The 55,902-nt window shown below is 71.3% G+C and carries 50 protein-coding genes and 1 pseudogene (2 of these 51 only partly in view); 30 read left to right on the forward strand and 21 right to left on the reverse strand.

The features are described from left to right. Positions 1–581, forward strand: partial view of a GNAT family N-acetyltransferase gene (locus ACFY5B_RS03925; protein WP_389964067.1) — the 3' portion only. 670 nt of this gene lie to the left of the window's left edge; only the last 581 of its 1,251 coding nucleotides appear in the window; its start codon lies off the left edge, out of view; its stop codon occupies positions 579–581. A gap of 16 nt (positions 582–597) precedes the next feature. Here the strand turns inward: ACFY5B_RS03925 and ACFY5B_RS03930 are convergent, their stop codons facing one another. Next, complete coding sequence (locus ACFY5B_RS03930; protein WP_389964070.1) at positions 598–1,407, reverse strand: Fpg/Nei family DNA glycosylase; 810 nt, start codon at positions 1,405–1,407, stop codon at positions 598–600. Between the two features lie 682 nt (positions 1,408–2,089). Next, complete coding sequence (locus ACFY5B_RS03935) at positions 2,090–2,575, reverse strand: ribose-5-phosphate isomerase (protein ID WP_344453552.1); 486 nt, start codon at positions 2,573–2,575, stop codon at positions 2,090–2,092. 278 nt (positions 2,576–2,853) lie between these two features. On the opposite strand from ACFY5B_RS03935, the gene ACFY5B_RS03940 reads away from it, so the two are divergent. Next, positions 2,854–4,344 carry an amino acid permease gene (locus tag ACFY5B_RS03940; protein WP_389964073.1) on the forward strand — a complete coding sequence of 497 codons (1,491 nt, stop codon included), beginning with the start codon at positions 2,854–2,856 and terminating at the stop codon, positions 4,342–4,344. 104 nt (positions 4,345–4,448) lie between these two features. Here the strand turns inward: ACFY5B_RS03940 and ACFY5B_RS03945 are convergent, their stop codons facing one another. After that, positions 4,449–6,356, reverse strand: coding sequence for a protein kinase (locus tag ACFY5B_RS03945; RefSeq protein WP_389964076.1), 1,908 nt, complete (start codon positions 6,354–6,356; stop codon positions 4,449–4,451). A gap of 196 nt (positions 6,357–6,552) precedes the next feature. Here ACFY5B_RS03945 and ACFY5B_RS03950 point away from each other — a divergent pair, with 196 nt between their 5' ends. Further along, entirely contained in the window at positions 6,553–7,278 is a 726-nt protein-coding gene (locus ACFY5B_RS03950) for a hypothetical protein (protein ID WP_389964079.1), read from the forward strand. A 138-nt stretch (positions 7,279–7,416) separates the two neighbouring features. Here ACFY5B_RS03950 and ACFY5B_RS03955 read toward each other — a convergent pair whose 3' ends face one another. Continuing rightward, positions 7,417–7,998: a biotin transporter BioY gene (locus ACFY5B_RS03955; RefSeq protein WP_389964082.1), complete on the reverse strand. Its 582-nt coding sequence runs from the start codon at positions 7,996–7,998 to the stop codon at positions 7,417–7,419. Positions 7,999–8,447: 449 nt separating this feature from the next. On the opposite strand from ACFY5B_RS03955, the gene ACFY5B_RS03960 reads away from it, so the two are divergent. The 8 genes from ACFY5B_RS03960 (at position 8,448) to ACFY5B_RS03995 (ending at position 17,087) form a co-directional block, all read left to right on the forward strand. Continuing rightward, positions 8,448–9,647, forward strand: coding sequence for an ROK family protein (locus ACFY5B_RS03960; RefSeq protein ID WP_389964085.1), 1,200 nt, complete (start codon positions 8,448–8,450; stop codon positions 9,645–9,647). Between the two features lie 231 nt (positions 9,648–9,878). Then, on the forward strand, positions 9,879–10,934 hold the full coding sequence (locus ACFY5B_RS03965) for an ABC transporter substrate-binding protein (protein ID WP_389964088.1): 1,056 nt from the start codon (positions 9,879–9,881) through the stop codon (positions 10,932–10,934). Further along, a complete protein-coding gene (locus ACFY5B_RS03970; protein WP_389964091.1) occupies positions 10,931–11,812 on the forward strand; it encodes an ABC transporter permease in 882 nt (293 codons plus the stop codon). Before ACFY5B_RS03965 ends, ACFY5B_RS03970 begins: the two co-directional genes overlap by 4 nt. Beyond that, positions 11,788–12,522, forward strand: coding sequence for an ABC transporter ATP-binding protein (locus tag ACFY5B_RS03975; protein WP_389964095.1), 735 nt, complete (start codon positions 11,788–11,790; stop codon positions 12,520–12,522). The genes ACFY5B_RS03970 and ACFY5B_RS03975 overlap by 25 nt, the downstream gene beginning before the upstream one ends. Continuing rightward, positions 12,519–13,868, forward strand: coding sequence for an LLM class flavin-dependent oxidoreductase (locus ACFY5B_RS03980; RefSeq protein ID WP_389964098.1), 1,350 nt, complete (start codon positions 12,519–12,521; stop codon positions 13,866–13,868). The genes ACFY5B_RS03975 and ACFY5B_RS03980 overlap by 4 nt, the downstream gene beginning before the upstream one ends. 40 nt (positions 13,869–13,908) lie before the next feature. After that, positions 13,909–14,802 (forward strand): TauD/TfdA dioxygenase family protein, encoded by an 894-nt coding sequence (locus ACFY5B_RS03985; protein WP_389964101.1) that lies wholly within the window; start codon positions 13,909–13,911, stop codon positions 14,800–14,802. Between the two features lie 120 nt (positions 14,803–14,922). Beyond that, a complete protein-coding gene (locus ACFY5B_RS03990) occupies positions 14,923–16,305 on the forward strand; it encodes an amino acid permease (protein WP_389964104.1) in 1,383 nt (460 codons plus the stop codon). 134 nt (positions 16,306–16,439) lie between these two features. Continuing rightward, on the forward strand, positions 16,440–17,087 hold the full coding sequence (locus ACFY5B_RS03995; protein WP_389964107.1) for a superoxide dismutase: 648 nt from the start codon (positions 16,440–16,442) through the stop codon (positions 17,085–17,087). A gap of 110 nt (positions 17,088–17,197) precedes the next feature. Here the strand turns inward: ACFY5B_RS03995 and ACFY5B_RS04000 are convergent, their stop codons facing one another. From ACFY5B_RS04000 to ACFY5B_RS04010, 3 genes are read right to left on the reverse strand one after another with little or no spacing between them, the layout of a single operon-like run. Next, on the reverse strand, positions 17,198–17,974 hold the full coding sequence (locus ACFY5B_RS04000; RefSeq protein WP_389964110.1) for an SAM-dependent methyltransferase: 777 nt from the start codon (positions 17,972–17,974) through the stop codon (positions 17,198–17,200). Positions 17,975–17,986: 12 nt separating this feature from the next. Continuing rightward, entirely contained in the window at positions 17,987–18,610 is a 624-nt protein-coding gene (locus ACFY5B_RS04005) for a histidine phosphatase family protein (RefSeq protein WP_389964113.1), read from the reverse strand. Further along, entirely contained in the window at positions 18,607–20,115 is a 1,509-nt protein-coding gene (locus tag ACFY5B_RS04010) for an FGGY-family carbohydrate kinase (protein WP_389964116.1), read from the reverse strand. Before ACFY5B_RS04010 ends, ACFY5B_RS04005 begins: the two co-directional genes overlap by 4 nt. Before the next feature lie 156 nt (positions 20,116–20,271). On the opposite strand from ACFY5B_RS04010, the gene ACFY5B_RS04015 reads away from it, so the two are divergent. From ACFY5B_RS04015 to ACFY5B_RS04055, 9 genes are read left to right on the forward strand one after another with little or no spacing between them, the layout of a single operon-like run. Continuing rightward, entirely contained in the window at positions 20,272–21,693 is a 1,422-nt protein-coding gene (locus tag ACFY5B_RS04015; protein ID WP_389964120.1) for an ABC transporter substrate-binding protein, read from the forward strand. 4 nt (positions 21,694–21,697) lie between these two features. Further along, the gene (locus tag ACFY5B_RS04020; protein WP_389964123.1) at positions 21,698–22,582 is read left to right on the forward strand and encodes a carbohydrate ABC transporter permease; all 885 of its coding nucleotides are present in this window, start codon (positions 21,698–21,700) and stop codon (positions 22,580–22,582) included. Further along, entirely contained in the window at positions 22,579–23,403 is an 825-nt protein-coding gene (locus ACFY5B_RS04025; RefSeq protein ID WP_389964126.1) for a carbohydrate ABC transporter permease, read from the forward strand. Before ACFY5B_RS04020 ends, ACFY5B_RS04025 begins: the two co-directional genes overlap by 4 nt. After that, entirely contained in the window at positions 23,400–24,488 is a 1,089-nt protein-coding gene (locus ACFY5B_RS04030; protein WP_389964128.1) for an ABC transporter ATP-binding protein, read from the forward strand. Before ACFY5B_RS04025 ends, ACFY5B_RS04030 begins: the two co-directional genes overlap by 4 nt. Beyond that, positions 24,485–25,312: a DeoR/GlpR family DNA-binding transcription regulator gene (locus ACFY5B_RS04035; RefSeq protein ID WP_389964131.1), complete on the forward strand. Its 828-nt coding sequence runs from the start codon at positions 24,485–24,487 to the stop codon at positions 25,310–25,312. The genes ACFY5B_RS04030 and ACFY5B_RS04035 overlap by 4 nt, the downstream gene beginning before the upstream one ends. Further along, positions 25,290–26,378, forward strand: a complete 1,089-nt coding sequence (locus tag ACFY5B_RS04040) for an ABC transporter ATP-binding protein (RefSeq protein WP_389964134.1) — start codon at positions 25,290–25,292, stop codon at positions 26,376–26,378. The genes ACFY5B_RS04035 and ACFY5B_RS04040 overlap by 23 nt, the downstream gene beginning before the upstream one ends. Beyond that, on the forward strand, positions 26,375–27,406 hold the full coding sequence (locus ACFY5B_RS04045; RefSeq protein ID WP_389964138.1) for a 2-hydroxyacid dehydrogenase: 1,032 nt from the start codon (positions 26,375–26,377) through the stop codon (positions 27,404–27,406). Before ACFY5B_RS04040 ends, ACFY5B_RS04045 begins: the two co-directional genes overlap by 4 nt. Positions 27,407–27,425: 19 nt before the next feature. Beyond that, a complete protein-coding gene (locus ACFY5B_RS04050; protein ID WP_389964141.1) occupies positions 27,426–28,850 on the forward strand; it encodes an FGGY family carbohydrate kinase in 1,425 nt (474 codons plus the stop codon). A 26-nt stretch (positions 28,851–28,876) separates the two neighbouring features. Next, positions 28,877–29,923 (forward strand): glycerophosphodiester phosphodiesterase family protein, encoded by a 1,047-nt coding sequence (locus tag ACFY5B_RS04055; protein ID WP_389964144.1) that lies wholly within the window; start codon positions 28,877–28,879, stop codon positions 29,921–29,923. A 230-nt stretch (positions 29,924–30,153) separates the two neighbouring features. Here ACFY5B_RS04055 and ACFY5B_RS04060 read toward each other — a convergent pair whose 3' ends face one another. Further along, on the reverse strand, positions 30,154–30,792 hold the full coding sequence (locus tag ACFY5B_RS04060; RefSeq protein ID WP_389964147.1) for a DsbA family protein: 639 nt from the start codon (positions 30,790–30,792) through the stop codon (positions 30,154–30,156). A 137-nt stretch (positions 30,793–30,929) separates the two neighbouring features. On the opposite strand from ACFY5B_RS04060, the gene pepN (ACFY5B_RS04065) reads away from it, so the two are divergent. After that, positions 30,930–33,509 (forward strand): aminopeptidase N, encoded by a 2,580-nt coding sequence (pepN, locus tag ACFY5B_RS04065; protein ID WP_389964150.1) that lies wholly within the window; start codon positions 30,930–30,932, stop codon positions 33,507–33,509. 196 nt (positions 33,510–33,705) lie between these two features. Then, positions 33,706–34,746 carry a hypothetical protein gene (locus tag ACFY5B_RS04070; RefSeq protein ID WP_389964153.1) on the forward strand — a complete coding sequence of 347 codons (1,041 nt, stop codon included), beginning with the start codon at positions 33,706–33,708 and terminating at the stop codon, positions 34,744–34,746. Between the two features lie 199 nt (positions 34,747–34,945). On the opposite strand, the gene ACFY5B_RS04075 is transcribed toward ACFY5B_RS04070, so the two are convergent. From ACFY5B_RS04075 to ACFY5B_RS04085, 3 genes are all read right to left on the reverse strand, one after another. Further along, positions 34,946–35,365, reverse strand: a complete 420-nt coding sequence (locus tag ACFY5B_RS04075) for a hypothetical protein (protein WP_389964156.1) — start codon at positions 35,363–35,365, stop codon at positions 34,946–34,948. Positions 35,366–35,711: 346 nt separating this feature from the next. Next, the gene (locus tag ACFY5B_RS04080) at positions 35,712–37,469 is read right to left on the reverse strand and encodes a TIGR03767 family metallophosphoesterase (protein ID WP_389964159.1); all 1,758 of its coding nucleotides are present in this window, start codon (positions 37,467–37,469) and stop codon (positions 35,712–35,714) included. A 231-nt stretch (positions 37,470–37,700) separates the two neighbouring features. After that, a complete protein-coding gene (locus tag ACFY5B_RS04085; protein ID WP_389964162.1) occupies positions 37,701–38,159 on the reverse strand; it encodes an NUDIX hydrolase in 459 nt (152 codons plus the stop codon). A 225-nt stretch (positions 38,160–38,384) separates the two neighbouring features. Between ACFY5B_RS04085 and ACFY5B_RS04090 the strand changes: the two genes are divergently transcribed. Further along, the gene (locus tag ACFY5B_RS04090; protein WP_389964164.1) at positions 38,385–41,690 is read left to right on the forward strand and encodes a S8 family serine peptidase; all 3,306 of its coding nucleotides are present in this window, start codon (positions 38,385–38,387) and stop codon (positions 41,688–41,690) included. Positions 41,691–41,797: 107 nt separating this feature from the next. Here the strand turns inward: ACFY5B_RS04090 and ACFY5B_RS04095 are convergent, their stop codons facing one another. After that, entirely contained in the window at positions 41,798–42,304 is a 507-nt protein-coding gene (locus ACFY5B_RS04095) for a hypothetical protein (protein WP_389964167.1), read from the reverse strand. Further along, complete coding sequence (locus ACFY5B_RS04100; protein ID WP_389964170.1) at positions 42,292–42,996, reverse strand: hypothetical protein; 705 nt, start codon at positions 42,994–42,996, stop codon at positions 42,292–42,294. Before ACFY5B_RS04100 ends, ACFY5B_RS04095 begins: the two co-directional genes overlap by 13 nt. A 238-nt stretch (positions 42,997–43,234) precedes the next feature. Here ACFY5B_RS04100 and ACFY5B_RS04105 point away from each other — a divergent pair, with 238 nt between their 5' ends. The 3 genes from ACFY5B_RS04105 (at position 43,235) to ACFY5B_RS04115 (ending at position 45,060) form a co-directional block, all read left to right on the forward strand. Next, a complete protein-coding gene (locus tag ACFY5B_RS04105) occupies positions 43,235–44,215 on the forward strand; it encodes a LuxR C-terminal-related transcriptional regulator (RefSeq protein WP_389964173.1) in 981 nt (326 codons plus the stop codon). A 113-nt stretch (positions 44,216–44,328) separates the two neighbouring features. Beyond that, complete coding sequence (locus ACFY5B_RS04110; RefSeq protein ID WP_389964177.1) at positions 44,329–44,721, forward strand: hypothetical protein; 393 nt, start codon at positions 44,329–44,331, stop codon at positions 44,719–44,721. A 78-nt stretch (positions 44,722–44,799) separates the two neighbouring features. After that, on the forward strand, positions 44,800–45,060 hold the full coding sequence (locus ACFY5B_RS04115) for a hypothetical protein (RefSeq protein ID WP_389964180.1): 261 nt from the start codon (positions 44,800–44,802) through the stop codon (positions 45,058–45,060). A gap of 117 nt (positions 45,061–45,177) precedes the next feature. On the opposite strand, the gene ACFY5B_RS04120 is transcribed toward ACFY5B_RS04115, so the two are convergent. Together ACFY5B_RS04120 and ACFY5B_RS04125 are read right to left on the reverse strand one after the other, a co-directional pair. Next, positions 45,178–45,939, reverse strand: a complete 762-nt coding sequence (locus ACFY5B_RS04120) for a hypothetical protein (protein ID WP_389964183.1) — start codon at positions 45,937–45,939, stop codon at positions 45,178–45,180. A gap of 1 nt (position 45,940) precedes the next feature. Beyond that, entirely contained in the window at positions 45,941–46,513 is a 573-nt protein-coding gene (locus ACFY5B_RS04125) for an RNA polymerase sigma factor (RefSeq protein WP_389965134.1), read from the reverse strand. A gap of 463 nt (positions 46,514–46,976) precedes the next feature. Between ACFY5B_RS04125 and ACFY5B_RS04130 the strand changes: the two genes are divergently transcribed. Next, positions 46,977–47,993 (forward strand): aspartate-semialdehyde dehydrogenase, encoded by a 1,017-nt coding sequence (locus ACFY5B_RS04130; protein WP_389964186.1) that lies wholly within the window; start codon positions 46,977–46,979, stop codon positions 47,991–47,993. On the opposite strand, the gene ACFY5B_RS04135 is transcribed toward ACFY5B_RS04130, so the two are convergent. The 3 genes and pseudogenes from ACFY5B_RS04135 to ACFY5B_RS04145 form a co-directional block, all read right to left on the reverse strand. Continuing rightward, entirely contained in the window at positions 47,990–48,493 is a 504-nt protein-coding gene (locus tag ACFY5B_RS04135; protein WP_389964189.1) for a DUF1203 domain-containing protein, read from the reverse strand. The two genes, ACFY5B_RS04130 and ACFY5B_RS04135, sit on opposite strands and share 4 nt — an antisense overlap. Before the next feature lie 499 nt (positions 48,494–48,992). Beyond that, positions 48,993–49,265, reverse strand: a pseudogene (locus ACFY5B_RS04140) (MFS transporter); the annotation flags it as partial. After that, on the reverse strand, positions 49,253–49,582 hold the full coding sequence (locus tag ACFY5B_RS04145) for a hypothetical protein (RefSeq protein WP_389964192.1): 330 nt from the start codon (positions 49,580–49,582) through the stop codon (positions 49,253–49,255). The pseudogene ACFY5B_RS04140 and the gene ACFY5B_RS04145, both read right to left, overlap by 13 nt. On the opposite strand from ACFY5B_RS04145, the gene ACFY5B_RS04150 reads away from it, so the two are divergent. Then, on the forward strand, positions 49,581–49,772 hold the full coding sequence (locus ACFY5B_RS04150) for a hypothetical protein (protein WP_389964195.1): 192 nt from the start codon (positions 49,581–49,583) through the stop codon (positions 49,770–49,772). The two genes, ACFY5B_RS04145 and ACFY5B_RS04150, sit on opposite strands and share 2 nt — an antisense overlap. Positions 49,773–49,827: 55 nt before the next feature. Beyond that, positions 49,828–52,407 (forward strand): aminopeptidase N, encoded by a 2,580-nt coding sequence (gene pepN / locus ACFY5B_RS04155; RefSeq protein ID WP_389964198.1) that lies wholly within the window; start codon positions 49,828–49,830, stop codon positions 52,405–52,407. Between the two features lie 93 nt (positions 52,408–52,500). Here the strand turns inward: pepN (ACFY5B_RS04155) and ACFY5B_RS04160 are convergent, their stop codons facing one another. Then, a complete protein-coding gene (locus ACFY5B_RS04160; RefSeq protein ID WP_389964201.1) occupies positions 52,501–53,433 on the reverse strand; it encodes an EamA family transporter in 933 nt (310 codons plus the stop codon). 106 nt (positions 53,434–53,539) lie between these two features. Between ACFY5B_RS04160 and ACFY5B_RS04165 the strand changes: the two genes are divergently transcribed. After that, positions 53,540–54,052, forward strand: coding sequence for a MarR family winged helix-turn-helix transcriptional regulator (locus ACFY5B_RS04165; protein ID WP_389964205.1), 513 nt, complete (start codon positions 53,540–53,542; stop codon positions 54,050–54,052). A 67-nt stretch (positions 54,053–54,119) separates the two neighbouring features. Here ACFY5B_RS04165 and ACFY5B_RS04170 read toward each other — a convergent pair whose 3' ends face one another. Beyond that, positions 54,120–54,407 (reverse strand): hypothetical protein, encoded by a 288-nt coding sequence (locus ACFY5B_RS04170; protein ID WP_053671778.1) that lies wholly within the window; start codon positions 54,405–54,407, stop codon positions 54,120–54,122. Between the two features lie 119 nt (positions 54,408–54,526). Further along, on the reverse strand, positions 54,527–55,902 hold the 3' portion of the coding sequence (malQ, locus tag ACFY5B_RS04175) for a 4-alpha-glucanotransferase (protein WP_389964208.1). It continues 709 nt past the right edge of the window; the window shows 1,376 of its 2,085 coding nt (coding positions 710–2,085); its start codon lies off the right edge, out of view; it ends in the stop codon at positions 54,527–54,529.

A 55,902-nucleotide genomic window follows, 5' to 3' on the forward strand; every position in this document is an offset into this window, starting at 1 on the left:
GCGAGACGGTCGGGTACGCGCGGTTCCGCGTCAAGCCGGAGTGGGAGCCGGCCGGGTCCAACGGCACGGTGAGCGTGGACGACCTGGCGGCGCTGGACCCTGCGGCGGACGCGGCGCTGTGGCGTTTCCTGTTCGGGATCGACCTGACCTCGAAGGTGACCGTGCGGTCGCGTCCGGTGGACGACGCGTGGCAGTACCTGGTGTCCGACCAGCGACGGTGCCATCCGTGGTTCCGGGACTCCCTGTACGTGCGGCCGGTGGAGGTGGGCGCCGCGCTGGAGGCGCGGACGTACCAGACCCCGGTCGATGTGGTGTTCGAGGTGGAGGACGCGTTCTGCCCCTGGAACGCCGGGCGTTGGCGGCTGACCGGGGATCCGAAGGGAGCGTCCTGCGAGCGTACGACGGATGCGGCAGATGTCGCGCTGTCCGTACGGGAGTTGGGAGCGGCGTACCTCGGGGGTGTGTCGCTGGCCTCGTTGGCGGCGGCGGGGCGGGTACGGGAGATCCGGCGGGGGGCGCTGGCGGAGGCGTCGCTCGGGTTCGGGACGGCCGTGCCGCCGTGGCTGCCGCACGGGTTCTGACGGACGCGGGCCCCTGTCAGGGGCGTTGGCAGGCCGGGCACCAGAAGAGGTTGCGGGCGGCGAGGTCGGCGGTGCGGATCTCGCCGCCGCAGATGTGGCAGGGCAGGTTGGCCCTGCGGTAGACGTACACCTCGCCGCCGTGGTCGTCCACGCGCGGGGGGCGGCCCATCGCCTCCGGGGTGTGTTCCGGGCGGACGGTGTCGATGCGGTTGTTGCGGACGCCCTCGTGCATGAGGGCGACGAGGTCGGTCCATATCGCGTGCCACTCGGCGGGGGTGATGTCCTTGCCGGGGCGGTACGGGTCGATGCGGTGCCGGAAGAGGACCTCCGCGCGGTAGACGTTTCCGACACCGGCGATGACCTTCTGGTCCATGAGTAGGGCGGCGATCGTCGTACGGCTGCGGGTGATGCGGCGGTAGGCGGTGTCCGGGTCGGCGTCGTCGCGGAGGGGGTCGGGGCCCAGACGGTCGTGTATCGCCTGCTTCTCCGGGGGCGTGATGAGGGCGCAGGTGGTGGGGCCGCGGAGGTCCACGTAGGTGGTGTCGTTCGCTAGACGGAGGCGGACGGTGTCGGTGGGGGGCGGCTCGGGGGCCGGGCCGAAGGTGACCTTGCCGAACAGGCCGAGGTGGATGTGGATCCAGTCGGTGTCGCGGAAGCCGAGGAAGAGGTGCTTGCCGTGGGCTTCGGTGTGGGTGAGTTCGGTGCCGGTGAGGAGGGTGGCGGCGGGGGTGAACTTGCCCTGGGGGCTGGTCGTGCGGGGTTTTGTGCCGAGGAAAGCGGCGGCGTAGTCCTGGGCGAGGCGGTGGATGGTGTGGCCTTCCGGCACGGGTGCTCCCTGTGATCGTTGCCTTGCCGATCGGGCCGGGGGGGGCGTCACGAGGCTGAGGCCACGGGGCTTCGCCCCGGACCCCGGAGCTCGCCCACCCGCCCACCCGACACGGTCAGTGGAGAGGCTTCGGCCGAAAGGCCTCGGGGCTCCGCCCCGGGCCCCGGCGGGGACTGCGTCCCCTGCACCCCTCCGGGGCTTCGCCCCTGCCCCCTTCGGGCATCCGTCCCGGCTCCCTCCGGAGCTTCGCCCTCGCGCTCTCCGAGGATCCGTCGCCCGCGCCCGCCGAGGATCCGTCCCCGTGATCTTCGGGGATCCGTGGATCCGTCGCCACACCCTCCGAAGATACGTCCCCGCACCCTCCGAAGATCCGTCCCGGCTCGCTTCGGGGCTTCGCCCTCGCGCTCTCCGGGGAGCCGTGCCCGCACCCTCCGGCGGGCCGTCCCCGCACCCTCCGGCGGTCCGTCCCCGCACCCTCCGGCGGTCCGTCCCCGCACCCTCCGGCGGGCCGTCCCCGCACCCTCCGGCAGTCCGTCCCCGCACCCTCTGGGGATCTCCGTCCCGGGTCGCTTCGGGGCTTTGTCCTTGTGGCCTGCGGGGCTTTGCCGTGCCCTCTTTCGGCTTGCCCGGCCCCTCCGGTCGGCCCTGAGGCTCCGCTGTCGGAGCCTCTCGGGGCCGGGGGTTACTGCTGTGGGTGGTGCGGGGGGATGGGGGGCAGGTCGCCGGTCGTTTCGTAGGACGACAGCATGTCGATGCGGCGGATGTGGCGTTCGTCACCGGAGAACGGGGTGCCGAGGAAGGTCTCCACGAACTTCGTCGCCTCGTCCTGCGAGTGCATGCGCGCGCCCACCGCGACGACGTTCGCGTTGTTGTGCTGGCGGCCCAGGGACGCCGTCTCCTCGCTCCAGGCGAGGGCCGCGCGGACGCCCTTGACCTTGTTCGCGGCGATCTGCTCGCCGTTGCCCGAGCCGCCGATGACGACGCCGAGGGCGTCGGGGTCCGCGGCCGTGCGCTCCGCTGCGCGGAGGCAGAAGGGCGGGTAGTCGTCCTGGGCGTCGTAGATGTGCGGGCCGCAGTCGACGGGGTCGTGACCCGCCGCCTTCAGCCACTCGACGAGGTGGTTCTTGAGTTCGTAGCCCGCATGGTCCGAGCCGAGGTACACGCGCATGGGACGAGTGTGACACGGGTGTTTCGGGGAAGGCGCGCGGGGTGGCGCTCACAAAAACCTGAGGCGAATGTGAGCCCCATTACGGAACCTCAGGAAAACCTCAAGTAACAATCTGGATTCAAAGGTTCTCCTAGACGTTCACCTCCGATTCACTGGACCGGCTCGTACACCGCTCGTGCGAGCCCCCCGTGCACCGCCATGCCGCGAAACACCCCGTTCGTGCGGCTCGTGCGTTTCGTACGGAAGTACAGCTCCCCGGCGCAAAGGAAATCCGTTCCATGACCTCGCAGCCGACTCTGAACAAGACCGGAAACGACCCCGGAGGGCCCGGAGAACCCGGAGCCGAGGGCTCCGGGCTGCAGGCCGGGCTCAAGAACCGGCATCTTTCGATGATCGCCATCGGCGGTGTCATCGGCGCCGGCCTCTTCGTGGGGTCCAGCTCCGGTATCGCCACCGCCGGGCCCGGCATCCTGCTGTCGTACGCACTCGTCGGCACGCTCGTGGTGCTGGTGATGCGGATGCTCGGTGAGATGTCGGCCGCCAACCCCACCTCGGGTTCCTTCTCCGCGCACGCCGACCGGGCCCTGGGGTCCTGGGCCGGTTTCTCCATCGGCTGGCTGTACTGGTTCTTCTGGGTCGTCGTGCTGGCGGTCGAGGCGACCGCCGGTGCGGTGATCCTGGAGGGCTGGATACCGGCCGTGCCCCAGTGGGGCTGGGCCCTGATCGTGATGCTGGTGCTGACCGCCACCAACCTGGTCTCCGTCGGCTCCTACGGCGAGTTCGAGTTCTGGTTCGCGGGCATCAAGGTCGTCGCGATCGCCGCGTTCATCGTCATCGGCGGACTGGCCGTGTTCGGGCTGCTGCCCGGCGTGGACAGCGAGCAGGCCGGGGTGAGCAACCTGACCGCGCACGGCGGCTTCCTGCCCAACGGGGCCGGCGCCATCCTCACCGGTGTGCTGCTCGTCGTCTTCTCCTTCATGGGCAGCGAGATCGCCACCCTGGCCGCCGGTGAGTCCGAGAACCCGCAGCAGGCCGTCACCAAGGCCACCAACAGCATCATCTGGCGTGTCGCCGTCTTCTACCTCGGCTCGATCGCCGTGGTCGTGTGCCTGCTGCCGTGGGACAGCAAGTCCATCACCAAGGACGGCTCCTACGTCGCCGCGCTGGACTCCCTCGGCATCGCGCACGCCGGTCAGATCATGAACTTCATCGTGCTGACCTCGGTGCTGTCCTGCCTGAACTCCGGCCTCTACACCGCCTCCCGCATGGCCTTCTCCCTCGGCCGGCGCGGCGACGCACCGAAGTCCTTCGCCCGCACGACCTCCAACGGCGTGCCGCGCACGGCGATCCTCGCATCGGTCGCCTTCGGCTTCGTGGCCGTGTTCTTCAACTACAAGTTCCCGGACTCCGTCTTCCTCTTCCTCGTGAACTCCAGCGGCGCGGTCGCGCTGTTCGTGTGGCTGGTGATCTGCTTCTCCCAGCTGCGCATGCGGAAGATCATCAAGGCCGAGGCGCCCGAGAAGCTCGTCGTGAAGATGTGGCTGTATCCGTACCTGACCTGGGCGACCGCCGCGCTGATCGTGTTCATCCTCGGCTACATGCTCACCGACACCGAGCACGACGGACGCCAGACCATCCTGCTGTCGCTGCTCGTCGCGGCCGTGGTGCTCGTCATCGCCTTCGTGAAGAAGGGGCTGCGCGGGGGCCGTCCGGCCGCCGAGGTTCCGCAGGCCGAGGGTGAGGAGCGGAGCGAGGTGTCGGCCGGCTGATCCTCCGGCCGCTCGCCGTTCGTCGTGGACGGGGGCCTGTGGTGCGTGCCGCCGCGCGTGCCGCAGGCCCCTTCCGTTTGCCCCCGCGTGCCTGCGGCTGCCGCCTACAGCACCGTGAAACCGTCCCTGACCTGCTCGTAGGTGGCGAGTGCCGCCTGCTCGATCCCTGCCTCGTACCACGTGTTGACCTGGTACGACTTGCCGGTCACGTTGAAGCCGAGCAGATGGGCGTGCCAGTGGACGCCCTTCAGCGTGAACGTGTACTCCCAGACCACCGCCGGGTGGCCGCGGAACGTGGTCTCCTCCAGGCGGATCTTGCGGTAGTCCTGGCCCTGGTGGGCGTTGCGTTCCGAGGTCTGCCAGGTCTCCAGCAGGTCGCCGCGGGCCAGGGAGGACTTGCCGACCAGCTCCTGGGACCCGTCGGGGGAGGTGTAGTGCACTTCCGCACCCGTCTTCACGTCCCGCCGCCAGCCGTCGGGTGTCGCCCAGGCGAACCCACCGGCCTCCCGGTGCGTACCGGGCGGGAGGGTCCGCGGCCTGGTCGTGCCCTCGACGGTGGGTGAGGGAGTGGTGTCGCCGGGAGTGACCCCGGAGGTGGCTCCAGTGGTGTCCCCGGTGGTGGCCGGCGCGGACGCCGAGGAACCCGCGCGGGGAGTCTCGTCACCGTCGCCGGGTGAGCCGGACGACGTCGCCAGCAGGATCCCCGCGACGGTGCCCGCGGTGGCGAGGGTGGCCGCCGCGGCCGTGAGCGCCGTACGGCGACGGCGACGGGGGTGCGGGTGTGCGCGGGGAGTGACCGGGACGGCCGGCCCGGGGAGTTCGCCCGGCGGCATCGGCAGAGGGGTGGGTTGGGGGCGGCGCTCGGTCTCCGCCTGTGCGCGGATGAGGGAGACGGGGGTCTGAGAACTCGCGGACGTCTTCACGGGTGCGGGGTGTGGGTGCTGGTGCGGCTCCCGGGCGGAGGCCGGGCTGCGGGGGTCCGGGGGCGCGAGAAGGTAGGCGGGGGTGGGTGATTCGGGCGCCGGTGCGGGCAGGGGTGTCCGCGACTGCGGCTCCGGGGCCGCTGGTCGTCCGCCGAGGGAGGCCGGCAGGTCAGGGGCGGGCGCCGGAGGGGGCGCGGGCTCAAGAGGGGGCGCGGGCTCCGGACGGGGCGCGGGCCCCTCATCCGCCAGGTACGCCACCGGCTCCAATGCCGTCTGCAGAGCCTCCAGGTCCGGGCGGGCCGACGGCTCCTTGGCCAGCAGGGACGTCAGGATGTCCCGCAACGGACCCGACGCGGCGGGGAGTTCCGGCTCCTCGTACAGGACCGCGTGCAGGGTCGCCAGTGTGGTGTCGCGGGAGAACGGGGAGCGGCCGCCCAGAGCCGCGCAGAGAGTCGCGCCTAGGGACCAGATGTCGGACGGTGGGCCCTGGGGGCGGCCGGAGATGCGCTCGGGGGCCATGTAGTCGGGCGAGCCGACCAGCATGCCGACCATCGTGAGGGCCTTGGCGTCCTGGATCGCCGCGATGCCGAAGTCCGTGAGGACGACGCGCCGTCCGGGGCCGGAACCGGTGCCGTCGCCGCGTCCGGATCCGGCCACGCCGTCCGCGTGCTCCACGAGTACGTTTCCGGGCTTGATGTCGCGGTGCAGTACGCCGCGTTCGTGCACCTGCCGCAGCGCCGCGACCAGACCGAGTCCGATGCGGGCCGTCTCGCCGGGGCTCAGCGGGCCCGTCTCCGCGAGGATCCGTTCGAGGGAGCGGCCCGCCACCAACTCCATGACGATCCAAAGGCGTTCGCCCTCGTCGACCACGTCGTAGACCCGTACGACGTTGGGGTGGTCGATCCGTGCCGTGGCCCTGGCCTCGCGCAGGGTCCGTTCACGGCGGGTCCCGCTGTCCTCCGCGTCGAGACCGTCTATCCGCATTTCCTTGACCGCGACCGGCCGGTCGAGTATTTCGTCGGCGGCTCGCCACACCCGCCCCATTCCCCCCTGGCCGATACTCTCGACCAACCGATAGCGCCCCGTCACCAATACCCCTGGAACACCGCCGCTGTTCGCATTCCCCGGCAATTCGCTGCACCCCCTCCACGACGCCGTGACCGGCTCCAGTGAAACACAACGGTCACACTTCGTGCCGTACCAGGATAGTGCGGGGAAATCTTGTGGTACCTCTTTCAGTGCTGCGAATTCAGGCGCAGTCCAGGGGGACGCAAGGGGGACGAACATGAGTTCTCGTCGTACGACAGCGGTCGCCGGATCGCTGGTCATGGCATCTTTCTCGGCGGTGATGATCCTTTCCGGTACGGCCGGCGCGGAGGACGAAGGGCCCGCAAGCGGCAAGGGGGGAAAGGCGGTTGACGCGGCGCCGGCCGGGGTGAAGCTCACCACGACGCTGCCCGGGAAGATCTCGGTCGACAACGGTTCCGAAAAGACGGCGATCACCGCCACGGTGAAGAACGAGGGGAGCAAGGACAGCGGGAAAATCAGGCTCTTGGTCGTCGGTTTCGACGGGCTTGTCGTCAAGGGCGTCGAGGGGTGTTCGGCGATACCCGACAAGGGACTTCCGGAAGGTTCGAACAGCGGATTCGCATGCCCGATCGACAATCTCGCGGCCGGTAAGTCGAAGTCGTACGCCGTCGACGCGACGTACGACCTCGGCAAGACCGGGAAGATCTGTCTGCCGGTGCAGACGAGTGACGGGACGAAGACCTTCTGGCAGCAGGGACCGGTGCCGTTCGGCACGAGCAACCCGTCGCCGGACGCCCCCGCCACGCCCCTGCTGCTCGGCACCGACAACGAACCGGCGGGCCCGGGCGGCAAGGAACTGCCGAAGACCGGTCCGGCCCGTGATCTGCTGCCGCTCGGCGCGGCCGGCGCGTCGCTGGTCGCGGCGGGCGTGGCCGGAATGTGGTGGTCGCAACGGCGGCGGCCGGCGGCCCAGGAGGGCTGAATCGGCCGCCTGTCGCGTCAGCTCGTACGCCGAGAGGCCCGCCGGGGGCATCGTGCCCCCGACGGGCCTCTCGGCAACACCTACGCTGTCGGCGCTCGGCAACACCAACGCTGTCGGCGCTCGGCAACGCCTGCGGTGTCAGCGCTTGTTCGCGAACTTCCAGGCCGTCGGCAAGGCGCCCATGGCCAGCGCCGCCTTCAGGGCGTCGCCGATGAGGAACGGCGTGAGGCCGGCCGCGATCGCGGCGGTGGCGGACATGCCGGTGGCGAGGGCCAGGTAGGGCACACCGACGGCGTAGATGATCGCCTCGCCCACCAGCATCGTGCCGGCCATGCGCAGCACCGAGCGGTCGGCGCCGCGGCGGGCCAGGGCGCCGACGACGGTGGAGGCGAGGATCATGCCGAGGATGTAGCCGAAGGAGGGGGCGACGCCCGAGGTGCCCTGCGCGAACCACGGCACGCCGGCGATGCCCGCCACGGCGTACAGCGCGAGCGCCAGGAAGCCGCGGCCGGCTCCGAGGGACGTGCCGACGAGCAGCGCGGCGAAGGTCTGGCCGGTCACCGGTACCGGGGAGCCCGGCACGGGCACGGAGATCTGGGCGGCGAGGCCGGTGAGCGCGGCGCCGCCGAGCACGAGGGCCGCGTCCCGGACTCGGGAGGAGGGAAGCAGGTCGGCGAGGACCTGTCCGGTGCGGGACGGTGTGGCGGCGGCGGTGCTCATGGGGACTCCGCGAGGTGAGGGCCGGTCGGGACACCGTGACGCTATCCCAGCGCCCTCGCCCCGATCACCGTCAGCCGTCCACAAAGGCGTGGACCGGCCGTTGGTCGGCTTCGAACAAAGGGTGCGGGTTACAGCGAGTCAGGCGTGATGCCGGTCACGGTGATGGGGTGCCGTGCGCCACGGGAGCCGGAGATCGGGCGTCTGTAGGTTTCCCCCAAAGGCACCGACTGCGCTGTCTCGCCCGTCGGTCGCCGTCTGGGCAGCCCGGGGCCGTTTTGCTAGCGTCGCGGACATGGTTGCCCAGGCCCGGTACTTCTCGTCGCGTCGCTACGTCGACCTGCGACGCCAGGGCGCGGCCACCTGTCGCCGCCCTCGGTGAGGCGAGGCGGAGGGATCCGGCTCGCCGATCGAAACGGCGCAGTGTCGGACCGGCCTCCAGGAAGATTCCCATGCCCCGTACCGCGGCTCCCCTTCTGACGTCCCCCATCCCCCGTGTCGCCGACAGCGACCGGCGCCGCACCAGCGCGAGCGTCGTCCTGCGGTCCGTGCTGGAGCACGGGCCGGTCGCGCGCAGCACCATCGCCCGGCTGACCGGCCTGTCGCCGGCGTCGGTGACCGACTACTGCGCCCGCTTCAGCGAGTTGGGGCTCATCCGCGAATCCGCCGTGCTGCGGCGGTCCAAGGGCGTGGGACGGCCGCATCTGCCGGTCGACCTGGACGACACCCGGTTCGTGGTGGGCGGGGTGCATGTTGCGGTGCCGTACACCACGGTCGCGCTGCTGGACCTGCGCGGGCGGGTGGTGGCCCGCAGCGAGGTGAAGCACTTGGGCACCGATCCCGCGCGGGTGCTGGGCCGGGCCGCCGACGCGCTGGCGGCGCTGCTCGCCGGCGCTCCCCGCAGCAGGGCGCTGGGCGTCGGGTTCGCGGCGGGCGGCTGGGTGGACCGGGACTCGGGCACCGTCGTGGAGCATCAACTGCTCGGCTGGCGCGAGGTGCAGGTGCGGAACGTACTCGGGGCGCGTACCGGACTGCCGGTGCATGTCGACGGGCACGCACGGGCGTTGGTGAACGCGGAGCGGTTGTTCGGGCGGGCGCGGGGCAGCCGCAGTGTGCTGCATCTGTTCGCGGGCAATGTGGTCGACTCGGCGTTCGCCACCCATGACGAGGTGCACCACGGGCCGCGCTCGCAGGCGGGGGCGATCGCCCATCTGCCGGTGCCGGGCGGCACGGAGCCCTGCGCGTGCGGCCGGGTGGGCTGCCTCCAGGTCGAGTTGAGCGAGCGGACGCTGTGCCGGCTGGCCCGGGAGGCGGGGGTCGTCGACGGGGTGAACCCGATGCACGTGGTCACGGCCGCGGCGGCCGGTGACCCGGTGGCGGGGCGGCTGCTGCGGGAGCGGTCGCGGCGGGTGGGTCGCGCGGTCGGGCTCCTGCAGGACGTGCTCAACCCCGAGCGGGTGGTCGTGACGGAGATCGGGGCCATGCACCGGGCGGACTGTCTGGCAGCGCTGCGGGAAGAGGTCGGAGCGGATCGCGCCGCGACCGTCTCACCGATCAGTTTCACGGATTCCGTACTGGCCGTGGCCGGCGGGGCGGTGGCGCTCGACGTTCTCTACCGCGATCCGCTGGCCGCGTCACCTGAGGCTATTTAATTCAGAAACTCGGAATGTTGACAGGACGGGCCGATGACCAGGAACATCCTGTTCATGACCCCGCTCACGAGCTGTCGCACTCTCTGTTGCTGACCCGTTGACGCGCCCAGGCGCCCGTTCACGGAGCGCCTTCTTCTTCCCCGTGTGAAATTCACGTGAATTCCCCTGCCTGGTTATTCCTGTCCGGAATTCCGCGTGCCGTGCCGCCTTCCATACCCAGGGAGTCCTCCCATGTCCTCTCCTCCCCTGCCCGGTCTCGACCGGCGTCTGTTCCTGACCTCACTGCTCGGCGTGACGGCCGCGGCGGCCGGACTGAGCGGCTGCGCGGACAGCAGTGCCGCCGCCGAAGAGGCCTCCGACGCTCCCCTGGCCTCCAAGGTGCCCGCCGGTACGAGCCTGAAGATCGCCTCGTACCAGAACGCGCAGCAACTCCAGTTCAAGCTGGCCGGATTCCGGGATCTGCCGTTCAAGGTCGCCGACTGGCTGAACATCGGCGCGGGTCCCGATGTCATCAACGCCTTCCGCGCGAAGTCCCTGGAGGTCGCCAACAACGCGGGTATTCCGCCGATCCAGGCGCACTATCAGGGCTTCGACGCGAAGATCGTCGCGATCAACATCACCCGGAAGCCCAACTACCTGTTCGCCACCAAGCCGGGCAGCGACATCCGTACGGTCGCCGGTTTCAAGGGCAAGCGGCTCGCCTTCTCGCAGGGCCAGGCGCAGGGCGTGGTCCTGCTGCGGGCGCTGAAGCAGGCCGGGCTGGCGTACGACGACGTGGAGCTGGTGCCGCTGACCAGCAACCAGTTCCTCACGGCTCTGCAGTCCGGGCAGGTGGACATCGCCCCGCTCGCCAACACCCAGGCACCGGCGTATCTGGCGCAGTACAAGTCGGCCCGCACCATCACCACGGACGTGGTGGACCTGCTCAACCTGTTGTGGGCGCCGGTCTCGGTGCTGAACGACGAGGCGAAGGCCGCCGCGATCGCCGCGTACATCCCGTACTGGGCGAAGGGCCAGGTGTGGGCCTACGAGCACCCCGACGAGTGGAACGAGCAGTTCTACGTCGGGACGCAGAACCTGACGCTCCCCCAGGCGAAGGCCATCACCGCGTTGGCCAACAAGCCACTGTTCCCGCCCCGCTGGGACGAGGCCATCAGGTGGGAGCAGGAGACCGCCGATCTGCTCGCGGAGGGCGGCTTCGTGAAGAAGTTCGACGTCTCCGAGCTCTTCGACCACCGCTTCGAGTCCCTCGCGGCCAAGGCCGTGCCCGCGGAGTACCGGAGGTGACCGCCGTGACCACGACGACGCACACGACGCACACGACGCACACGACCGCGCAGGCTCGCGTGGCGCTCGCCCCGGTGGAGGGGACGCACCAGGTGCGCAGGCGCCGGCGGCTCGCTCCCGGCAAGCGGCTGCCCGCCACCCGGCTCATCGGGCCCGCGGCCGTCCTCGTGCTGTGGAGCGTCTCCTCCGCCGCCGGGGTGCTCGACACGGGCGCGATCCCGGCGCCCTGGACGGTGCTGGAGACCGGCAGCCGGCTGTGGACCGCGGGCACGCTGCCGGACGACATCCTGACCTCCCTGCAGCGCGCGGCCACCGGTTTCTCGATCGGTCTGGCCGTGGGGATCCTGCTGGCGCTGGCGTCCGGGCTGACCCGGACCGGTGAGGCCCTGATCGACGGGACGGTCAACCTCAACCGGGCGATCCCCACCCTCGGTCTGATCCCGCTGTTCATCCTGTGGCTGGGCATCGGGGAGACCTTCAAGATCGCCATCATCGCGATCGTCGTCTACATCCCGATCTACCTCAACACGCACGCCGCGCTGTCCGGCATCGACAGCCGCTTCGTCGAACTCGCCGAAGTCCAAGGCCTGTCGAAGTACCAGTTCATCCGGCAGGTCGTCGTCCCCGGCGCCCTGCCCGGCTTCTTCGTCGGACTGCGGCTCGGCGTCACCGGCTCCTGGCTGGGCCTGGTGGTGCTGGAGCAGATCAACGCCACCAGCGGCCTCGGCTACATGATGTTCCAGGCGCAGAACTACGGCCAGACGGACGTCATCCTCGTCGGCCTGGTCGTCTACGGCGTCTTCGGCCTCCTCTCCGACAGCGCGGTCCGTATCGTCGAACGGAGGGTGCTGTCATGGCGCCGCACACTGAGCAGCTGACCCGGCCCGCCGTCCAACTGCGCGGCCTGACCAGGTCGTTCGACGGGCGCACGGTCCTCGACGGCATCGACCTCGATCTGCCCGCCGGGCAGCTGACGGCCCTGCTCGGGCACAGCGGCTCCGGCAAGAGCACGCTGCTGCGGGCGATCGCCGGACTCGACCACGGCGTCACGGGCTCCGGTCAGCTCACCGCCCCCGAGCGGGTGTCGGTGGTCTTCCAGGACTCCCGGCTGCTGCCCTGGCGGCGCGTGCTCGACAACGTGCTGCTCGGCGCGGAGGGCAAGGACGCCGGGCGCAAGGGCCGTGAGGCGCTGGAAGAGGTGGGGCTGAAGGGCCGCGAGCGGGCCTGGCCGGGCCAGCTGTCCGGCGGGGAGGCCCAGCGGGCCGCCCTGGCCCGGTCCCTGGTGCGCGAGCCGGAACTGCTGCTGGCCGACGAGCCGTTCGGGGCGCTGGACGCGCTCACCCGGATCCGGATGCACGGCCTGCTGAGGGAGCTGTGGGAGCGCCACCGGCCCTCGGTGCTGCTGGTCACCCACGACGTGGACGAGGCGATCGTGCTCGCCGACCGGGTGCTCGTCCTGGAGAACGGCCGGATCGGCCTCGACCTCACCGTCGACCGCGCGCACCCGCGGTCGTACCGCGACCCCCTGCTCGGCGAGTACCGGGAGCGGCTGCTGGCCGCGCTCGGTGTCACGGAGGACCATCGATGACCGGCAGACAGCTGCACCTCAACGCGTTCCTGATGAACACCGGCCACCACGAGGCGTCGTGGCGGCTGCCGGAGAGCGACCCGTACGCGCATGTGGACCTGGCCCACTACGTACGGCTCGCGCGGATCGCCGAGCGCGGCACCTTCGACTCGCTGTTCCTCGCCGACGGTCCGCAGCTGTGGAACAGCCTCGCACAGCGGCCCGCCGGGGCGCTGGAGCCGATCACGCTGCTGACGGCGCTGGCGACGGCGACCGAGCACATCGGCCTGATCGCCACGGCCTCCACCTCGTACAACTCGCCGTACAACCTGGCCCGGAAGTTCGCCACGCTGGACCACCTCAGCGGCGGGCGGGCGGGCTGGAACATCGTCACGACCGCCGGTGCCGAGGCCGCCCGTAATTTCGGTCTGGACGCCGAGCCGGCGCACGCGGAGCGGTACGCCCGGGCCGCCGAGTTCCTCGACGTGGCGCTGAAGCTGTGGGACAGCTGGGAGGACGACGTGATCGTCGCCGACAAGGCGGCGGGCGTGTGGGGCGACGACGCGAAGATCCACCCGCCCCGGCACCAGGGCCGGTACTTCAGCGTCGAGGGAGCGCTCAACGTGCCGCGCACGCCTCAGGGTTACCCCCTGCTCGTGCAGGCCGGCTCCTCCGAGGACGGCAAGCGGTTCGCCGCGCGGTACGCGGAGGCGGTGTTCACCGCGCAGCAGACCGTCGAGGACGCCCGGGCCTTCTACGCCGACCTCAAGTCCCGGGCCGTCGCGGCCGGCCGGGACGCCGACCACATCAAGGTGCTGCCGGGCATCGTCCCGGTGATCGGCTCCACGGAGGCCGAGGCGCTGGCGAACGAGCGGCTCCTGGAGGACCACATCGTGCACGCGCACGGCGTGGACCGCCTGGAGCGGCTGCTGCAACTCGCCCCCGGCACCCTGGAACTGGACGGCCCGCTCCCCGCCGACCTGCCGCCGGAGAGCGCCATCGAGGGCGCCAAGAGCCGCTACACGCTCGTCGTGGAGCTGGCCCGGCGTGACCGGCTCACCGTGCGGCAGCTGATCGGGCGGCTGGGCGGCGGGCGCGGGCACCTCACCTTCGCCGGGACGCCCGAGCAGGTCGCCGACACCATCGAGCTGTGGTTCGAGTCGGGCGCCGCGGACGGCTTCAACATCATGCCCGCGGTGCTGCCGTCCGGCCTGGAGGTCTTCGTCGACCACGTCGTCCCGCTCCTGCGAGCCCGCGGTCTGCTCCGCACCGAGTACGGCGGCGCCCGCCGCACCCTGCGAGAGCGCTACGGCCTCCCGCGCCCCGCCAACCAGCACGTCGCCGCCCCCGCCCCCGCCCTCGTCTGATCCCCCTCGGCTGATCCCTCTCGTCCGGAAGGAACCCGTCATGGCCATCGAGATCCACAAGGTCACCGCGAACATCGGCGCCCGCGTCGAGGGCGTGGACATCACCAAACCCCTCGGCCAGGAGACCTACACCGCCCTGCGCGAGGCGCTCAACGCCCACAAGACCCTGGTCTTCGACGCTGAGGGCCTCGACGACGCCGGCCAGCAGGCCTTCGCCCGCCACTTCGGCGACATCACCACCGCCCACCCGACGGTGTCGGCCGTGAACGGCGCCCCGAATGTCCTGCCCGTCGACAGCGAGCGGGGCCGGGCCGCCAACAATTGGCACACCGACGTCACCTTCGTCCTCAACCCGCCGCAGGCCAGCACCCTGCGCAGCATCACGGTCCCGCCGTACGGCGGCGAGACGCTGATCGCCAGCTCGGCCGCCGCCTACCGCAGCCTGCCCGAGTCGCTGCGGAACCTCGCCGACAGCCTGTGGGCCGAGCACACCAACGACTACGACTACGCCGTCCCGGACGAGGAGATCGACGAGGAGCAGGCCGCCCGGCGCGCCCAGTTCACCTCCATCAAGTACCGCACGGTCCACCCGGTGGTCCGCGTGCATCCGCTGACGGGCGAGCGCGGCCTGTTCATCGGCGGCTTCGCGCAGCGGATCGTGGGTCTGTCGCCGGGCGAGTCCCGCAAGATCCTCGATCTGCTCCAGGCGTACGTCACCCGGCCGGAGAACATCCTGCGCCACCGCTGGTCGCCGAACCAGCTCGTCCTGTTCGACAACCGCATCACCCAGCACTACGCCATCGACAACTACGACGGCCTGCCGCGCCGCCTGCACCGGGTCACGGTCGCGGGGGACATCCCCGTCGGGATCGAGGGTAAGGAGAGCTACGTCATCGAGGGCGACGCCTCGCACTACACGCCGGTCGCCGCCTAGCCACACAGAGCGACGCTTCCGTCCACATGGTGGGATGCCTCTTCGTCCGGCGGAGAGGCATCCGAGACTGGCGGCGTTTTTGCCCTCGTACGCCTCTCACGCATAGGACGAGCCGCGCCCATGCCCAGCAGCACCACCACGGGGACGCCGCCCAGCGCGGACGACGTCTCCCTCTCCCATGGCCTGAAGCAGCGCCACCTGTCGATGATCGCCCTCGGCGGGGTGATCGGGGCCGGTCTGTTCGTCGGCTCCGGCGCCGGTATCGCCGCGGCCGGTCCGTCGATCGTGGTCGCCTACGCCCTCTCCGGCGCCCTCGTGATGCTGGTGATGCGGATGCTCGGCGAGATGTCGGCCGCGTATCCGTCGTCGGGGTCGTTCTCGGCGCACGCCGAGCGGGCGATCGGCCCCTGGGCGGGATTCACCGCCGGCTGGTCGTTCTGGGTGCTGCTGTGCACGGCCGTCGGCCTGGAGGGCATCGGCGCCGCGAAGATCGTCAGCGGCTGGCTGCCGGGTACGCCGGAGTGGGCGTGGGTGGCGCTGTTCATGGTGGTCTTCTGCGGCACGAACCTGGCCGCCGTGAAGAACTTCGGCGAGTTCGAGTTCTGGTTCGCGGCGCTGAAGGTCGGCGCGATCACCCTGTTCCTGGTGCTCGGCGTCCTGGCGATCGCGGGTGTCCTGCCCGGCACGGACTCGCCCGGCGTGAGCCACCTGACCGACTTCCTGCCGAACGGCGGTGAGGGCCTGGTCATCGGCCTGCTCGCCTCGGTCTTCGCCTACGGCGGCCTGGAGACGGTCACCATCGCGGCGGCCGAGTCGGAGAACCCCGTCAAGGGCGTCGCGAGCGCGGTCCGCACCGCGATGTGGCGCATCGCGCTGTTCTACATCGGCTCGATGGCCGTCATCGTCACGCTCGTCCCCTGGGACTCCAAGGAGGTCGTCGAGAAGGGCCCGTACGTCGCCGCCCTCGACGAGCTCGGCATCCCCGGCGCCGGCCAGCTGATGAACGTGGTCGTCCTGGTGGCCCTGCTGTCCGCCATGAACGCCAACGTCTACGGCGCCTCCCGCATCGCCTACTCGCTGGTGGAGCGCGGGCAGGGCCCGAAGGGGCTGGGCCGGGTCTCGGGCGGGGTGCCGCGGATCGCCGTGCTGGCGTCCTCCGTCTTCGGGTTCCTGTGCGTGCTGCTGAGCTACTGGCGGCCCGACGACGTCTTCGCCTGGCTGCTGAACATGATCGGCGCGGTCATCCTGGCCGTCTGGATCTTCATCGCCGTCTCCCAGCTGCGCCTACGCCGCCGCCTGGAGCGTGAGGCGCCCGAGAAGCTGGCCGTGCGCATGTGGGCGTTCCCCTGGCTGACCTGGGTCGCCCTGGCCGGCATGGCCGCGGTCTTCGTCCTGATGGCCCGGGAGCCGGACACGCGGGTGCAGCTGTACTCGACGGGCGGGATGATCCTGGTCCTGGCGGCCATCGGGTACGGGTGGCAGAAGGCCCGCGCCAAGCAGTAGGAGAACCACCGCCGAAGGCCCCCGCGACACACGCGGGGGCCTTTCGCATGCCCGGACCACCCACCGGCACCCTCCTGCTGCTAGCGTGCAGTTGCAAGCTAGTTGCAATAAGAGGTCCGGAGGGGATCCCGCCCATGCCCGTCTACACGCTGCCTGAACTGCCCTACGACTACTCCGCGCTCGCCCCCGTGATCAGCCCCGAGATCATCGAGCTGCACCACGACAAGCACCACGCCGCCTATGTGAAGGGCGCCAACGACACGCTGGAGCAGCTGGCCGAGGCGCGGGACAAGGAGACGTGGGGGGCGGTCAACGGGCTGGAGAAGAACCTGGCCTTCCACCTGTCCGGGCACATCCTGCACAGCATCTATTGGCAGAACATGACCGGCCCGAAGGACGGTGGCGGTGAGCCGCTGGCCGCCGACGGTGTGGGGGAGCTCGCCGACGCCATCGTCGAGTCGTTCGGGTCGTTCGCCGGCTTCAAGGCCCAGCTGACCAAGGCCTCCGCGACCACGCAGGGTTCGGGCTGGGGCGTGCTCGCCCACGAGCCGCTGAGCGGGCGGCTGATCGTGGAGCAGGTCTACGACCACCAGGGCAACGTCGGCCAGGGCGCCACCCCGATCCTGGTCTTCGACGCCTGGGAACACGCCTTCTACCTGCAGTACAAGAACCAGAAGGTCGACTTCATCGAGGCGATGTGGCAGGTCGTCAACTGGCAGGACGTGGCCCGGCGTTACGAGGCCGCCAAGTCCCGGGCGGATGTGCTGCTGCTGGCCCCCTGAGGCCGTGAAGCGTCCTGCCTCGTGATCGTCTTCTCACCCTTCACGCACGGCAGGCGGAAGAAAGGAAGCCCCCGCGAGGACGTGACTCGCGGGGGTTTCCCATGGGCGTGCTACGGCTTGCGGCCCAAGCCGCCGTGCTGGCCGATCGGGTCCGTGGGGGCGCCCGGCTCGGGATGCCACAGCGGCACCGAGACCACGCCCGGTTCCACCAGCTCCAGGCCCTCGAAGAACGCCTCGATCTGCTCGACCGGCCGCAGGAAGTACGGGACCGCGCCCGTCTCGTTGTAAGCGTCCTGGGCCTGCTCATAGGCCGGATCCGTGCCGCGGGAGCCCTCGTTGAGGGAGAGGTGGCTGCCCGGGGCGAGACCGGCCAGGAGGCGGCGGACCAGGTCGCGGGCCTGGTCGTAGTCGGCCACGTGGCCCAGGATGCCGCTGAGGATCAGGGCGGTGGGACGGGTGAGGTCGAGGGTCTTGCCGGCGGCCGCGAGGATCTCCTCGGGCTCGAAGAGGCTGATGGGCTCGTAGGCCGTCGCGCCCTCGGGGGCGGAGGTGAGCAGGGCGCGGGCGTGCGCGAGGACCAGCGGGTCGTTGTCCACGTAGACGATCCGCGCGTCCGGGGCGAGCCGCTGGGCGACCTCGTGGGTGTTGTCGACGGTCGGCAGGCCGGTGCCGACGTCGAGGAACTGCCGTACGCCGGCCTCCTGGACGAGGTAGCGGATGCTGCGGCCCAGGAAGGCGCGGCTGCTGCGGGCGATGGTGACGATGCCGGGGAAGACGGCGGTGTACGCGTCACCGGCCGCCTCGTCCACCGGGTAGTTGTCCTTGCCGCCCAGCCAGTAGTTCCAGATCCGGGCCGAGTGCGGCACCGATGTGTCGATCTGCGTCATGTGCCCATAGTGCTACGGCACATGAGCCTCGCACGGCACATTGAGTGAGAGGAGTGCGGCGGAACCGTCGGTGTTCATGCGCAGTTCGCTGATCGCCGCGTTCCGCAACCGCGGGAGCACTCTGCGGTACTCGCTCACCGGGATCGACAGCAGGGTGCACAGCACCAGCCGCAGCAGGGTGTTGTGGGCGACGACCAGGACGCGTTCGCCGGGGTGGGCGGCGGCGATGTCCCGCAGGGCCCGCACGCCGCGGGCCGCCGCGGCCAGCGGGTCCTCGGCACCGGGAAAGGAGTGCTCCACCGGGTCGGCCCGGTAGGCCGCGGCCCACTCGGGGTCCTCGGCCTCGAACTCGGCGAGCGTACGGCCTTCGAGCACCCCGAAGTCGCATTCGCGCAGGTGGGGTTCGCTCTGGGCGGTGAGGCCGAGGGCGCGGCAGGCGGGCTCGGCGGTGGCCACGGCTCGCGACAGCGGGGACGTCCAGACCGCGTCCACGGGGTGGGCGGCGGCCCAGCGGCCGAGGGCGTCGGCCTGGGTGCGGCCGGTGTCGGTGAGGTCGATGTCGCTGATGCCGGCGTAGCGGTTCTCGGCGTGCCAGACGGTCTGTCCGTGGCGGACCAGCAGGAGGGTCGTACTCATGAGGCGGAAGTATCCCGGTTCAGCCGGCCGTGCGCGTGCGCGGCCACCGGGCCGGGCAGCCAGCCGCGGTCCCGCAGGGCGTCGACGAGACGCGCGTACGGCTCGGCGAAGACCGCGGTGCGCCCGGGGCGGGGTTCTACGACGGTCCGGACACGGACCATCCGTGCGGTGACGTCCGCGAGCACGCCCGTCCCGGACGCTCCGTACGCGGCCAGCGCCGCCATGCCCAGGGCCGGTTCGGTCTGTTCGGGGACGCGGGCCGGGCGGCCCAGGATGTCGGCGCGCAGCTGGTTCCAGTACGGGCTGCGGGCGCCGCCGCCGGTGAAGGTGAGCGGGCCGTCCAGGGGGGCGCCGAGGTGGTGCAGGTAGTCCAGGCACAGGCGTTCGGTGAAGCCGACGCCCTGGAGCAGCGCGGCCCACAGCTCGGCGTCCTCCGCGGGATCGCCCAGGACGAACGGGGTCGCCCGGGGTGCCCGGAACGGGAACCGCTCCCCCGGCGAGACGAGCGGGTAGGCGATCACGCGCGACGGCTCGAACGCCATGGCCGGTGCGTCCATCTCGGCCGGGTCGGCCTCCGGGAAGTGCGCCGCGAGCGCCCCGGCCCCGACGCTCGACGCCCCGCCGGGCAGCCAGGTGCCGTCCGGGGCACGGTGGTTGTAGACCACGCCGGTGGGGTCGCGGACCGGGTCGCGGGCGGCGCCCTTCAGCACGAGCGTGGTGCCGAGCACGGAGTTCCAGGAGCCGGGCCGCAGCGCGCCGGACGCGATCTGGGCGGCGCAGCCGTCGGTCATCCCCGCGAAGACCGGGGTGCCGGCCGGGATGCCGGTGGCGTCGGCGGCGCGCCGGCCGACCTCGCCGAGGCGCGTCCCCGGGCGGACGACGTCCGGGAACAGGTCGCCGGGCGCGCCCAGTTCGGCCAGGGCGGCCTCCGGCCAGCGGTCGCGCTCCAGGTCGTAGCCCGTCTTCAGGGCATGGCTGGAGTCGGCCGGGGGCGGCTCGCCCGTGAGCCGGGAGACGATCAGGTCGGGCTGGTGGGTCAGGCGCAGCGAGGCTCCGCCGTACTCGCCCAGCAGCCACAGCGCCTTCGGCAGCGCCCAGGTGTCCTGCACCGCGAGCCCCGCCTCGCGGGCCCGCGCGGCCTGGGCCTTCGCCCGCCCGTCGTCGTACATCAGCGCGGGGCCGACCGGCCGGCCCGAGCCGTCCGTCAGCAGGACCGTGCCGGACGTGCCGCACACCGCGAGTCCGCCGATCGGCAGGCCCGGGGGCGCGGTGCGCAGGGCCGCCCGGGACGCGTCGCACAGGGCCGCCCACCAGAGCAACGGGTCCTGCTCGTGCCGCACGCCGTCCCGCCGCCCCGTCAGCGGGGCCGAGCCGCTGCCGAGGACCGTGCCGTCGGCGGTGACGAGCAGCACGCGGACGCTCTGCGTGCCCAGGTCGACGCCCAGCCAGCCCTCGCCCTTGCCCTCGCCCTCGCCCTCGCCCTCGCCCGCACCGTCGTTCACCATCCGGAACCTCCCACGCCGTCGCAGCCGGATCTGTGAACTTCTCACTGTGCCCCGATATTTTCCCGTGCGCGAGGGATTGACGCCCAACTTCAGCCGTTCCACCCTCTGTTAACGAGTCGACTCGACGTGTTAACCAGGCTCCACGCGGAGGTACGGATGGACACGCACGTGCACGACCGCCGACGCTTCCTCGCCCTCGCCGCCGGGGCGGCGGCGGCCCCGTTACTCACGGCCTGTGGCGCCGGTTTCGGCGGGAACGACGACAAGAGCGACGGCTCGGCGGCGGACGACGTCACCGGTTCCTTCGACTGGAAGCGGGAGAAGGGCACCACCGTCAAGGCCCTGCTCAACAAGCACCCGTACACCGACGCCCTCATCGCCGACCTGAAGTCGTTCACCGAGGAGACCGGCATCAAGGTCGAGTACGACGTGTTCCCCGAGGACAACTACTTCGACAAGCTCACCGTGGACCTGTCCAGCGGGCGTGCCTCCTACGACGTTTTCATGCTCGGCGCGTACATGGTGTGGCAGTACGGGCCGCCGGGCTGGCTCGAGGACCTCGGCCCCTGGATGCGCAACTCCTCGGCCACGGGCGCCGAATGGGACCAGGCGGACTTCTTCCCGAACCTGCTCCAGGCCGACCAGTGGTCCCTCAAGGCGGGCGCGCCGCTCGGCAAGGGCGGGCAGTACGCCCTGCCGTGGGGCTGGGAGACGAACGTCGTCGCCTACAACACCGAGGTCTTCCGGAAACTCGGCCTGAAGCCCGCCGATTCCTTCGACGAACTGGCCGAACTCGCCGGCACCATCAAGCAGCGGGCGCCGGGCGCGGGCTTCGACGGCATGTACGGGATCGCCGTACGCGGGTCCCGCAGCTGGGCCACCATCCACCCGGGCTTCATGACGATGTACGCCCGCAACGGGCTGCGGGACTTCACGGTCGACGGCGGGAAGCTCACCCCGGCCATGAACAGCCCCGAGGCCGTCGCCTTCACGGAGGACTGGGCGCGGATGGTCAAGCGGGGCGGGCCGCCGTCCTGGACGTCGTACACCTGGTACCAGTGCTCCAGCGACCTCGGCGCGAAGAAGGCCGGGATGCTGTTCGACGCCGACACGGCCGCCTACTTCCAGGCGGTGAAGGGCGCCAGCCCCGCCTCCGGGAAGATCGCCTTCCACCCCGGGCCGAAGGGGCCGGACGGGTCGCTCGCCACCAACATGTGGATCTGGTCGCTCGGCATGAACGCCAAGAGCAAGAAGAAGAGCGCCAGCTGGCTGTTCCTGCAGTGGGCCACCGGCAAGGAGCACCTGCGCAAGAGCGCGATCACGCACAACCACATCGACCCGGTGCGCAAGTCCGTCGCCGACGACGCCGCCTACAAGGACAAGATGCGGCATCTGCCGGGCTTCCTGGAGACCTTCGAGACGGTCGTCGACCAGACGAAGATCCAGTTCACCCCGCAGGCCCAGTTCTTCGACGCGACGACCAGCTGGGCGGCGGCCCTCCAGGAGATCTACGGCGGCAAGGGAGCGAAGTCGGTCCTGGACGGGCTGGCGGACGACCTCGCCGGCAAGGTGGGCTAGAGCGATGGGGTGGCGGCTCACCCTGCGCCCGTACTTCCTGATCGTCCCGGCGCTGCTCCTGACCTGCGGGATCCTCTACCCCTTCGGCCTCGGGCTGTACTACACGCTGTTCGACTTCTCGGCGAGCAAACCGCAGCCGGACATGGTGGGGTTCGAGAACTACACCACGGTCTTCTCCCAGGAGGCGTTCTGGAACTCGGCGTGGGTGACGGTGCTGTACGCGGTCGGGGCTGCCGTCGCCGAGACCGTGCTCGGGGTGGCCGTCGCCCTGCTGCTGCACCGGTCGACGGTCATCGGCCGGGTCCTGGAGAAGATCCTGATCCTGCCGCTGATGATCGCCCCGGTGATCGCGGCGATCATCTGGAAGCTGATGCTCCAGCCGTCGGTCGGGGTCGTCAACCATCTGCTCAGGCCCTTCGGCCTGGGCGGCGTGCAGTGGACCGACACCCCGACGGGTGCGCTGCTGTCGTCGATCGCCGTCGACGTGTGGGTCTACACCCCGTTCGTGGCGATCCTCGCCCTGGCCGGTCTGCGGTCGCTGCCCACCTCCCCGTTCGAGGCGGCGGCCGTGGACGGCGCGGGGTGGTGGTACACCTTCCGGCGCCTGACCCTGCCGATGCTGTGGCCGTACGTACTGGTGGCGGTGATCTTCCGGTTCATGGACTCGCTGAAGGTGTTCGACATCATCTACGCCCTGACCGAGGGCGGGCCGGGTGACTCGACCGTCGTCCTGCAGATCCGGGCGTATCTGGAGGCCATCCGCTTCCAGCGCTATTCCTTCGGCATCAGCTACACGATCGTGCTGTGGGCCGTGGTGTACCTGGCCGCGATGGTGCTGGTGAAGCACCTGGGGAAGATCCAGCGGAAGGCCGCGGAGGTCACCACATGAACAAACGCGTCCTGGGGTGGCTGGGCGACGCCGCCCTGATCCTCTACTTCGTCTTCGCGCTGTTCCCGATCGCCTGGATGGTGATCCTGTCGCTGAAGCCGGCCGACCAGCTGTTCTCCACCTACTTCTCCTTCTCCCCCACCCTCGACGGCTACCGCACGGTCCTCGGCGACAGCGAGGGCATCCCGTTCGTGCGGTTCTTCGTCAACAGCCTGGTGGTGTCGGTGGGGGCGGTCGTGCTGTCGCTGGTGGTCGGGCTGCCGGCCGCCTACGCCTCGGCCCGCTGGCGGTTCAAGGGCTCCGAGAACCTGATGTTCACGCTGCTGTCGTTCCGCTTCGCGCCCGAACTGACGGTGATCATCCCGCTGTTCGTGCTGTACCAGAAGCTCGGGCTGTTCGACACGTACGTCGGCATGGTGTGGGTGCTGCAACTCGTCACGCTGCCGCTGGTCGTGTGGATCATGCGGTCCTACTTCGCCGATCTGACACCGGAGCTGGAGCAGGCGGCCCTGCTGGACGGCTACACCCGCAAGCAGGCGTTCTTCAAGGTGGCGCTCCCGCTGGTCAAGCCGGGCATCGCGGCCGTGTCGCTGCTGGCGTTCATCTTCGCCTGGAACAACTTCGTCTTCCCGCTGATCCTCACCTCCAACGAGGCCCAGACGGTGACCGTGGGCGCCCTGTCGTTCCTCGGCGGGGACCGGCCCAAGTACAACCTCACGGCCGCCGCGGCGCTGGTGTCGGTCGTACCGCCGCTGCTGCTGGCGCTGACGATCCAGCGGTACCTGGTGCGGGGCCTGTCGTTCGGGGCGGTGAAGTCTTGATCCGGCTGAGCGGGATAAGCAAGGCGTACGGCAAGACGCTCGCGCTCGACGGGCTCGAACTGGACGTGCGGGAAGGCGAGTTCTTCTGCCTGCTCGGACCGTCCGGCGCGGGCAAGACCACCACCCTGAAAACCGTCGCCGGACTCGAACAGCCCGACTCCGGCACGGTCGTGCTCGACGGCGAGGACATGCGGGGGGTCGAGCCGTACGACCGGGGCGTGGCGATGTGCTTCGAGAGCTACGCCCTCTACCCGCACCGCTCGGCCTACGACAACCTCGCCTCTCCGCTGCGCTCGCCCCGGCACCGGCTGCCCGCCGCCGAGGCCCGGCAGCGGATCGGCGCGATCGCCGAACTGCTCGGCATCTCCGCGCTGCTGGACCGGCCCGTGGGCCGGCTGTCGAACGGCCAGCGGCAGCGCGTGGCGCTCGGCCGGGTACTGGTCCGCCCGGCCCGGGCCTTCCTGCTCGACGAGCCACTGTCCCACCTGGACGCCAAGCTCCGTCAGCAGATGCGGGCCGAGCTGAAGGCGATCGGGGCCGTGCAGCACACCACCACCCTCTACGTCACCCATGACTCCGTCGAGGCACTCGCGCTCGGTGACCGGATCGGTGTCATCCGGGAGGGCCGGATCGTGCAGACCGGCACCCGGGAGGAGATCTGGTACGAGCCGTACGACACGGAGGTCGCCCGGGCGTTCGGCCGGCCCCGGATCAATCTGCTGCCGGGCGTGGTGACGGAGAGCGGCGTGCGCGCGGACGGCGGGGTCGAGCTGCCGGTCCGATCGCGGGCCGCCCCCGGCACGGACGTCCTGGTCGGTCTGCGGCCCCGGGACATCGCCCTGCACGGCGAGGGCCACGAAGTGACCGGGACCGTGTACGTCACCGAGGTGCTCGGCCGGTCCGTCGAGGTCACCGTCCGGCTCGGGACCGGGGAGCAGCGGGTGTCGCTGGTGGCCCCCCGGGCGGACGCGGCGCGCCTTCACACCGACGATCCGGTACGGCTCGTGGTCCGGCCTGAGAACCTGCTGCTGTTCGAGGCCGACCGGCCGGAGCGACCGGGACGACGGATAGAGACCGAGTCATGAGCAGCAACAGCAGTGGTGGACAGCAGGGGCCCGCGGCGCGCCAGGCCGCCATGGCCGAGCAGGTGCTGGCCGACGGTTCGGCGACGGCGGCGGAGCTCGCCGAGCGGTTCGGGGTGAGCCTGATGACCATCCACCGGGACCTCGACGAGCTCGAACGGCAGGGCATCGTACGGAAGTTCCGGGGCGGGGTGACCGCGCAGCCGTCGGGGGTCTTCGAGTCGAACGTGCAGTACCGGCTGAAGACCATGCGGGCCGAGAAGGCCGCCGTCGCCGAGCACGCGCTGCGCATGGTGGAGCCCGGGATGGCGATCCTGCTGGACGACTCCACGTCCACCCTGGAGATAGCCAGGCGGCTGCGCACGGCCGAGGTGACACCGCTGACGGTCGTGACCAACTTCCTGGAGGCCATCAACCTGCTGTCCGACCAGCGGGGCATCCACCTGATGGCGCTGGGCGGCGACTACGACCCGCTGCACTCCTCGTTTCTCGGGGTGTCGTGCGTGGAGGCCGTCGAGCAGCTGCGGGTGGACGTGTGCTTCGCGTCGACGTCGGCCGTGCACGGGGGGTACGCCTACCACCAGGAGCAGCACATCGTGTCGGTGAAGCGGGCGATGCTCGACGCCGCGGCACGCAACGTCCTGCTGATCGACCACACCAAGCTCGGCCGGGTCGCCCTGCACCGGGTCGTCCCGCTGTCCCGCTTCGACACGGTCCTCGTGGACGACGGGGCGACGCCGGAGGCACTGCGGGATCTGGACGAACACAAGGTCCGTTACGAGGTTTGCGCGATGAAGGGCGGCCATGACGGGACTGGAACTACGTGAGCTGAGGAAGACCTATCGGTCGCGCGGGCGGCCAGGGGTGGACGCCGTCCGCGGGATCGACCTGAGCCTCCGCTCCGGGGAGCTGCTCGGGCTGCTCGGACCGTCCGGCTGCGGCAAGTCGACCACCTTACGGATGATCGCCGGTCTGGAGTCCGTCACCGGCGGGGACATCCTCGTCGGCGGCGCGTCGGTCGTGGAGCGGCCCGCGCAGGAGCGGAACATCGGGGTGGCCTTCGAGAACTACGCGCTGTATCCGCCGCTGTCGGTCGCGGAGAACCTGGCGTTCGGCCTGAAGGCCCGGCGCAGGGCAGCCCGGGGCTCCAGGGGGGACGTCGAGCGCAGGGTGAAGGAGATCGCCGAGCGGGTCGGTCTGACCGACCTCCTCGGTGCCCGCCCGGCCGGCCTCTCCAGCGGCCAGAAGCAGCGCGTCTCCCTGGCCCGGGCCCTGATCCGCGAACCCGACGTGCTGCTCCTCGACGAGCCCCTCTCCCACCTGGACGCGGCCCAGCGCGACACCACCCGCCGTGAACTCAAGCGCATCCAGAAGGACCTGGGCCATACCACGATCCTGGTCACCCACGACCAGGAGGAGGCCCTCTCCCTCGCCGACCGGATCGCCGTGATGAAGGACGGCGTCATCCAGCAGCTCGGAACCCCCTACGAGATCTACGACAGCCCGGCCAACGTGTTCGTCGCGGACTTCGTCGGCGAGCCCGCGATCACCCTGTTGCCCGGCATCGCCGGGGGCGACGGGCACGCCCGCCTCTCCGACTCCGTGCGCATCGCGCTGCCCGTGCCGGTGGACCGTGGGCGGGAGGTGGTGGTCGGGGTGCGCCCCGAGGACGTCCGGCTCACAGCCGAGGGCGGCCTGCCCGCCCGGGTCGTCGCACACGAGCCGCTTCTGGAGTCGGGCCTGGCGACCCTCGCCCTGGACGGGGTCGAACGGCATCTGGTCGTCCTCACCGACCCCGAGGTGCGGCTCGCCCACGACGAACGGGTCCGGGTCGCCGCCGACCCCCGGCACACCCATGTCTTCGACGCCGAGACAGGAGCCTCACTGCGATGACCGAACGGAACAGCGTGCGTGTCGTGGCCGCCGGTGACCACTTCGTCCTGCCCTCGCTGATCACGCGGGCGGTGGAGCACGAGGTGGAGCGGGCCGACGTGACTGAACTGCGGCTCGGCTGGCCGCTGGAGCCGTTCGGGCCGGTCGCCGAGGTGCAGGAGGCCAGTGACGCCGAGGACGCGATGATCGAGGCGCTGGCCGGGGCGGAGGTCCTGGTCACGCAGATGGGCCCGGTCACCGAGAAGGTCCTCGCCGCCTGCCCGGATCTGAGGCTGGTCGTGGTCTGCCGGGGCGGACCGGTCAACGTCAACCTGGACGCGGCGAGGAACCGTGACGTACGGGTGTGTTTCGCGCCGGGCCGCAACGCCGCCGCCACCGCCGAGTTCACCGTCGGCATGATGCTGGCGGCCCTGCGCCGCATCCCCCAGGCCCACGAACCGCTCGCCGGGAGGGGCAGCTGGGAGGGCGCGACGTACTACACGTACGAGCGGAGCGGACTGGAACTGGAGGACCTGCCCGTCGGGCTGGTCGGGTACGGGGCCGTCGGCAGCCGGGTCGCGCGGGTGCTGTGCGCGTTCGGGGCGCGGGTGATGGTGCACGACCCGTACGTGCACGGCGAGATCCACGGTCTGCGCGTCACCTCGCTGGACGACCTCCTGGGCCGCTCCCGGGTGATCACCCTGCACGCCCGGCTCACCCCCGAGACACGGGGGCTGATCGGCGCCCGGGAGCTGGGGCTGCTGCCGTCCGGCGCGGTGGTGGTGAACGTGGCCCGGGGCCCGCTGCTGGACGAGGGCGCGCTGTGCGACGCGCTGGAGAGCGGGCGGGTGTCGGCGGCGGCACTGGACACCTACGAGCGGGAGCCGCTGCCGGCGCGGTCCCGGCTGCTGGGACTCGCCGACCGCGTGGTCCTCACCCCCCACTTGGGCGGGGCGTCACGGGCGGTCGCGGAGAAGGCCGCCCGGATCGCCGCCGAAGAGGTGGGCCGCTGGGTGCGCGGGGAGCCGCTCGCGCACTGTCTGACCTGAGGACCGGGAGGAGAGCCGCATGTACGTCGGTATCGATGTGGGGACGTCCATGGTCAAGGCGGCTGCCTTCGACGCCACGGGCCGCCAACTGGCCGTGGAATCCCGGCCGGTGGGCCTGGACCTGCACGGCGGGGTCGTCGAGCAGGACATGGAGGAGGTGTACGGGGCGGTCGTCGAGGTGCTCGAAGCGCTGACCTCCGCCGTGGACGAGCCCGTCGAGCTGGCCGGGCTCACCGGGCAGGGCGACGGGGTGTGGCTGGTCGACGGCGAGGGCCGGCCGGTGCGCCCCGCCGCCTCCTGGATGGACGGGCGGGCGCACGAACTGGTCGACGGCTGGCTGGCGGACGGCACGTTCGAGTCGGTGTTCCGGCGCACGGGCAGCGCGATGTTCCCCGGCTGCCCGGGTCCGCTGCTGGCCTGGCTGGACCGTCGTGAACCGAAGGCGCTGGACGCCGCGAAAGCCGCCCTGTACTGCAAGGACATGGTGTTCCAGCGGCTGACGGGAGCCGCTGCGACGACGGATGTGTCGGACGCGTCGATGCCGTTCCTGGACCCGCGGACAAGGACGTACGACAACCGGGTCGTCGAATTGCTGGGGCTGGCGCACCGCCGGGGTCTGCTCGCCCCGGTCAGCGACCCGGTCGCGACCGCCGAGACGCGGGGCGAGGGCCTGCCGTCGGGGACGCGCATCGCGAACGGGCCGTACGATCTGCCGGCCTGCGCGCTGGGAGCCGGAGTGACGTCCCCCGGGGACGGTCTGCTGATCGTCGGCACCTGTCTGGCCAGTCTGGTCGCCACCACCGATCTCGACCTGACCGGCGAACCGGCCGGCCTGTACATCTCCACGGACCGGCCCGGGCACTGGCTGCGCGCCATGCCCGCCATGGTCGGCACGGCGGCGCTGGACTGGGTGCTGTCGACGACCGGAGTACGGCACGAGGAGGTGGACGGCCTGCTGGCCGGGACCCCGCCGGGGGCGCACGGCGTGCGGGTGCTGCCGTACTTCGCGCCCTCCGGCGAACGCGCTCCCTTCGTCGAACCGCGTCTTCGCGCCGAGCTCACGGGCGTCTGTCTGGAGTCGACCCGGGGTGATCTGGTCCGCGCCACCTGCGAGGGCATCGGGTACGCGGCCCGGCACTGCCTGGAGGCGGCGGGCCTCACCGGGAACCTGGCCGTCTGCGGCGGCGGCACCCGCAGCTCCGCCTGGATGCGGCTGCTGGCCGATGTGCTCGGGCGGCCGCTGCGGGTCGTCGAGGGCGAGGTGGGGGCGCGGGGCGCGGTCCTGGCGGCCGCCGAACGGTACGCGGTGCCGCTGGACGCGGGGGCGTGGACGACACCGACGGCGGTGGTCGAGCCGGACCCGGAGCGGGCGGCTTTCTACGCGAGGGGTTACGAGGAGCACCTGGACCGGCTGGCCGGAGCCCGGGCCCGGGCCCGTCAGTGAACCTGGCATCGACGAAGGGGAGTTGCATGCAGCTCGGACGGAGATCCCTCCTGCTGGCGGCGGCCGCGGGGACCGCCACGGCCGCGACGGCCGCTTCGGCCGCTTCGGCGGCGGTCGAACCCCGCAAGGGCGGCGGCCCGGTCGTCATCGGTCACCGCGGCGCGGCCGGCTGGCGCCCGGAACACACGGCGCCCTCGTACACGCACGCCGTGCAGACGGGCGCCGACTGGATCGAACCGGACCTGGTGCCGACGAAGGACCATGTGCTGGTGGTCCGGCACGAGAACGAGATCTCCCAGACGACCGACGTGGCCCGGCACCCGGAGTTCGCGGACCGCCGTACGACGAAGACCGTCGACGGGCGGGCGGTCACCGGCTGGTTCACGGAGGACTTCACGCTGGCCGAGCTGAAGACGCTGCGGGCTGTGGAGCGGCTGCCCGCGGTCCGCAACCGCAACACCGTCTTCGACGGGCGCGCGGAGGTCATGACCTTCCAGGAGGTCGTCGACCTGGCGCGGCGGCTGTCGCGGGAGCACGGCCGGACCGTCGCGGTGTTCCCGGAGACCAAGCACCCGACGTACTTCCGCTCCCTCGGCCTGCCGTTGGAGCCGAAGCTGGCGGCCGCGATCCGGCGCAACCGGCTCGGCCGGCGCGAGTGTGTCGTGCAGTCCTTCGAGCCGACGAGCCTCAAGCGCATGACGGGCCTGGGTGTGCCGCTGTGGCAGGCGCTGGGGACGACGGGCGGTCCGTACGACCTGCCCTCGACCACCTACCGGGACATGATGACGCCGGCGGGCCTGGCGGGGATCGCGGAGTACGCGGACTGGATCGGGCCGGACAAGTCCTCCGTCGCCGGCACGACTCTCGTCGCGGACGCGCACGCGGCGGGGCTGCGGATCGGGCCGTACACCTTCCGCGCGGAGAACCAGTTCCTTCCCGCGCAATTCCGGCGCGGGAGCGGACCGAACGATTTCGGGGACGCTTTCGCCGAATACACGCTGTACTACCGCATGGGGGTCGATGCGGTCGTGACCGACTTCCCGGACTTGGCGGTGATCGCGAGGAGGAGCTGATGACGGTGAGCCGGGCGTGCCGGACCTGCGGCACCATGCAGGAGTTCCGGATGTTCAACGCCGCCGAGCGGGCGGCGGTCCGGGCGGAGAAGGGTCACGGGCACTTCGTGGACGACTAGTGGCGCTGCACCGCCGCCGGCTGCCGGTGGTACCAGCGCTACCTCAACCGCGGTGAGGACGGCCTGCTCCCGGAAGAACTCAAGATCCAGGCCGTCCCCGCCGAGTGAGCCCTACAGGTTGGAGAAGTCCGGGCCCTTGGTGCGGGTGCGCTTGATCTCGTAGAAGCCGGGGACCGAGGCCACGGCGAGGGTGCCGTCCCAGAGGCGGCCGGCCTCCTCGCCCTGCGGGGCCGGGGTGACGACCGGGCCGAAGAAGGCGATCTGCTCGCCGTCGGGGCCGGGCACGGCGATGACCGGGGTGCCGACGTCCTGGCCGACCTTGTCGATGCCCTCCTGGTGGGAGGCGCGCAGCTCCGGCTCGTACGGGGTGGAGTCCCAGTGCTCCAGGAGCGACTCGGGCAGGCCCGCGTCCTTCAGGGCGGCGGCGACCGTCTCCTTGCCGGGGCCCTCGGCCTGGTTGTGGATGCGGGTACCGAGCGCGGTGTAGAAGTCACCGAGGACCTCTTTGCCGTGCTCCTGCTGCGCCGCTATGACGACCCGGACGGGGCCCCACGCCTTGGTCTCCAGCAGTTCGCGGTACTCCTCGGGCAGCTCGTCCAGCTTGTCCTCGTTCAGGACGGCGAGGCTCATGACATGCCAGCGGACCTCGATGTCCCGGACCTTCTCCACCTCCAGCACCCAGCGGGAGGTCATCCAGGCCCAGGGGCACAGCGGGTCGAACCAGAAGTCTACGGGGGTCTTGTCCGACATGTCTCTCCTCGAAAGGCAACCGTTTCTCCCGCAACGCCGGTACTTGCTCGCCTCATTCCCGGCTGCCCCGTGTCAGGTGCGCGTGGCAGGATCGGTCCTGTTCAGCCGTACCCCACGACATCCGAGGAGTGCCGCCCGTGCCCGGTGAGAATCTGTCCCGCGACGAGGCCCGGGAGCGGGCCGCCCTGCTGAGCGTCGACGGGTACGAGGTGTCCCTCGACCTGCGGTCCGCGGTCGGTGAGGACCAGGGGGACGGGCCCCGCACCTTCCGCTCCGTCACGACGGTCCGCTTCCGCTGCAACGAGCCCGGGGCGAGCACCTTCGCGGACCTGATCGCGCCGAGTGTGACGGCCGTATCACTCAACGGCCGTGATCTGGACCCGGGAGAGGTCTTCGACGGCTCCCGGATCGCCCTGGAGGACCTGGCCGCGGACAACGAGCTGGTGGTCGACGCCCAGTGCGCCTACTCGCGCACCGGTGAGGGCCTGCACCGCTTCGTCGACCCCGAGGACGGCGAGGTGTACCTGTACACGCAGTACGAGCCGGCCGACTCCCGCCGGGTCTTCGCGAACTTCGAGCAGCCCGACCTCAAGGCCCCGTACCGCTTCGAGGTGCGGGCCCCCGAGGGCTGGACGGTGTGGAGCAACGGGGCCGGTGAGCAGGCCGACGGCGTGTGGCGGTTCGCCGAGACCAAGCCGATCTCGACGTACATCACGTGCGTGGTGGCGGGCCCGTACCACTACGTGACGGACTCCTACTCGCGTACGTTCGAGGACGGCACGACGCTGGAGATCCCGCTCGGCGCCCTGTGCCGCAAGGGCCTCGCGCCCTACTTCGACTCCGACGACGTCTTCCTGGTCACCAAGCAGGGCCTGGACTTCTTCCACGACCACTTCGACTTCCCGTACCCGTTCGGGAAGTACGACCAGGCGTTCGTGCCCGAGTACAACCTCGGCGCGATGGAGAACCCGGGGCTGGTGACGTTCCGGGAGGAGTTCATCTTCCGCGGGAAGGTGACGCAGGCGTCCTACGAGGGCCGGGCCAACGTCATCCTGCACGAGATGGCCCACATGTGGTTCGGCGACCTGGTCACCATGGAGTGGTGGGACGACCTGTGGCTGAAGGAGTCCTTCGCGGACTTCATGGGCGAGTTCTCCCTGGTCGGCGCGACCCGATTCGTCAACGGCTGGATCACCTTCGCCAACCGCCGCAAGGCGTGGGCCTACCGCGCCGACCAGCTGCCCTCCACGCACCCGGTCACGGCGGACATCCGCGACCTGCAGGACGCCAAGCTCAACTTCGACGGCATCACGTACGCCAAGGGCGCGTCGGTGCTGAAGCAGCTCGTGGCGTACGTCGGCGAGGAGGCGTTCCTGGAGGGCGCCCGGCGCTACTTCAAGCGGCACGCCTACGGCAACACGCGCCTCGGTGACCTGCTGTCGGTGCTGGAGGAGACCAGCGGCCGGGACATGAGCGCCTGGTCGCGGTCCTGGCTGCAGACGGCCGGGGTGAACTCGCTGACCCCGCAGGTACTGCTGGGCGCGGACGGCCGCGTCGAGGAACTGGCGGTGGTCCAGGAGGCGGCCGAGTCGCACCCGGAGCTGCGACCGCACCGGGTGGCCGTGGGCCTGTACCGGGTGACCGACGGCGGCACGCTGGAGCGCTACGCGCGCGTCGAGACGGACGTCGACGGCGCGCGGACGATCGTGGCGGAACTCGCCGGGGCCGAGGCGCCCGATCTGGTCCTGGTCAACGACGACGACCTGACCTACTGCAAGATCCGCTTCGACGAAACCTCGCTGGCGACCCTGCGCGAGCACCTCGGCGCGGTCACCGACCCGCTCGCGCGCGCCCTGTGCTGGTCGGCGCTGTGGAACATGACGCGTGACGCCCTGCTCCCCGCGCGGGACTTCGTGGACCTGGTGCTGCGCTTCGGCGGGCGCGAGTCCGAGATCGGCGTCGTGCAGATGCTGCACGCGTGGGCGGAGTCGGCGGTCACGCACTACACGGCGCCCGCCCGGCGCGAGACGGCCGCCGCGCTGCTCGCCGAGGGCGCCCGGCGCGAGCTGTACGCGGCCGGGCCGGGCAGCGAGCACCAGCTGGCCTGGGCGCGCTTCTTCGCCCGGACGGCCACCACAGAGGCCGACTTCGAGCTGCTGCGGGACCTGCTCGCGGGCACGGCGACGGTCGAGGGCCTCGACCTGGACCAGGAGCTGCGCTGGGTGTTCCTGGAGCCGCTGGCCGCGCACGGGGTGGTGGACGAGAAGGCGCTGGCCGAGGAGCTGGCCAGGGACGACACGGCCTCCGGCAAGCGCCACCAGGTGCGCTGCCTGGCCGCCCGCCCGTCCGAGGCGGTCAAGGCGCAGGCCTGGGCGCAGGTCGTGGAGTCGGACGCGCTGTCCAACGCCATGGTCGAGGCGACCATCGCGGGCTTCTCCCAGGGCTCGCAGCGGGAGCTGATCGCGCCGTACGCCGGGAAGTACTTCGCGGCGATCGAGCGGGTGTGGGCCGAGCGGTCGATCCAGATCGGCATGCACGTGGTGCAGGGACTGTTCCCGTCGCTCCAGCAGTCCCAGGAGACGCTTCACGCCACGGACGCGTGGCTGGACGCCCACAAGGAGGCGGCCCCGGCACTGCGTCGGCTGGTACTGGAATCCCGTGACGATCTGGCACGCGCGTTGCGTGGACAGGCGTGCGACGAGGCCGCTGACCAGTAGCTTTGGCCTGAGATCGGGGCGTTCCGCCTTCGTTACGAGACGAGTGCCCTCTGAGCCGTAACCCCTGGCCCGCACCCGAACGGACCAGGGGCTTTCGGCATCCGAACACTCGTCCTTTAGTGCCGGGTTGTCCGTATTTGTCGACGGACCTGTAACAGCGGTTCAAGGAGGGTCGGAACGCGGGAAATTGCGGGTCATGACCCACAACGCCCCGCTCTCCCCCCGCCCCCTGCACGACCTGTCGGGCGGTGGCCGCCCCCGCGTGCTGACGACGGCCCAGCTCCGCGCGCACGGTGTCTCCACGGCCGAGACGAACGAGCAGTGCCGTGCGGGCGGCCCCTGGCAGCAGCTCCTGCCGGGCGTCGTCCTGCTCCACCCGGGCCCGCCGACCAGCGAGGAGCGGCTGCACGCGGTGCTCATGTACGCGGCGCGGGAGCGCGGCACGGGGGTGCCCGCCCAGCCCGGTGCGAGCCGGCCGCACGCCCCCGCCTACCCCGAGGTCATGATCACCGGCCTGGCGGCGCTGACGCTGCACGGCTTCTCCTCCACTCCCCCGCTGCCGTCCCTGGACGCGATCGACGTCCTGGTCCCGCGGCTGCGACGGCTGCGCTCCACGGGCTGCGCGCGCATCGTCCGCACGCCCGTCATGCCCGACCCCGAACAGGTCACGGGGGTGCCGGTGGCACCGGTGGCCCGCGCGCTGGCCGACGCGGTGGCCGGACTCGCCGACGCCGTCGCCGTGCGCCGGCTGCTCACGGAGGCGGTCCGCGGCGCCCACTGCGACCCGACGGCGGTGGTCCGCGAGCTGAACCAGGCCCGGCTGCTGAGCCGTCCGCACGTCGTGGACGCGGTGGAGTCCCTGCTCGCCGAGGGCCGTGCCCGCGCGGAGGACCGCCTGTACCGCATGATCGCCGAGTACGGCCTGCCCGACCCGGTCTGGAACGTCGACCTGCGCCTGCCCGGCGGCCCCTATCTCGGCGGCCTCGACGCGTACTGGCCCGACCAGGCGGTGGCGGTGGAACTCGACACCCGGGCGCCCCGGCAGGACGACGACGCCGTGTGGTCGGAGTACGCCCGCAAGCGCGAGCACTTGGAGCGACTGGGGATCACGGTCGTCCACATCACGCCGAGGAAGCTCCGCGACTCCCCGGAGCAGCAGGCGACGGTGATCCGCACAGCCCTGATGGCCTCGGCCGACCGCGAACCGGCGGCGTTCGTGGTGGTGCTGCCCCGGTAGGGACGGGCGGGGGCGGGCCCGTTGGGGGGGGAGCCGCCGGCACGTCGATGTACTCGGACACGCAGGGGGCGGGTCTGCCGACGACCTCGGAAGGGGCCGCGCAGGTGGCCGGGAAAGGTCGTCCCGGCCACCTGTGCCCGTGCCCGTGATCAGGCCACCGCCTTCACGTGCAGAGCGTCGCTGTACCCGATGACCTGCCCTAAGTAGCTCCGGGATCTGGTCCGACACGCTTGCGCAGGAACACGGAGGTGCCGGCCGAGACGAGGCCGACACCCGCCAACAGGCACACGACCAAGTTGATCGACCTCGAGACGTACTCCACGGTGGAGCCGTCGGAGTACAGGCAGGCACTGCGAAGGGGCCAGTACTGCTGCCTGATCGCTGCCAGTTCGGCTCCGGCGTCGTTCTCGCTCTTGCACAGTTCGGGAAAGGGTCCACCCAAGCTGACCGAGAACCAGCCGCAGCAGTACAGCGCCACCGAAAGGGAAAGGAGGATCAGGGCGATGAGCGCACAGAGTTCCGGCAGAGGCGGCGGATGGCTCAGCAGCATGAAGATCACTACGACGCCCACCGCCGCAGTGACCCCGCTCACGACGAGCAACGCGCCCATAAGGATCATGTGCGACTACCCCTTTCCGCCTTCTGCGCGGCGAGGAACTTCGCGCGGCGGGCCACCTGCTGATCGATGAGATTCTGCAGCGTCTCAGGGAAACCCGCGTAAAACCCGCTCATGACGGAGTCGCCGCGATGGACGGTACGTACTGCTACTTCAGCGGCGAGTGCCCCGAGACCGCGGGCACCGGCGACTCCGACGCTCCGTACTGCCTCCGCCGAGCAGCGGCCGGAGCGGCCCGGCACGTCCTCACCCGCGCCCCGCCGCCGACTCAGCCTCTACTACGCTCCGTCGTCCGGGCGTCTGTGGGGGCCCCGAGCGGGGAGAACACCGGTCCCGGGTGGCGAGGGCTTCAGCCCTTCTTGAGCACCAGTTCGGTGTTGCGGTCGTTCGGGTCGCCGCCCAGGGTCGTGCTCGCGCCTGGGGCGTTGAGGGACAGCTCGCGGTAGAGCGCGGCGAGGCCGGTCTGGGAGAGGTCGGAGAAGTCCGTGCTGTGCGGGGCCGAGGACTCGACGAGGGTGGTGAAGACAGAGATCGTGCCGTCCTTGTTGTCGGTCAGCTCGATGATCCGGGCGAGCTGTGGGAAGTCGACGTGGGAGGCCGTGGAGATCTCCCAGAAGGAGCCGCCGCTCGCCAGGGCGTGCGGGGTGATGACGTTCTTGTGGATGTGGCCGTTCACCCAGGCGAGCACCCTGCGGTGGCCGCCGAGCAGGGCGAGGACCTCCTGGCCGTCGTGGCGGCGCTCGTTCGGCCTCGCCGGGTCGCTGCGGAGGTTCGTCATCGTCTTGCTGGTGTGGTGGCTGAAGATCACCGCGTAGGAGTCCTTGTTGTCCCGCAGTGTCTTGTCCAGCCACTTCAGCTGGGCCGTGCCGATGGACCCCTCGTAGTGGCCGCCGGAGTCGGTGGTGTCCAGGCTGATACCGATCACGTCGTCGGAGATACGGAAGGCGTAGTACTGGGTGCCCGCGTCCAGGTTGGCGGAGGAGTAGCCGTGTCCGGCCGGGCCGAGGCCGCGATGGGCCGGGTCCAGGTGCGCCTCGACGTACTCGGCCGGTGTGAAGGGGGCGCGCCTCTCGTCGGGGGTGACCGAACGCATGGAGCGGGCGTGGGACTTCAGGAAGTCGTGGTACCGGACGCCCCGGGGGTCGCGGGCCTTCTTGATCTGCGCCTGCAACTGCTGCGCCTCGGCCGCGGACACGTTCATCAGCTTCTTGCCGCCGACGGCGAGTTCGGTGAGGTAGGAGTCGCCGTGCGAGGCGTAGCAGCCCATCGGCAGGGAGTCGTGGTTGCCCACGGTCGAGTACCAGGGCAGGTTGAGGCCGGGACTGCGCACCTCGCGGATCGCGGCCTTCAGGAAACCGTCGAGGTGAGGGAAGCCGGCCTGCTTGTCGCTGTCGCGGACGGCGGCGTCGGGCTGCCAGTACTGCTTGAGGCCGCTGTTCTGGACGCCCTCGTAGCGGCGCGGGTCACCGGTGTTGGGGGTGATGCGCCCGCCGCTCATGATCTTCATGAACCAGTCCAGCTCGGACTTGGCGTTGTTGTCCGTGTTGTCGCCGGTGGTCATGGCGAAGTGCAGCGGGGCGCCGGTGACGGGGGCGCCGCGCAGCGCGTTGATCCGCTCCACGAGCGCGATCGCGCCCTGCACGGTCAGCGCCTCGTGCGGCCGCCAGGCATGGATGTCGGCCGAGCGCAGGTACTCCAGGCGCAGCGGGTGCTGGGCGTCGATGATGTGCAGATCGGTGAGCTGCACGAACGCGGCGAGCGCGGTACGGCGCCCGGCACGGCCGGGCTTGGGCGCGGCCAGGTCGGAGCGGACGACCCGCTGCCAGCCGGGTCCGTCGCCCAGGCGCCGGTAGCCGGAGCCGCCGCGCGGGGCGGCGACGGACGCCACGGTGGTGCCCTTGGTGTAGGGGGCGAGTGGTGCGGCCGGCGCCCGGCGCGAGGACGCGGCCACGGCGGTGGTGCTCTCCTGGGCGGTGGCGGCCTGGCTGTCGCTGGGCCGCAGGGCGTAGCCGACGCCCGCGGAGAGGGCGACCGCGCCGGTGGCGGCGAGGACGGAACGACGGTGGATGCCCTGGCCGGAGCCGGCGACTGAGCGTGTGCGCGACATGCGCTTCTCTCCCCGAGTGCGAACGCGTCGGCAGTGGTCGCGGGGCCTTCACGACGTGAACACCCCGCTCGTACTGGATCGTTGGCAACGGGAATGACCTGCGCGTAAACGAGGCGGCAACGCGCAGCGCCGATCACCGAACGTGGATCTTGGACTACCCTGCGCGTCGCCGCCTGCTCCGGATACGTCCCGGAGCAGGTCACGCGGCGTTCACCTTCCGGGGTACTGCACCTAGTTCTGCCGGTCGGCCAGGCGTCCGGTGGCCGGGCGTTCGCGCCACATCCGCAGCGCGATGTCGACCATCGAGATCCGCACCAGCCCGGGGACCGCGTCCAGGTCGTGCCAGGCGGCGAGGTCGGTCGAGCCGTTCACCTCGTTGCGCAGTTCGCCGCCGGTGATCCGGCCCTCGTAGACGAGCCGGACGCCGTGATGGTCGACGGCGGGTCCGAAGCCGTTGCGGAAGACGCGGTGGGAGGAGTCCACGCCGAGCAGCCCGGTCACCTCGATGCGGTACCCCGTCTCCTCCTCCACCTCCCGCCGGACGGTGTCGTAAGGATCCTCACCGTGCTCCATGCCGCCGCCCGGCACGACCCACTCGAGCGTGCCGTCCCAGGCGGGCGAGCGGGCGAGCAGGATCTGTCCGTCCCGGACGCATATGGCGTAGGCCGCCACCCTCAACTTCTGTCGCACTCCGGGACGTTAACCGATTTCTTCGCCACCTTCGGGACTGATGTCCACAAATCGCATCGCGGGTTTTCCCCATACATCCATCTCGTTTCGGTCAACGCTCCCCAAAGGACTTCACCTTGGGTAAGGCTGTGCGATCGTCCGGGCTTCCCGTTCGGACCATCTGCGACCAGGACCGATCGGGCCCAGGTCGCTTCCCGCTCGTTCCTTTACCTACAAGGGATGCCGATGACCCCTCCCACCCCGCGCGATCAGATATCGGGCCCGAGACGTGTGGCACGCATCGCCGTGGCCGCCGGTCTCGTCGCCGCGCTCTCCGCGGCCGGGCCGATCCCCATGGCGTTCTCCGCCGACGGCCCGGGCGCTGACGCCCCGGCCGAGCCGAGCGTCAAGTCCGCGCACGCCAAGCTCGGTTCGGACGACGCGGACCTGCTCGCGGAGGCCAAGGCCGACGGCGACAAGACCGTCACGATGATGATCGCCACCGCGCCCGGGAAGACCGAGCAGATCGCCGGGCAGCTGGACGCGGTGGGCAGTTCGCTGATCGGCAAGACCGACGACCGGCTCGGTTACGTCCGCGTCACCGTCCCCATCAGCAAGGCCGACAAGACCATCGAGTCGGCGCAGAAGCTCTCCTCCGTGCAGGCGATCGACCTCAAGGAAGAGATCGAGCTGGACGACCCGGTACCGGCGGGAGCGAACTCCGGCGGGACCATGGCTGAGGGAGCGGGGTACGCGGCACCTGACAAGAACACGCCGGCCACCAACCCGTACAACCCGTCGTTCGAGACCGGTGCCGTCTCCTTCGTCCAGGACCACCCGAAGTACGACGGACGCGGGGTGACCATCGGCATCCTGGACTCCGGTGTTGACATCGCCCACCCCGCACTGCAGAAGACCACCACCGGCGACAGAAAGATCGTCGACTGGGTCACGGCCACCGACCCGGTCTCCGACCGGGACGGAACGTGGCTTCAGATGACCGGCTCGGTGACCGGTCCGGTGTTCACCGCCGCCGGCCGCACCTGGAAGGCGCCCGCGGGCTCCTTCCAGTTCCGGACCTTCGCGGAGTCGGCGGCCGCGGGCGGCGACGTGGCCGGTGACCTGAACCGGGACGGCGACAAGACGGACGTCTGGGGCGTGCTCTACGACCAGGCCGCGAGCACGGTCCGGGTTGACCTCGACAACGACGGTGACTTCACCGACGACGAGGCGATGAAGCCGTACAAGGACGGCTTCCAGATCGGCTACTTCGGCACGGATGACCCGAACACGGCGGTCGCCGAACGCATCCCCTTCGTGATCGAGATCCGCAAGGACGTCGCCTACAACCCGGCCGGCGACAAGGCGGACTACGTCAGCATCGGCGTCATCACCGGCCGGCACGGCACCCACGTCGCCGGTATCGCTGCCGCCCGCAGCCTGTTCGGCGGGAAGATGAACGGCGCCGCACCCGGCGCGAAGCTCGTCTCCTCCCGTGCCTGCAACTGGACCGGTGGCTGCACCAACATCGCCCTCACCGAAGGCATGATCGACCTCGTCACCAAGCGTGGCGTCGACATCGTCAACATGTCCATCGGCGGCCTGCCGCCACTGAACGACGGCAACAACGCCCGTGCCCGCCTCTACACGCGGCTCATCGACGAGTACGGCGTTCAGCTGGTGATCTCCGCCGGCAACTCCGGGCCGGGCACCAACACCATCGGCGACCCCGCCCTCGCCGACAAGGTCATCTCCGTCGGTGCCTCCGCCTCCAAGGAGACCTGGGCCGCCAACTACGGCTCGGTGGTGGAGAAGAAGTACGCGATGATGCCGTTCTCCTCGCGAGGCCCCCGCGAGGACGGCGGCTTCGCGCCGACCCTCACGGCGCCGGGTGCGGCCGTCAACACCATTCAGACGTGGGCGCCGGGCGCCCCGGTCGCTGAGGCCGGCTACTCCCTGCCGCCCGGCTACGGCATGCTCCAGGGCACCTCGATGTCCTCCCCGCAGGCCGCCGGCGCCAGCGCGCTGCTCCTGTCCGCCGCCAAGCAGCGGAAGATCGATCTGTCCCCGCTCGCCCTCCGCACCGCGCTGACCAGCACGGCCCGTCAGATCAAGGGTGAGCAGGCCCATGAGCAGGGTGCCGGTCTGATCCGCATCGTGCAGGCCTGGGACGCCATCAAAGACGGCGCCACCGCCCACAGCTACACGGTGAGGGCCCCGGTCGACACCGCGCTCGACCAGTCCCTGAAGGAGCCCGGCTTCGGCACCGGACTCTACGACCGTGAGGGCGGCCTCAAGGCCGGTCAGAAGAAGACGTACGAGGTGACCGTCACCCGTACCACCGGTCCCGACCGCCCGCTGCGGCACGAGCTGGAGTGGGAGAACAACGACGGCACCTTCCGGCTTCTCGGCGGCGACGACGTCGTGCTGCCGCTGAACAAGCCGGTCACCGTCAAGGTCCAGGCCCGGGCGAAGACCGCGGGCCTGCACAGCGCCATCCTGCAGGTGGATGACGAGCGTACCGAGGGCGTGGACCACCAGATGCTCGCCACCGTGGTCGCGGCACACCCCCTGGCGAAGCCTTCGCACTCCTTCAGCGCCGCCTCCTCGGTGCAGCGCAACAACAGCGTGTCCTACTTCATCACGGTCCCCCAGGGTGCGAAGACACTGGAGGTGGCGCTGAGCGGTCTGAAGGAGAAGAGCCAGACGCGCTTCATCTCCCTGCAGCCGGCGGGGCTGCCCGTCGAGGACTCGGCGACGATCTACTGCTACCCGCACTACTCGCTGCCTTCCGACCCCAACACCTGCCGTCCCGACCTGCGGACCTACACCGACCCGCTGCCCGGCGTCTGGGAGGTCGAGATCGAGTCGCGGCGTACCTCCCCCGACCTCGACAACCCCTTCAAGCTGGACGTGTCGGTGCTCGGTACCGCCTTCGATCCGGCGGTGACCAGGATTGCCGAAGTGAAGCCCGGCACGCCGGTCGCCGCCACGTGGACCGTGAGCAACGACTTCGCGGCTCTGGAGGGCAAGCTGGAGGGCGGCTCGCTGGGTTCCGCCGTGCTCGACACGCCGAGCATCGGTCACCAGCAGGTGCGGACGACGACCGTCGAGGTGCCCGCGGGCGCGGAGCGACTGGACGTCTCCATCGGCAAGGTCTCCGACCAGGGAGCAGACCTCGATCTGGCGGTGGTCAAGGACGGCGTGACGGTCGGTCAGTCCGCCGACGGCGACTCGGAGGAGTCCGTCCGTCTGGACAAGCCCGCCGCCGGTACGTACACGATCCGGGTGGAGGGCTACAGCGTGCCGTCCGGTTCGACGACGTACGCCTACCAGGACGTCTACTTCACCTCAGCCCTGGGCTCGGTGAACGTCGCCCCCGGCGGCAAGGTCTCGCTGCCCGCCGGCGCCTCCGCCAAGGTCACCGCCGACGTGCTGGTCAAGGCGGCCGGTCCGGCGGGCCGTCAGTTCTTCGGCGAGGTCAAGCTGGTCAACGCCCGCGGCAGCGCGGCGGGCCTGGGCACGGTCGTCATCGAGAAGGTGACCGGCTGACGCCTGTCCCCGCCACATGATGAGGGGCGGGTGCTCCCCTGCGGCACCCGCCCCTCACCTGCCCCGCCCTACTGCCGGCGCGGGGCCTCTTCTCGCCGGCGCCACGCTCACTGCCCGACGGACAGCGCCCAACGGACCCCGGAGCCGGCCGTCACCTGAAGCACCGCGTCTTCGCGCGCCTTCTTCAGGGCGATCTGGTTGTAGGTGCTGCTTACCTCACCGTCGACACACTCCAGGGGGAAGTCCAGCCCCACGGGCCGCAGTTCCACCTTCAGTGTGCCCTCGCCCTGGCAGTTCACGGCGATGGACACCGGGCCGCTCCGCACCCCGCCCTCCAACGGCACGGTCCGGTTGCCGCGTGCGTCCTTCACCGACGTGATCAGCTCACCGTCGACGACCTTGGGCGCTTCGGTCACGGTCTCGCCCTCGATGTGCTCGGCCCGGTCCGTGGGCTTGGAGGACTCCTCGGAGGGCGTGCTCTTGTGAGCCGTGGCCGCAGGCGCCGTCTCCTGCCCGGAGCCGTCCCGAGTACAGGCGCCGCTCACCGCCATCGCAAGGGCGACCACCGCGAGGACGGCGGCCCGGCGAGGAGTTCGCGAACTCAGCTCTCCCACAAGTACCAGCCCACCTTCATCGGCGAATAGCTGGTGATCGTCTTCTTCGGCGAGGTCCGGCAGTTGCTGTAGATGGTGTAGCTGACGCCGGTGTTCTTGAGCCGGTACACGCCGTACTTGGCGTTCGTCGTCCTCTTCGCCGGGGTGCTGACGCTGATCTTGTTGCCGAGCTTGGCGGTCAGCGAGGCCGACAGGTTGACGTCGTACTTCCCCTCGATCTTGGCGAGCATCGCCTTGACACTGACCGTGAGACCACCCGTGACACTGACGCCGACCGTGCCGGTCACCTCGGAGGTGAAGGTCGACTTGGCGGTGCGGGGGGTGCCGTTGTAGTTGGACTGAGTCGCCCCGACGCCCTTGTGGTACTGCTTGCCCTTGGTCTGCGGGGTGTAGACGTTCGTGGTGCCGCCGCAGTGCTCCGCGTCGGGCTTGTCGCCGGGAGGCTTGCCCGGCAGCGGTACCTCAGGTTCCGTCGCCGGCTCCTGATCCACCTGCCCCTCGGGCACATCGACGACTTCCTCCTCCGGCTCCGCCGGCGGCTCCGTACCGATGACGATCTCGTCGGTGGCCGGGTCCGTCCCGTCCGCGTGGGCGGTCGCCGGCCCGACGGCTGCCAGTGTGGTGGCGGCGGCGACCGTCACGGCGATCTGAGTGGCCTTGCGCCAGGCGGATCTGGACGAGCGCTGAGACATGCGTGTACTCCTCCGGGGTTGGGGGACTGTGAGAGCCGGAGACGAAGCGAAACCGTGTTCGCTTTCCGGTGCCTTTGACACTAGGCCCGCCGAGTGGGCTCCGGAGCCCCCGTCGCCTGGCACACGGGGGCCATGGCACAGGGATGCCAACGCCCCGCATCCCAGGGGTTCGTACGTCTGATCGGGTAGCGTCAGCCCACTGACCTGACCAGTCAACGACCTTGCCCAGAGGGGAACCGTGCTGGAGACCATCGGCATCGACACCGCCGCCCACGACGTCTACCGCGCCCTGCTGCTCCATCCGTCCTGGACGCTGAAGGACATCTCCCAGGACACCGGCCTCACCGACGACGAGGTCCGCTCGGCCCTCGATCGGCTCGCCCAGCTGTCCCTGCTGCATGAAGCCGCCGATCATCAGTTCGTTCCCGTCAGCCCCGATGTCGCCCTCTCCCCCCTGCTGCTGCGCAAGGAGGCCGAACTGGACGAGCGGCGTGCGCGGCTTTCCCAGGAACGAGCCGCACTGGCCGCTCTCACCTCCGAGTACGCCGCCTGCGCCACGGGCCGCACCGACAGTGGGGTGGAGCGACTCGAAGGAGTCGAGGCCGTGCGGGTGCGGCTGATGGAACTGGCACACCGGGCCCACTCCGAGGTACTCACCTTCGTGCCCGGCGGGGCGCTCAGCGCCGCGGCTCTCCAGGCCGGCAGGCCGCTCGACGAGCAGCACCTCGCTCGCGGGGTCCGGATGCGGACCGTCTATCTGGACAGCGTCCGCAACGACTCGGCGACCGTCGAGTACGCCACGTGGCTCACCTCCGTCGGCGGTGAGACCCGCACCGCGCCGACGCTGCCCATGCGCATGATCCTCTGCGACCGCGAGGCGGCCGTGATCCCCATAGACGCCGACGACAGCAAGAAGGGCGCCCTGCTGATCCGCTACCCCAGCATGGTGCGCGCGTTGGAGGAACTGTTCGATCTGGTCTGGGAGAGCGCGCGGCCGCTCGGCACCACGCCACAGGACGTTTCCGAGAGCGCCCCCACCGACCGGGAGGCGGCCCTGCTCCGGATGCTCGCGGCAGGGCTGACCGATGAGGGAATCGCCCGCAAGATGGGGGTCTCGCTGCGCACGGTCCGCCGCAACACCGCGGACCTGCAGAGGCGTCTTGGGGTGCAGAGCCGGTTTCAGGCAGGCGCCGAGGCCGTCCGGCGCGGCTGGATGTGACCTGCCGGGGCCGGCCTCATGACGTCGCCCGCATTGGCCGCTCTCTGCCATGACCGGGGGCTGACAGATTCCGGATGGCCGCCCGGCTGTGTCTCGTTCCTAAGGTCGGACGGGTGTACGCAGTCAAGGTCCTTCTCCGGCCCTCGCCCTGGCCCGCCGCCCCCGAGATTCCCGGCCTGCCCGTGGTGATGCCCGGTGACCGCGAGCTCAGCGAACTGGCCGAACAGCGCCGCACCGACCCGCAACCGGGCATCGTCCATGTGGCGCTGGCCCATTGGGGGGGACGCCTGGTCGGCATGACCTTCGTCGAGGCCACGGATCTCGACGAGGCCCTGTTCCTGGCCCGGCACGCCTGGGACCGGTGGCTGAGCCGGCCCGGGGCGTTGCCCGGCTGGGTAATGGAGGGCTGTGAGGCTGATCGCTACCTCAACGCGCGCCGCCGGGAACCTCCTCCGCCACGTGGCATGACGGTGCCAAGTCCCCCTGAGGCCAGCGAGACCTGCTGACACCGGCAGCCGCACTCTGCATGATCGTGCTCAGACAAACGCGCTGCGCCACACGAAGCAAGGAAGACAGAGGCACAGATGAGACACATCACCGGGCGAGCCGTCCGACTGGCTGTGGGCACCACGGCGGCCATCGCCGCTGTGGGACTGCCCCTTGTATCCGGAAGCGTTTACGCAGCCGCTTCCGAGCCGGCCACGGGAGCATCCGTCGTCCAGGCCGGGGAGGCGGTGGGCGCCGATGCCGAGGGAACCGAGGAGCCGGTCGAGCTCACGTTGCCGAAGCCGAAGGATCCCGGCGACGGCAAGGGCAGCTGGGTGTGGGACAAGGAGAAGCCGTAAGGCTCTGCTTCCCGGTCGCGGGAGAGGGGGAAGGGGCGGGGCCTTGCCTCGGAGTTGCCGCGACGGGGAACAGGTGGGGGCGGGCGTCCGTACGGGCGCCCGCCCTTGCTGTGTCTTCTACCGGCACGGGAGGGTGCGTGAGGCGGGCAGCGCGTCGGTGATCCACGCCCGTTCACGGGCGATCTCCTTCTCCCCCGTCGCCCACACGTCCGGGTGGGCCCGGTCGCCGGAGACACCGACGAGCATGTGGTCACCGGCTCGGAGCGAGGGCACGGCGCCGGTCTCCAGGGGGAAAGTGATCCGCTTCCCGCCCTTGTCGGGCTTGTAGTAGCGCGTCACGTCCAGGGTGATCCGGTCCTGGCCGGTACCGGGAACGGTCTCGACCTCGGCGACGGTGCCCTCGACGACGATCCGGGCGCAGGCGAGATACCCGGCGTCGCTGAGCTTGGCGTCCCCTTCGGCATGCGGCCGCCCGGCGGAACTGTCGGCGGCGGACGACCCGCCTTGATCACTCCCGGCGTTCATGTCGCCGCTCTGGACGACGAGCCAGCCCATGCCGATCACGAGACTGGCCCCGACGGCGGCGACGAGGCCCTTCACGGCCACTGCCAGAGGGTCGGGCCTCTTACGGCGGGCCGCCAGCGGCATCACGGAGGCGCCGCCGCCGGACTCGGATCCGGGTACCTCCGGGGGCTCCGCGAGGGCGTGCCCGATGAGACCCAGCTGCTCGCGCAGCAATCCCACGTCGGCGGTCGCGGCCCGGTACTCGGCCATGAAGGTCTCGCTCGCACGGGCCTCGCGCGGTGGCGCCTCGCCGGTGATCGCCGCCATCAGCGCATCGGCCCCGTCGCGCCCGGCCTGGTCCTGTTGGGCGGTCACGTCACACCACCTCGTCCTCGTGCAGGCGGGCGCGCAGGGCCCGTACCGCTGTGTGCAGCCGGCTCTTGACCGTGCCCTCCGGGATGCCGAGCTGCTCGGCGATGGACCGGACCGGCAGGTCGGCGTAGAAGCGCAGGACGACGACCTGCCGCTGGGCGTCGGGCAGCTCGTCCAGGCCCTGGGCGACGGCGACGGACAGCACGCTGCTGTCCTCGCCGGAGGGATGCTCCGTCTGGCGCAGGGCGGCCAGCCGCTCCCCGAGCCGCTCCTGGCGGCGCTTGGCCCGGTGCCAGTCCATCGCGAGGTTGGAGGCGACGACCGCCGCCCACGCCGAGACGTCCCGCGGCGCCTCGCGGCCGCTCGCGGCCCGCTCCAGCAGCCGCAGGCGGACCTGCTGCACCCCGTCCGGCAGGTCCGCCTGCGGCACCCCGCCGAGTGCGAGCACCGCCCGCACCCTGCGCTCCTGTGCCGCGTCCAGCGGATCGGCCTCCCCCCGGCGATCGCCTTGTCTCAGCGGAACGTTGCCGGACCCGGCGTGCGCCTCCCGGGCGCGCCGGGCCCTCCCGCGCAACAGCACAAGCCACCCCCCTAGCCGTGTTTCTCCTACGACGCCGGGACGGCCCGGAACGTTCGGTGGTCTTTCCGCCGAGTTACAGCGAGCCCGGTCGCGGCCCGCCGAGCCCCGTCACGGTCCACCCGAGCCCCCTCACTGTCCGCCCGAGACCCGCCACGGCCCGCCCGAGACCCGTCACGGCCCGCCCGAGACCCGTCACGGCCCGCCGAGGCGTACATCACACTTCCGTGTGGCCGGGACCGGCATGGGCAGGCGAGCTTGCGGCGCACGACCCCTGCCGGACGAATTCCTCCAGCTCAGCGGGGTCGACACCGCAGGTCCGCAACCATGGAGCGGGACGAGCCGTCCCACTCTCCGGGCAGACCGGGGAAAGAAGTGGACAGGCGGGCCGTGGTCGGCCGCATGATGGAAAAGCCTCGGCCAAGCAACGAGTACGTGAAGAGACGCAGGAGAGGGAGTCACCGTGAGGGTCGGAATCGTCGGAGCCACCGGACAGGTGGGCACGGTCATGCGCAGGATCCTCGCGGAGCGGAACTTCCCGGTCACCGAGCTGCGCCTGTTCGCCTCGGCCCGTTCCGCGGGGTCGGAGCTGGACGGCGTGACGGTGGAGGACGCCTCCACCGCCGACTACACCGGCCTCGACATCGTGCTGTTCTCCGCGGGCGGCGCCACGTCCAAGGCGCTGGCCGAAAAGGTCGCCTCCCAGGGCGCCGTGGTGATCGACAACTCCTCCGCGTGGCGCAAGCACCCGGAGGTACCCCTGGTCGTCTCCGAGGTCAACCCGCACGCGATCGCGAACCGCCCCAAGGGCATCATCGCGAACCCGAACTGCACGACCATGGCCGCGATGCCGGTGCTGCGTCCGCTGCACGCCGAGGCGGGCCTCGAGGCCCTCGTCGTCGCCACGTACCAGGCCGTCTCCGGTTCGGGCCTCGCGGGCGTGGCCGAGCTGCACGGCCAGACGCAGAAGGTCGTCGCCGACGCCGAGAAGCTCACCCACGACGGTGAGGCGGTCGACTTCCCCGAGCCGGGCGTCTACAAGCGCCCCATCGCCTTCAACGTGCTGCCGCTCGCGGGCAACATCGTCGACGACGGGCTGAACGAGACCGACGAGGAGCAGAAGCTCCGCAACGAGTCCCGCAAGATCCTGGAGATCCCCGGGCTGAGGGTCTCCGGCACCTGTGTGCGCGTCCCGGTCTTCTCCGGCCACTCCCTCCAGATCAACGCCCGCTTCGCCCGCCCGATCTCCCCGGAGCGCGCGGCGGAGCTGCTGAAGGACGCCCCGGGCGTCGAGCTCTCCGACATCCCGACCCCCCTGCAGGCCGCCGGCAAGGACCCGTCCTACGTCGGCCGCATCCGCCGCGACGAGACGGTGGACAACGGCCTGGCCCTCTTCGTCTCCAACGACAACCTCCGCAAGGGCGCCGCGCTGAACGCGGTCCAGATCGCGGAGCTGGTGGCGGCGGAGCTGAAGGGCTAGTCCCCGCCCTCCTCGGACCCCCTGCGCACCTCGTAGAGGAAACAGCCGTACTCGACGGCCCGGACGTGGACCAGTGCCACGGCCGGGTCGTCGAACGTTTCCGTGAGGGCTCGCGGGAAGGCGGCGGTGCCTTCGACCAGCCGTCCGCCCAGGATGTGCCCCTCGGCCGAGTAGCGGCGGACCGTGCGGTGGCTGTCGGTGAAGGGGCGGGTGCCGGTGTCCGGCCCCACGCAGTCCTCGGTGTGGATGAAGACCGGGCCCTGTTCGTCGTAGGCACCCGGCGTGGCGCCCGTCTCCGCGGCCCAGCGGCGCAGCGGGGCGTAGGACACCAGGGCGATGCGTTCGCCCGGCTCGCTGCGGCGCAGGCAGCAGCGGAGCGGGGAGCCGCCCTCGGTGTCGGTGAACGGGGCCGTGGGGCGGCCCGAGTCGTCGGTCGTGCGCAGTTCCTCCAGGGCGCGCGGAGCGATGGGGCGTGCGGAGTACAGGGTCGTCGTCGTCATGCTCATCTGGCTCGCTCGCGCGGGGCCGGGGCACCGGAGGGATCCGGACGTCACGTTCCCGCGCTCGGCACGGCCGGCACGGCCAGCAGTGCCGGCGCGCCGCCCACACCCAGCACCGCCGCAGGTCCCAGCGCGTCCGCCGGCCGGCCGCCGGCGAACGCCCCAGCGCGACGGCCGTGTCGAAGACCCCCGCGAAGAGCGCCGACCCCGCTTCCCGCGCCCGGGGTGCCGCGGCCGACAGCCGGCTCTGGGCGCAGACCGAGACGCCTCCGTAGACCAGGCCCCACAGGAGCAGCAGGGCCGTGGAGGCAGCCAGTGAATCCGCCGCGGGGATCAGCAGCAGGACCGACGAGCCGAGTCCGGCCGCGATGACGAGCAGGGCCCTGCGGGGGTCGCGGGCCGCCAGTGCGCCGCCCGCGAACGTGCCCGGGCCGACGGGCGTGCCGGGCGGGAGCGGCGGCAGCACGAGGGACAGCGCCGCGCTAACCGCCAGGGTCACGCCGGCCAGTGCCGCGAAGGTCCAGCGCCAGCCGGCGAGCGAGCCGAGGAACGTGCCGGCCGGGACGCCCAGCACCGAGGCGACCGCTGTCCCGCTGAAGATCAGCGCGGCCGCCCGGCCGGCCCGGTGCGGTGGCATCAGCCGCGTGCCGAGTCCGGCCGCGATCGCCCACACCCCGCCGATGCACACCCCGACCAGGGCGCGGGCGAGCAGCAGGACGGCGATGTGCGGGGCGAGGGCCGAGAGCAGGTTCGCTGCCGTCAGCAGGAGCAACAGGGCGCACAGGACCGTGCGCCGGTCGGCCCGGCGGGCGGCAGCAGCGGCGCGCTCGCCGCGGCGACCAGGCCGGGCAGGGTGACGGCGAGCCCTGCGGTGCCGGCGGAGACCCGCAGGCCGTCACCGAGCGGGGTGAGCAGGCCGACGGGGAGCATCTCGGTGGTGACGACGGAGAACGTGGCGGCGGCGTGACCACCCTGCAGGAGGGGCTGCCCCAGGTCGCCGCCGGACGGGCGGACATGCTGCTGTGCCGGCCCACGGCCGCGCACCACCGGCGCGAGAACGTGGCGTTCGTGCCGGTGGAGGGCGGGCATGCTGCTGTGCCGGCCCACGGCCGCGCACCACCGGCGCGAGGACGTGGCGTTCGTGCCGGTGAAGGGCGTGCCGGAGTCGGCGCTCGGCCTGGTGCGGCACCGGGACGGGGAGTCGGCCGGGGTGCGCCAGTTCGCCCGGGCCCTCGCCTCCCGAGGGGTATCCCTAGGAGACGCCCGGGCCGTCGCCTGACGCCGAGCCGTCGTGGAAAGATGACGCAACCCACCCATAACGAGGAGATGACCGCGTGCCTGGCACAAACCTGACCCGCGAAGAGGCGCAGCAGCGGGCGCAGCTGCTCGCCGTTGACTCGTACGAGATCGAACTCGACCTCTCCGGCGCGCAGGAGGGCGGCACCTACCGGTCCGTGACCACGGTGCGCTTCGACGTGAGCGCCGGGAACGGCGCGGAGTCGTTCATCGACCTGGTGGCGCCGGCCGTGCACGAGGTGACCCTGAACGGGGACTCCCTCGACCCGGCCGAGGTCTTCGCGGACTCCCGGATCGCCCTGCCCGGCCTGCTCCAGGGTCGCAACATCCTCCGGGTCGTCGCCGACTGCGCGTACACCAACACCGGTGAGGGCCTGCACCGGTTCGTCGACCCGGTCGACGACCAGGCCTACCTCTACACCCAGTTCGAGGTCCCGGACGCCCGCCGGGTGTTCGCGAGCTTCGAGCAGCCGGATCTGAAGGCGACCTTCCAGTTCACCGTGAAGGCCCCCGAGGGCTGGACCGTCGTCTCCAACTCGCCGACCCCCGAGCCCCAGGACAACGTCTGGGTCTTCGAGCCGACGCCGCGCATCTCGACGTACATCACGGCGCTGATCGTCGGCCCGTACCACTCGGTGCACAGCGTGTACGAGAAGGACGGCCAGTCCGTCCCGCTCGGCATCTACTGCCGGCCCTCCCTGGCCGAGTACCTCGACTCGGACGCCATCTTCGAGGTGACCCGGCAGGGCTTCGAGTGGTTCCAGGAGAAGTTCGACTACGCGTATCCGTTCGAGAAGTACGACCAGCTGTTCGTGCCGGAGTTCAACGCGGGCGCGATGGAGAACGCGGGCGCGGTGACCATCCGCGACCAGTACGTGTTCCGCTCGAAGGTGACGGACGCGGCGTACGAGGTGCGCGGCGAGACCATCCTGCACGAGCTGGCCCACATGTGGTTCGGCGACCTCGTGACCATGGAGTGGTGGAACGACCTGTGGCTGAACGAGTCGTTCGCCACGTACACCTCCATCGCCTGCCAGGCGCACGCGCCCGGGTCGCGCTGGCCGCACGCGTGGACGACGTTCGCCAACTCCATGAAGACGTGGGCGTACCGGCAGGACCAGCTGCCGTCCACCCACCCGATCATGGCCGAGATCCGCGACCTGGACGACGTCCTCGTCAACTTCGACGGCATCACGTACGCCAAGGGCGCCAGCGTCCTGAAGCAGCTCGTCGCCTATGTCGGAATGGACGAGTTCTTCCGGGGCGTGCAGGCGTACTTCAAGCGTCACGCCTTCGGCAACACGCGCCTGTCGGACCTGCTGGGCGCGCTGGAGGAGACCTCCGGCCGCGACCTGAAGACCTGGTCCGAGAAGTGGCTCCAGGCGGCCGGCATCAACGTGCTGCGCCCGGAGATCGAGACGGACGCCGACGGGGTCGTCACCGCTTTCGCGATCCGCCAGGAGGCCCCGGCCCTGCCCGCCGGCGCCAAGGGCGAGCCCACGCTGCGCCCCCACCGCATCGCCGTCGGCCTGTACGACCTCGACGGGGCGAGCGGCAAGCTGGTCCGCCGGGAGCGGATCGAGCTGGACGTGGACGGCGAGCTGACGGCCGTACCGCAGCTGGTGGGACAGCAGCGCCCGGCCGTGATCCTGCTCAACGACGACGACCTGTCGTACGCCAAGGTCCGCCTGGACGAGCAGTCGCTGGCCTTCGTCACGGAGCACCTCGGTGACTTCGAGTCCTCCCTGCCGCGCGCCCTGTGCTGGGCGTCGGCCTGGGACATGACGCGGGACGCCGAGCTCGCGGCCCGTGACTACCTGTCGCTGGTGCTGTCCGGCATCGGCAAGGAGTCCGACATCGGTGTCGTGCAGTCGCTGCACCGCCAGGTGAAGCTGGCGATCGACCTGTACGCCGACCCGGCCGCCCGCGAAGCGCTGCTGGCCCGCTGGACCGACGCGACGCTGGCGCACCTGCGGGCGGCTGCTCCGGGCAGCGACCACCAGCTGGCGTGGGCGCGCGCGTTCGCCGCGACGGCCCGCACGCCGGAGCAGCTGGACGTGCTGGACGCGCTGCTGGAGGGCTCGCAGACGATCGAGGGCCTGGTCGTCGACACGGAGCTGCGGTGGGCGTTCGTGCAGCGGCTCGCGGCGGTCGGCCGGTTCGACGAGGCGGAGATCGCCGGCGAGTACGAACGGGACCGGACGGCCGCCGGTGAGCGTCACGCGGCCACGGCCCGCGCGGCGCGCCCCACCGAGGAGGCCAAGGCCGAGGCGTGGGCGTCGGTCGTGGACTCCGACAAGCTGCCGAACGCCGTGCAGGAGGCGGTCATCGGCGGCTTCGTCCAGACCGACCAGCGCGAGGTGCTCGCCCCCTACGCGGACCGGTACTTCGAGGTCGTCAAGGACATCTGGGAGTCCCGCTCCCACGAGATGGCCCAGCAGATCGCCGTCGGCCTCTACCCGACGGTCCAGGTCTCGCAGGAGACCTTGGACAAGACGGACGCCTGGCTGGCCTCCGCCGAGCCGAGCGCGGCCCTGCGCCGCCTGGTCTCGGAGTCCCGCGCGGGCGTCGAGCGCGCCCTGCGGGCCCAGCGGGCGGACGCGGCGGCCGGGGAGTAATCCGGCGGTTTCCCGTACGGCGGAAGGGGCGTCCGGTGTGTGCCGGGCGCCCCTTCCGCCTGCTCTCCGGCCGCGGCCGCCGGAGCTGCCCGCCTACCGCCGCAGCGCTCCGTCCGGCACGCGCGCCGGTTCGGCGCGGACCTTCGCGGTGTGGTCGGTGGTGCGCGGCGTCCGGGTGACGAACTGCCCCGCCACCGTCGCCCCGAACGCCAGCCCCATGCCCACCAGTTGCACCGGCGTCAGCGCCTGCCCGAGGGCCGCCCAGCCGACGACGGCCGCGGTCAGCGGGGAGAGCGGGCCGAGGAAGGTGACCTGGGTGGCGGTCATGCGGCCGATGCCGCGGAACCACAGCCAGTACGCGAGGGCCGTGTTCGCGAGGGCGAGGTAGAGGTAACCGCCGACCGCCCGGCCGTCCAGTGCCGGCGGGGCGCCCTCGATCAGGAAGGCGAGCGGCGCGATGAGCAGGCCGCCCGCGGTCAGCTGCCAGCCGGTCAGCGCCAGCGGTCCGACGCCCTCGGGGCGGCCCCACCGCTTCGTGAGCACGGTGCCGGTCGACATCGACGCCGTGGAGGCGACGGCGGCCAGCAGACCGATCGCGTCCAGCGCCCCGGCCGCCCGCAGGACGACGAGGCTGACCCCGAACGCGGCCACGACCCCGGTCGCCAGCGTCCACGCCGACGGCCGCTGCCCGAGCAGCAGCGCCGAGAGCCCGGCCACGAACAGTGGACCGGCGGAGCCGACGACCGCCGCCAGACCGCCGGGCAGCCGGTACGCGGAGAGGAACAGCAGCGGGAAGAAGGCGCCGATGTTCAGCGCGCCGAGCACCGCCGCCTTCCACCACCAGGCACCGCGCGGCAGCACCCGGGCGAGCGCGAGCAGCAGCAGACCGGCGGGCAGGGCGCGCACCAGGGCGGTGAACAGGGGGCGGTCGGACGGGAGGAACTCGGTGGTGACCGCGTAGGTCGTGCCCCAGGAGACGGGCGCGAGGGCGGTGAGGGTGATGAGGGCCGGGCGGGAGAGGGCCATGGGAGACACCCTTCGGAGTAGGTCAGCAGAAAGTAGCTTACTACTAAGCAACTTTCAGTCAAGCTACTTTCTTGCGGGTGACCGAGAGGCGGCCGATACTCATGGCATGAGCGAACGCCCCGAGCAGCGCAAGGACCCCGTCGACGCGATCATCGGCCAGTGGGCGGCGGTCCGGCCCGACCTCGACACCGCCGCCATGGAGGTCTTCGGCCGGATCAACCGGCTCTCCCACGCGATCGGCGAACGGGTGGGGCAGGCGTACGCGGCGTTCGGCATCTCCCGCGGGGAGTTCGACGTCCTGGCGACCCTGCGCCGCTCCGGCGAGCCCTACACGCTCTCGCCCCGGCAGCTGTCCGCGACGCTGATGCTCACCACCGGCGGCATGACGGGGCGCCTGGACAAGCTGGAGCGGGCGGGGCTGCTGCGCCGCTCCCCCGACCCGCACGACCGGCGCGGGCTGCACGTCACGCTCACCGATGAAGGCCTCGCGCTGGTCGACGAGGCGGTCGGGGCGGGGCTGGCGGTCCAGACGGAGGCGCTGTCCGCCCTGGGGCCGCGGCGGGCCGGGCAGCTCGCCGATCTGCTGCGGGACCTGCTGGCGGGCACGGACCGGGCCTGACACGGGCCCTGACGCGACGAGGGCGCCGTCGCGGTCCTCGCGACGACGCCCTCGGGGAGAACGCTGATCAGGCCTTGACTTCGCTCTTCGCCTCGGCCTTGGTGGCGATGTTGGAGCTGGTCGGGTCCTTCTTCTTGTGCGTCTTGTCGCCGACCATCACCAGACCGGCGATGACCAGGTACAGCACGATCGGGGCCACGACGAAGAGGCCCAGCGTCTCGATGACGCTCAGGCCCGGGCCGGGGTCGTCACCGTCGTCGCGGGTCAGCGCGCTCGCGGGGGACGACATGAGCAGCATCATCAGCGTCGTACCGGCTGCCAGGGCGCCGGCGCGCAGGGCGTTCTTCTTGTCCACGGTGTCAAAATATCCAACGCCGACCGGGCCCGCGCGCCCGGGGTGCCGTAAGGCGCCCTTTCACGGTGCCCGCCCGGGTCGGGCGCTCATGGTGAACAGGCCCCTCAGAGGCCCCCGGCTCATCGGCCGCCGTCCCTGAGGACCTCCATCAGCGCGTGCAGCCGCGGCGAGGCCGCGAGGTCCTCCAGCGTCACGGGCCGTCCCTGCGCGTCCGCGATGGGCAGCCGCCAGTTCGGGTACTGGTCCCAGGTTCCCGGGAGGTTCTGCGGGCGGCGGTCGCCGACGCCGTCGGGCAGCCAGACGCCGACCATGCGGGCCGGGGTGCGCAGCAGGAAGCGGTGGACGGCCTGGATCTGGGCCTCCTCCGAGGAGGTGTCGCTGCCGCCGCCCGTGCCCCGCAGCAGGCCGAGCCGGGACAGCAGGGACAGCCACTCCCCCGCGTCGGCGGCGGCCTCGGCGCGTTCCTCCTCCAGAGGGCGGGTCAGCAGACCCAGGCTGTCGCGGAGCTCGACGTGCTCGCCGGTGAGACGGGCGGCCGTGGAGGGCAGGTCGTGGGTGGTGGCGGTGGCCAGGCAGTCGGCGCGCCAGCTCTCGGGGGGCAGGGGATGGCCGTCGCCCTCCCAGTCGCGCTCGAACCACAGCACGGAGGTGCCGAGCACACCGCGCTCGCGCAGCGCCTCACGGACGCCGGGCTCGACGGTGCCGAGATCCTCGCCGATCACCAGCGCCCCGGCCCGGGACGCCTCCAGGACGAGGACGGCCAGCATGGCCTCGGCGTCGTAGCGGACGTAGGTGCCCTCGGTGGGCGGGTGGCCCTGGGGGACCCACCACAGGCGGAACAGGCCCATGACGTGGTCGATGCGCAGTGCTCCGGCGTAGCGGAACAGGGCACGCAGCAGCTCGCGGAAGGGGGCGTAGCCGGACGCGGCCAGGCGGTCGGGCCGCCAGGGCGGCAGGCCCCAGTCCTGGCCGCGGGCGTTGAAGGCGTCCGGCGGGGCGCCCACGGACATGCCCGCGGCGAAGTACTCCTGCTGCGCCCAGGCGTCGGCGCCGCCGGGGTGCACGCCGACCGCGAGGTCATGGACGATCCCGACCGGCATCCCGGCCTCGCGCCCGGCGCGCTGGGCGGCGGTCAGCTGGGTGTCGGTGAGCCAGGCGAGCCGGGACCAGAAGTCGACCCGGTCCATGAGGCCGTTGCGGGCCCGGACGGTCTCGGCCGAGCGCGGGTCGCGCAGGCCGGTCGGCCAGCGGTGCCAGTCGGAGCCGTGCACCTCGGCGAGCGCGCACCAGGTGGCGTGGTCCTCCAGGGCCTGGCCCTGCCCGGCGAGGAAGTCGCAGTAGGCGGCGCGCCGGCCGGGTCCGAGGGGGACCTCGCCGAGCAGTTCCAGCGCCTCCCGCTTGAGCTCCCACACGGCGTCCCGGTCGATCAGCGCGCCGTGCTGCAGCACCGCTTCACGCAGCCGGCCGGATCTCTCGAGCAGGGCGCGCAGGCGCT

The sequence above is a fragment of the Streptomyces sp. NPDC013187 genome (assembly GCF_042899705.1).
Taxonomy (GTDB): domain Bacteria; phylum Actinomycetota; class Actinomycetes; order Streptomycetales; family Streptomycetaceae; genus Streptomyces; species Streptomyces hawaiiensis_A.

What these genes read in the sequence shown, in the direction of transcription:
- ACFY5B_RS03985 (WP_389964101.1), top strand. Translation starts at nt 13,909, where the DNA reads ATGGCCATCGAGATCCACAAGGTCACCGCGAACATCGGCGCCCGCGTC.
- ACFY5B_RS04115 (WP_389964180.1), top strand. Translation starts at nt 44,800, where the DNA reads ATGAGACACATCACCGGGCGAGCCGTCCGACTGGCTGTGGGCACCACG.
- ACFY5B_RS04055 (WP_389964144.1), top strand. Translation starts at nt 28,877, where the DNA reads ATGCAGCTCGGACGGAGATCCCTCCTGCTGGCGGCGGCCGCGGGGACC.
- ACFY5B_RS04075 (WP_389964156.1), bottom strand. Translation starts at nt 35,365, where the DNA reads ATGATCCTTATGGGCGCGTTGCTCGTCGTGAGCGGGGTCACTGCGGCG.
- ACFY5B_RS03975 (WP_389964095.1), top strand. Translation starts at nt 11,788, where the DNA reads ATGGCGCCGCACACTGAGCAGCTGACCCGGCCCGCCGTCCAACTGCGC.
- ACFY5B_RS04035 (WP_389964131.1), top strand. Translation starts at nt 24,485, where the DNA reads ATGAGCAGCAACAGCAGTGGTGGACAGCAGGGGCCCGCGGCGCGCCAG.
- ACFY5B_RS04060 (WP_389964147.1), bottom strand. Translation starts at nt 30,792, where the DNA reads ATGTCGGACAAGACCCCCGTAGACTTCTGGTTCGACCCGCTGTGCCCC.
- ACFY5B_RS04070 (WP_389964153.1), top strand. Translation starts at nt 33,706, where the DNA reads ATGACCCACAACGCCCCGCTCTCCCCCCGCCCCCTGCACGACCTGTCG.
- ACFY5B_RS03940 (WP_389964073.1), top strand. Translation starts at nt 2,854, where the DNA reads ATGACCTCGCAGCCGACTCTGAACAAGACCGGAAACGACCCCGGAGGG.
- ACFY5B_RS04015 (WP_389964120.1), top strand. Translation starts at nt 20,272, where the DNA reads ATGGACACGCACGTGCACGACCGCCGACGCTTCCTCGCCCTCGCCGCC.
- ACFY5B_RS04080 (WP_389964159.1), bottom strand. Translation starts at nt 37,469, where the DNA reads ATGTCGCGCACACGCTCAGTCGCCGGCTCCGGCCAGGGCATCCACCGT.
- ACFY5B_RS04150 (WP_389964195.1), top strand. Translation starts at nt 49,581, where the DNA reads ATGCTGCTGTGCCGGCCCACGGCCGCGCACCACCGGCGCGAGGACGTG.
- ACFY5B_RS04005 (WP_389964113.1), bottom strand. Translation starts at nt 18,610, where the DNA reads ATGAGTACGACCCTCCTGCTGGTCCGCCACGGACAGACCGTCTGGCAC.
- ACFY5B_RS03955 (WP_389964082.1), bottom strand. Translation starts at nt 7,998, where the DNA reads ATGAGCACCGCCGCCGCCACACCGTCCCGCACCGGACAGGTCCTCGCC.
- ACFY5B_RS04100 (WP_389964170.1), bottom strand. Translation starts at nt 42,996, where the DNA reads ATGTCTCAGCGCTCGTCCAGATCCGCCTGGCGCAAGGCCACTCAGATC.
- ACFY5B_RS04040 (WP_389964134.1), top strand. Translation starts at nt 25,290, where the DNA reads ATGACGGGACTGGAACTACGTGAGCTGAGGAAGACCTATCGGTCGCGC.
- ACFY5B_RS04165 (WP_389964205.1), top strand. Translation starts at nt 53,540, where the DNA reads ATGAGCGAACGCCCCGAGCAGCGCAAGGACCCCGTCGACGCGATCATC.
- ACFY5B_RS04090 (WP_389964164.1), top strand. Translation starts at nt 38,385, where the DNA reads ATGACCCCTCCCACCCCGCGCGATCAGATATCGGGCCCGAGACGTGTG.
- ACFY5B_RS03965 (WP_389964088.1), top strand. Translation starts at nt 9,879, where the DNA reads ATGTCCTCTCCTCCCCTGCCCGGTCTCGACCGGCGTCTGTTCCTGACC.
- ACFY5B_RS04010 (WP_389964116.1), bottom strand. Translation starts at nt 20,115, where the DNA reads ATGGTGAACGACGGTGCGGGCGAGGGCGAGGGCGAGGGCGAGGGCAAG.
- ACFY5B_RS04160 (WP_389964201.1), bottom strand. Translation starts at nt 53,433, where the DNA reads ATGGCCCTCTCCCGCCCGGCCCTCATCACCCTCACCGCCCTCGCGCCC.
- ACFY5B_RS03980 (WP_389964098.1), top strand. Translation starts at nt 12,519, where the DNA reads ATGACCGGCAGACAGCTGCACCTCAACGCGTTCCTGATGAACACCGGC.
- ACFY5B_RS04145 (WP_389964192.1), bottom strand. Translation starts at nt 49,582, where the DNA reads ATGCCCGCCCTCCACCGGCACGAACGCCACGTTCTCGCGCCGGTGGTG.
- ACFY5B_RS04025 (WP_389964126.1), top strand. Translation starts at nt 22,579, where the DNA reads ATGAACAAACGCGTCCTGGGGTGGCTGGGCGACGCCGCCCTGATCCTC.
- ACFY5B_RS04045 (WP_389964138.1), top strand. Translation starts at nt 26,375, where the DNA reads ATGACCGAACGGAACAGCGTGCGTGTCGTGGCCGCCGGTGACCACTTC.
- ACFY5B_RS03950 (WP_389964079.1), top strand. Translation starts at nt 6,553, where the DNA reads ATGAGTTCTCGTCGTACGACAGCGGTCGCCGGATCGCTGGTCATGGCA.
- ACFY5B_RS04000 (WP_389964110.1), bottom strand. Translation starts at nt 17,974, where the DNA reads ATGACGCAGATCGACACATCGGTGCCGCACTCGGCCCGGATCTGGAAC.
- ACFY5B_RS04135 (WP_389964189.1), bottom strand. Translation starts at nt 48,493, where the DNA reads ATGACGACGACGACCCTGTACTCCGCACGCCCCATCGCTCCGCGCGCC.
- ACFY5B_RS03935 (WP_344453552.1), bottom strand. Translation starts at nt 2,575, where the DNA reads ATGCGCGTGTACCTCGGCTCGGACCATGCGGGCTACGAACTCAAGAAC.
- ACFY5B_RS04020 (WP_389964123.1), top strand. Translation starts at nt 21,698, where the DNA reads ATGGGGTGGCGGCTCACCCTGCGCCCGTACTTCCTGATCGTCCCGGCG.
- ACFY5B_RS03995 (WP_389964107.1), top strand. Translation starts at nt 16,440, where the DNA reads ATGCCCGTCTACACGCTGCCTGAACTGCCCTACGACTACTCCGCGCTC.
- ACFY5B_RS03990 (WP_389964104.1), top strand. Translation starts at nt 14,923, where the DNA reads ATGCCCAGCAGCACCACCACGGGGACGCCGCCCAGCGCGGACGACGTC.
- ACFY5B_RS03960 (WP_389964085.1), top strand. Translation starts at nt 8,448, where the DNA reads ATGCCCCGTACCGCGGCTCCCCTTCTGACGTCCCCCATCCCCCGTGTC.
- ACFY5B_RS04050 (WP_389964141.1), top strand. Translation starts at nt 27,426, where the DNA reads ATGTACGTCGGTATCGATGTGGGGACGTCCATGGTCAAGGCGGCTGCC.